Source organism: Pseudomonas sp. s4 (genome assembly GCF_046764235.1).
Lineage (GTDB): Bacteria > Pseudomonadota > Gammaproteobacteria > Pseudomonadales > Pseudomonadaceae > Aquipseudomonas > Aquipseudomonas asiatica.
Map to the genome: position 1 here is coordinate 5706847 of NZ_CP177209.1, position 57087 is coordinate 5763933.

Annotated in this window: 52 protein-coding genes and 1 riboswitch (2 of these 53 cut by a window edge); of the genes, 15 read left to right on the top strand and 37 right to left on the bottom strand. The window is 63.8% G+C overall.

All coding sequences use genetic code 11. From position 1 onward, the window contains the following. The 7 genes from hflX to ACK56M_RS26555 form a co-directional block, all read right to left on the bottom strand. On the bottom strand, positions 1–182 hold the 5' end (the start) of the coding sequence (hflX, locus tag ACK56M_RS26525; RefSeq protein ID WP_015272005.1) for a ribosome rescue GTPase HflX. It extends 1120 nt beyond the left edge of the window; the window shows 182 of its 1302 coding nt (coding positions 1–182); it begins with the start codon at positions 180–182; the stop codon falls past the left edge of the window. A gap of 12 nt (positions 183–194) precedes the next feature. Then, positions 195–455, bottom strand: coding sequence for an RNA chaperone Hfq (gene hfq / locus ACK56M_RS26530; RefSeq protein ID WP_003258160.1), 261 nt, complete (start codon positions 453–455; stop codon positions 195–197). A gap of 94 nt (positions 456–549) precedes the next feature. Then, positions 550–1521 (bottom strand): tRNA (adenosine(37)-N6)-dimethylallyltransferase MiaA, encoded by a 972-nt coding sequence (gene miaA / locus ACK56M_RS26535; RefSeq protein WP_013974436.1) that lies wholly within the window; start codon positions 1519–1521, stop codon positions 550–552. 1 nt (position 1522) lies between these two features. Then, a complete protein-coding gene (gene mutL / locus ACK56M_RS26540; protein ID WP_100413016.1) occupies positions 1523–3418 on the bottom strand; it encodes a DNA mismatch repair endonuclease MutL in 1896 nt (631 codons plus the stop codon). Beyond that, positions 3415–4845 carry an N-acetylmuramoyl-L-alanine amidase gene (locus tag ACK56M_RS26545; RefSeq protein ID WP_191472080.1) on the bottom strand — a complete coding sequence of 477 codons (1431 nt, stop codon included), beginning with the start codon at positions 4843–4845 and terminating at the stop codon, positions 3415–3417. Before ACK56M_RS26545 ends, mutL begins: the two co-directional genes overlap by 4 nt. 11 nt (positions 4846–4856) lie before the next feature. After that, positions 4857–5330: a tRNA (adenosine(37)-N6)-threonylcarbamoyltransferase complex ATPase subunit type 1 TsaE gene (gene tsaE / locus ACK56M_RS26550; RefSeq protein WP_015272009.1), complete on the bottom strand. Its 474-nt coding sequence runs from the start codon at positions 5328–5330 to the stop codon at positions 4857–4859. Further along, positions 5318–6178 (bottom strand): NAD(P)H-hydrate dehydratase, encoded by an 861-nt coding sequence (locus tag ACK56M_RS26555; RefSeq protein ID WP_411959147.1) that lies wholly within the window; start codon positions 6176–6178, stop codon positions 5318–5320. Before ACK56M_RS26555 ends, tsaE begins: the two co-directional genes overlap by 13 nt. 65 nt (positions 6179–6243) lie before the next feature. On the opposite strand from ACK56M_RS26555, the gene queG reads away from it, so the two are divergent. Next, on the top strand, positions 6244–7308 hold the full coding sequence (queG, locus tag ACK56M_RS26560) for a tRNA epoxyqueuosine(34) reductase QueG (RefSeq protein WP_015272011.1): 1065 nt from the start codon (positions 6244–6246) through the stop codon (positions 7306–7308). A 114-nt stretch (positions 7309–7422) separates the two neighbouring features. On the opposite strand, the gene ACK56M_RS26565 is transcribed toward queG, so the two are convergent. After that, a complete protein-coding gene (locus ACK56M_RS26565; protein ID WP_013974442.1) occupies positions 7423–8034 on the bottom strand; it encodes a trimeric intracellular cation channel family protein in 612 nt (203 codons plus the stop codon). A 100-nt stretch (positions 8035–8134) separates the two neighbouring features. Continuing rightward, positions 8135–8677, bottom strand: a complete 543-nt coding sequence (gene orn / locus ACK56M_RS26570; RefSeq protein ID WP_015272012.1) for an oligoribonuclease — start codon at positions 8675–8677, stop codon at positions 8135–8137. Between the two features lie 143 nt (positions 8678–8820). On the opposite strand from orn, the gene rsgA reads away from it, so the two are divergent. Then, positions 8821–9852: a small ribosomal subunit biogenesis GTPase RsgA gene (rsgA, locus tag ACK56M_RS26575; RefSeq protein WP_411959148.1), complete on the top strand. Its 1032-nt coding sequence runs from the start codon at positions 8821–8823 to the stop codon at positions 9850–9852. Between the two features lie 180 nt (positions 9853–10032). On the opposite strand, the gene motB is transcribed toward rsgA, so the two are convergent. Continuing rightward, a complete protein-coding gene (motB, locus tag ACK56M_RS26580) occupies positions 10033–11046 on the bottom strand; it encodes a flagellar motor protein MotB (RefSeq protein WP_013974445.1) in 1014 nt (337 codons plus the stop codon). A gap of 3 nt (positions 11047–11049) precedes the next feature. After that, a complete protein-coding gene (gene motA / locus ACK56M_RS26585; RefSeq protein ID WP_015272014.1) occupies positions 11050–11901 on the bottom strand; it encodes a flagellar motor stator protein MotA in 852 nt (283 codons plus the stop codon). A 130-nt stretch (positions 11902–12031) separates the two neighbouring features. On the opposite strand from motA, the gene ACK56M_RS26590 reads away from it, so the two are divergent. The 3 genes from ACK56M_RS26590 to asd are packed head-to-tail and all read left to right on the top strand — an operon-like array spanning position 12032 to position 15294. After that, a complete protein-coding gene (locus tag ACK56M_RS26590; RefSeq protein WP_411959149.1) occupies positions 12032–13567 on the top strand; it encodes an HDOD domain-containing protein in 1536 nt (511 codons plus the stop codon). Positions 13568–13611: 44 nt separating this feature from the next. Continuing rightward, positions 13612–14421 (top strand): rhodanese-like domain-containing protein, encoded by an 810-nt coding sequence (locus tag ACK56M_RS26595; protein ID WP_013974448.1) that lies wholly within the window; start codon positions 13612–13614, stop codon positions 14419–14421. Positions 14422–14430: 9 nt separating this feature from the next. Beyond that, a complete protein-coding gene (asd, locus tag ACK56M_RS26600; protein ID WP_085720914.1) occupies positions 14431–15294 on the top strand; it encodes an archaetidylserine decarboxylase in 864 nt (287 codons plus the stop codon). 132 nt (positions 15295–15426) lie between these two features. On the opposite strand, the gene serB is transcribed toward asd, so the two are convergent. Further along, entirely contained in the window at positions 15427–16641 is a 1215-nt protein-coding gene (gene serB, locus ACK56M_RS26605) for a phosphoserine phosphatase SerB (protein WP_167506577.1), read from the bottom strand. Between the two features lie 135 nt (positions 16642–16776). Between serB and ACK56M_RS26610 the strand changes: the two genes are divergently transcribed. After that, positions 16777–18234 (top strand): histidine kinase, encoded by a 1458-nt coding sequence (locus ACK56M_RS26610; protein ID WP_411959150.1) that lies wholly within the window; start codon positions 16777–16779, stop codon positions 18232–18234. Between the two features lie 159 nt (positions 18235–18393). Here ACK56M_RS26610 and ACK56M_RS26615 read toward each other — a convergent pair whose 3' ends face one another. The 9 genes from ACK56M_RS26615 to ACK56M_RS26655 form a co-directional block, all read right to left on the bottom strand. Beyond that, positions 18394–19104, bottom strand: a complete 711-nt coding sequence (locus ACK56M_RS26615) for a membrane integrity-associated transporter subunit PqiC (RefSeq protein ID WP_031324184.1) — start codon at positions 19102–19104, stop codon at positions 18394–18396. Positions 19105–19276: 172 nt separating this feature from the next. Then, positions 19277–21535: a DNA topoisomerase IV subunit A gene (parC, locus tag ACK56M_RS26620; RefSeq protein WP_023660490.1), complete on the bottom strand. Its 2259-nt coding sequence runs from the start codon at positions 21533–21535 to the stop codon at positions 19277–19279. Between the two features lie 10 nt (positions 21536–21545). Beyond that, positions 21546–22064, bottom strand: a complete 519-nt coding sequence (locus tag ACK56M_RS26625) for a TIGR02281 family clan AA aspartic protease (protein WP_054572207.1) — start codon at positions 22062–22064, stop codon at positions 21546–21548. Next, positions 22061–23047, bottom strand: coding sequence for an esterase-like activity of phytase family protein (locus ACK56M_RS26630; RefSeq protein WP_013974455.1), 987 nt, complete (start codon positions 23045–23047; stop codon positions 22061–22063). The genes ACK56M_RS26625 and ACK56M_RS26630 overlap by 4 nt, the downstream gene beginning before the upstream one ends. Continuing rightward, on the bottom strand, positions 23044–24948 hold the full coding sequence (gene parE / locus ACK56M_RS26635; protein ID WP_015272020.1) for a DNA topoisomerase IV subunit B: 1905 nt from the start codon (positions 24946–24948) through the stop codon (positions 23044–23046). The genes ACK56M_RS26630 and parE overlap by 4 nt, the downstream gene beginning before the upstream one ends. 35 nt (positions 24949–24983) lie before the next feature. Further along, complete coding sequence (locus ACK56M_RS26640; RefSeq protein WP_003258136.1) at positions 24984–25592, bottom strand: YqiA/YcfP family alpha/beta fold hydrolase; 609 nt, start codon at positions 25590–25592, stop codon at positions 24984–24986. 171 nt (positions 25593–25763) lie between these two features. After that, positions 25764–26564 carry a 3',5'-cyclic-AMP phosphodiesterase gene (cpdA, locus tag ACK56M_RS26645; protein ID WP_015272021.1) on the bottom strand — a complete coding sequence of 267 codons (801 nt, stop codon included), beginning with the start codon at positions 26562–26564 and terminating at the stop codon, positions 25764–25766. Positions 26565–26649: 85 nt separating this feature from the next. After that, positions 26650–27102: a DUF1249 domain-containing protein gene (locus ACK56M_RS26650; RefSeq protein WP_016501905.1), complete on the bottom strand. Its 453-nt coding sequence runs from the start codon at positions 27100–27102 to the stop codon at positions 26650–26652. Continuing rightward, positions 27093–27710 (bottom strand): NUDIX domain-containing protein, encoded by a 618-nt coding sequence (locus tag ACK56M_RS26655; RefSeq protein WP_015272022.1) that lies wholly within the window; start codon positions 27708–27710, stop codon positions 27093–27095. Before ACK56M_RS26655 ends, ACK56M_RS26650 begins: the two co-directional genes overlap by 10 nt. Before the next feature lie 185 nt (positions 27711–27895). Here ACK56M_RS26655 and ACK56M_RS26660 point away from each other — a divergent pair, with 185 nt between their 5' ends. Further along, a complete protein-coding gene (locus ACK56M_RS26660) occupies positions 27896–28642 on the top strand; it encodes an RsiV family protein (protein WP_015272023.1) in 747 nt (248 codons plus the stop codon). Here ACK56M_RS26660 and cytX read toward each other — a convergent pair. Further along, positions 28611–29894, bottom strand: coding sequence for a putative hydroxymethylpyrimidine transporter CytX (gene cytX, locus ACK56M_RS26665; protein WP_015272024.1), 1284 nt, complete (start codon positions 29892–29894; stop codon positions 28611–28613). The genes ACK56M_RS26660 and cytX overlap by 32 nt on opposite strands. A 173-nt stretch (positions 29895–30067) precedes the next feature. Further along, complete coding sequence (gene thiC, locus ACK56M_RS26670) at positions 30068–31948, bottom strand: phosphomethylpyrimidine synthase ThiC (RefSeq protein WP_015272025.1); 1881 nt, start codon at positions 31946–31948, stop codon at positions 30068–30070. Between the two features lie 153 nt (positions 31949–32101). After that, a riboswitch (TPP riboswitch) is annotated at positions 32102–32208 on the bottom strand. 160 nt (positions 32209–32368) lie between these two features. Between thiC and ACK56M_RS26675 the strand changes: the two genes are divergently transcribed. After that, positions 32369–33805 carry a TolC family outer membrane protein gene (locus ACK56M_RS26675; RefSeq protein WP_003258125.1) on the top strand — a complete coding sequence of 479 codons (1437 nt, stop codon included), beginning with the start codon at positions 32369–32371 and terminating at the stop codon, positions 33803–33805. Between the two features lie 153 nt (positions 33806–33958). Here the strand turns inward: ACK56M_RS26675 and waaA are convergent, their stop codons facing one another. Continuing rightward, positions 33959–35230 (bottom strand): lipid IV(A) 3-deoxy-D-manno-octulosonic acid transferase, encoded by a 1272-nt coding sequence (gene waaA / locus ACK56M_RS26680; protein WP_100413011.1) that lies wholly within the window; start codon positions 35228–35230, stop codon positions 33959–33961. A gap of 11 nt (positions 35231–35241) precedes the next feature. Then, positions 35242–36132, bottom strand: coding sequence for a LysR family transcriptional regulator (locus ACK56M_RS26685; protein WP_013974467.1), 891 nt, complete (start codon positions 36130–36132; stop codon positions 35242–35244). 87 nt (positions 36133–36219) lie between these two features. Here ACK56M_RS26685 and ACK56M_RS26690 point away from each other — a divergent pair, with 87 nt between their 5' ends. The 4 genes from ACK56M_RS26690 to ACK56M_RS26705 all read left to right on the top strand — a co-directional run bounded on the left by ACK56M_RS26690 (position 36220) and on the right by ACK56M_RS26705 (position 39755). Further along, entirely contained in the window at positions 36220–36552 is a 333-nt protein-coding gene (locus ACK56M_RS26690; RefSeq protein ID WP_008095055.1) for a DMT family transporter, read from the top strand. Between the two features lie 199 nt (positions 36553–36751). Further along, positions 36752–37927, top strand: coding sequence for an NAD(P)/FAD-dependent oxidoreductase (locus ACK56M_RS26695; protein ID WP_102083212.1), 1176 nt, complete (start codon positions 36752–36754; stop codon positions 37925–37927). Continuing rightward, positions 37924–38736 carry an aldo/keto reductase gene (locus ACK56M_RS26700; RefSeq protein ID WP_100413009.1) on the top strand — a complete coding sequence of 271 codons (813 nt, stop codon included), beginning with the start codon at positions 37924–37926 and terminating at the stop codon, positions 38734–38736. Before ACK56M_RS26695 ends, ACK56M_RS26700 begins: the two co-directional genes overlap by 4 nt. Before the next feature lie 50 nt (positions 38737–38786). Beyond that, positions 38787–39755 (top strand): hypothetical protein, encoded by a 969-nt coding sequence (locus ACK56M_RS26705; RefSeq protein WP_003257020.1) that lies wholly within the window; start codon positions 38787–38789, stop codon positions 39753–39755. A 142-nt stretch (positions 39756–39897) separates the two neighbouring features. On the opposite strand, the gene hldE is transcribed toward ACK56M_RS26705, so the two are convergent. From hldE to ACK56M_RS26720, 3 genes are all read right to left on the bottom strand, one after another. Beyond that, on the bottom strand, positions 39898–41319 hold the full coding sequence (gene hldE / locus ACK56M_RS26710) for a bifunctional D-glycero-beta-D-manno-heptose-7-phosphate kinase/D-glycero-beta-D-manno-heptose 1-phosphate adenylyltransferase HldE (protein WP_015272030.1): 1422 nt from the start codon (positions 41317–41319) through the stop codon (positions 39898–39900). A gap of 130 nt (positions 41320–41449) precedes the next feature. Then, positions 41450–43258, bottom strand: a complete 1809-nt coding sequence (gene msbA, locus ACK56M_RS26715) for a lipid A export permease/ATP-binding protein MsbA (protein ID WP_013974473.1) — start codon at positions 43256–43258, stop codon at positions 41450–41452. Positions 43259–43273: 15 nt separating this feature from the next. Then, on the bottom strand, positions 43274–44449 hold the full coding sequence (locus tag ACK56M_RS26720) for an O-antigen ligase family protein (RefSeq protein ID WP_054572166.1): 1176 nt from the start codon (positions 44447–44449) through the stop codon (positions 43274–43276). A 101-nt stretch (positions 44450–44550) separates the two neighbouring features. Here ACK56M_RS26720 and ACK56M_RS26725 point away from each other — a divergent pair, with 101 nt between their 5' ends. Continuing rightward, positions 44551–45156 carry a toluene tolerance protein Ttg8 gene (locus ACK56M_RS26725; RefSeq protein WP_015272032.1) on the top strand — a complete coding sequence of 202 codons (606 nt, stop codon included), beginning with the start codon at positions 44551–44553 and terminating at the stop codon, positions 45154–45156. 3 nt (positions 45157–45159) lie between these two features. Here ACK56M_RS26725 and ACK56M_RS26730 read toward each other — a convergent pair whose 3' ends face one another. The 9 genes from ACK56M_RS26730 to putP form a co-directional block, all read right to left on the bottom strand. After that, positions 45160–46251, bottom strand: coding sequence for a glycosyltransferase (locus ACK56M_RS26730; protein ID WP_189121406.1), 1092 nt, complete (start codon positions 46249–46251; stop codon positions 45160–45162). Between the two features lie 37 nt (positions 46252–46288). Then, a complete protein-coding gene (locus ACK56M_RS26735) occupies positions 46289–47062 on the bottom strand; it encodes a glycosyltransferase family 2 protein (protein WP_039612457.1) in 774 nt (257 codons plus the stop codon). A gap of 65 nt (positions 47063–47127) precedes the next feature. Next, positions 47128–48084 carry a glycosyltransferase gene (locus tag ACK56M_RS26740; protein ID WP_015272035.1) on the bottom strand — a complete coding sequence of 319 codons (957 nt, stop codon included), beginning with the start codon at positions 48082–48084 and terminating at the stop codon, positions 47128–47130. 48 nt (positions 48085–48132) lie between these two features. Continuing rightward, the gene (locus ACK56M_RS26745; RefSeq protein ID WP_015272036.1) at positions 48133–49536 is read right to left on the bottom strand and encodes a PIG-L deacetylase family protein; all 1404 of its coding nucleotides are present in this window, start codon (positions 49534–49536) and stop codon (positions 48133–48135) included. After that, complete coding sequence (locus ACK56M_RS26750; RefSeq protein WP_015272037.1) at positions 49533–50429, bottom strand: antimicrobial resistance protein Mig-14; 897 nt, start codon at positions 50427–50429, stop codon at positions 49533–49535. Before ACK56M_RS26750 ends, ACK56M_RS26745 begins: the two co-directional genes overlap by 4 nt. Beyond that, positions 50429–51559: a glycosyltransferase gene (locus tag ACK56M_RS26755; RefSeq protein WP_015272038.1), complete on the bottom strand. Its 1131-nt coding sequence runs from the start codon at positions 51557–51559 to the stop codon at positions 50429–50431. Before ACK56M_RS26755 ends, ACK56M_RS26750 begins: the two co-directional genes overlap by 1 nt. Beyond that, on the bottom strand, positions 51543–53300 hold the full coding sequence (locus tag ACK56M_RS26760; protein WP_015272039.1) for a carbamoyltransferase: 1758 nt from the start codon (positions 53298–53300) through the stop codon (positions 51543–51545). The genes ACK56M_RS26755 and ACK56M_RS26760 overlap by 17 nt, the downstream gene beginning before the upstream one ends. A 220-nt stretch (positions 53301–53520) precedes the next feature. Further along, positions 53521–54357 (bottom strand): 23S rRNA (adenine(2030)-N(6))-methyltransferase RlmJ, encoded by an 837-nt coding sequence (locus ACK56M_RS26765; RefSeq protein WP_013974483.1) that lies wholly within the window; start codon positions 54355–54357, stop codon positions 53521–53523. A 186-nt stretch (positions 54358–54543) separates the two neighbouring features. Next, positions 54544–56022 carry a sodium/proline symporter PutP gene (gene putP, locus ACK56M_RS26770; RefSeq protein WP_015272040.1) on the bottom strand — a complete coding sequence of 493 codons (1479 nt, stop codon included), beginning with the start codon at positions 56020–56022 and terminating at the stop codon, positions 54544–54546. 74 nt (positions 56023–56096) lie between these two features. Between putP and ACK56M_RS26775 the strand changes: the two genes are divergently transcribed. Further along, complete coding sequence (locus ACK56M_RS26775) at positions 56097–56285, top strand: hypothetical protein (RefSeq protein WP_137108938.1); 189 nt, start codon at positions 56097–56099, stop codon at positions 56283–56285. A 94-nt stretch (positions 56286–56379) separates the two neighbouring features. Then, positions 56380–57087, top strand: partial view of a trifunctional transcriptional regulator/proline dehydrogenase/L-glutamate gamma-semialdehyde dehydrogenase gene (putA, locus tag ACK56M_RS26780; protein ID WP_411959151.1) — the beginning only. Its footprint extends 3246 nt past the window's final position; 708 of the gene's 3954 nt are visible here — the first part of the coding sequence; it begins with the start codon at positions 56380–56382; its stop codon lies off the right edge, out of view.

Consider the following 57087-nt stretch of genomic DNA (forward strand, 5'->3'; position numbering starts at 1 on the left):
CTGCCAATCAGGTATTTGGCGGAAGGCTGATGCCTTGCCACCGTGACCAGCGAGACGATGTCGGCACCGGCCGACAATGCCAGTTCCTGAAACTCCTGCGGGTCTTCGCGCGCCTCAGGGTTCTGACCTTCCAAGTGAACGAGCAACGCCCGCTCACCACCACCGTGGCGCTCAAAGAACAATGCAGGCTCCTATCAGGCGTTGCCTGGCTCGCTGTCGCCGTGTTCGGAATCGGACGGGCTTGGCAGGCGAACCGGACGGGCAGGAACCACGGTCGAGATGGCGTGCTTGTAGACCATCTGGCTGACGGTGTTCTTCAGCAGTACCACGAACTGGTCGAAGGACTCGATCGAACCCTGCAGTTTGATGCCGTTGACCAGATAGATGGATACCGGGACCTTTTCTTTTCTCAAGGTGTTCAAGTAAGGGTCTTGTAGCGAATGCCCTTTTGACATATGCCGCACTCCTGTAAGGATCAATAATAGAAAATCAAGAAAATCGATAAATTAGGCCGCCCCTTCGCAAGAATAGACGGCAATCAGCAGGGACTCAGCTCAATATGGAGATGGCCCCAAGGTATTTCAAGGTGCGGGACAGATTGTCGCAGGCCAGGCTGTCAAGCCAGTGTACTTCAGGCCAGCCACGCAACCAGGTGAACTGCCGCTTGGCCAGCTGCCTGGTGGCAATGATACCGCGTTCACGCATCTCATTCTCAGTCAGCTTGCCGTCCAGGTAATCCCAGACCTGCCGATACCCCACTGCCCGTATAGACGGCAGCCCGGCGTGCAAGTCACTTCTGGCTCGCAGCGATCGGACCTCGTCGACGAAGCCCTGTTCCAGCATCTGTGAAAATCGTAACGCAATTCGCTGATGCAAAATGTGACGATCTGTAGGAGCAATCGCCAAACTCGCGACAGTATAGGGCAAATGTCCGCCAGCGCCTGCGTCTGCGCCGCGACTTTCCGCGAATTGACGCTGTCGATGTGCCGTCATGCTCTCGCCACTCACCCGGTAAACCTCCAACGCCCTGATCAATCGCTGCGGGTCGTTGGGGTGGATACGCGCCGCCGACTCAGGGTCAACCTCGGCCAACTGGCGGTGCAACTCGGCCAGCCCCAGCGCTTCGGCCTGGGCTTCCAGCTCGGCACGCACCGCGGCATCGGCCGCCGGCATATCGGCCAGGCCATCGATCAACGCCTTGTAATAGAGCATGGTGCCGCCCACCAGCAACGGGATCTTGCCGCGTGCGGTGATCTCGGCCATGGCTTCCAGGGCATCGGCACGGAACTGCGCAGCCGAATAGCTTTCGGCCGGGTCGCGAATGTCGATCAGCCGGTGCGGGTGGGCGGCGAGGATTTCTTTGGAGGGCTTGGCCGAACCGATGTCCATGCCGCGGTAGACCAGCGCCGAATCGACGCTGATCAGCTCGCACGGCAGTACTTTGGTCAGCTCGATGGCCAGGTCGGTCTTGCCGGCCGCCGTCGGGCCCATCAGGAATATTGCAGGGGGCTTGCCGCTCATTTCATCGACCGCGCAGGAAGAGTTTGTCCAGGTCGTCCAGGCCCATCTGGGTCCAGGTGGGGCGACCATGGTTGCACTGGCCGCTGCGCTCGGTGTTTTCCATGTCACGCAGCAGGGCGTTCATCTCGGGGATCGCCAGGCGCCGGTTGGCGCGCACGGCACCGTGACAGGCCATGGTACCGAGCAGCTCGTTGAGGTGCGCCTGGATACGGTCGCTGGTGCCGTATTCCATCAGGTCGGCGAGTACATCCTGCACCAGGCGGTTGGCCTCGGCCTGCTTGAGCAAAGCCGGGATCTGGCGGATAGCCAAGGTCTCGGGGCCCAGACGCTGCAGTTCGAAACCCAGCCGTTGGAACCACTGCGCGTGCTCTTCGGCGCAGTCTGCTTCACGCTGGCTCAGGGCCAGGGTCTCGGGCACCAGCAGCGGCTGGCCGCTGAGGCCTTCGCTGGCCATGGCCACCTTGAGGCGCTCGTACATGATGCGCTCGTGAGCGGCGTGCATGTCTACCAGCACCAGGCCAATGGCATTCTCGGCCAGGATGTAGATACCCTTGAGCTGCGCCAACGCGTAGCCCAGCGGTGGAACATCGCCCTGGCTTTCAGGCAGCGTCGTCGGCACCGCGCCGTCATCCAGCGGTTTGTAAAATTCGCGATACACCGCCTGTGCCTCGGCGGCCGGCAGCGGCTGCGAGGGGCGCGGCGTGTACTGGTACTGGTAACCCGCACCACTACCACCGCTGGAGAATGACTGCTGCGGGCCACGCGGCTGCTCGAGCACCGGCGAGGCCAGGCGCATTTCGCCCTGGGGGCCGAACTCACCGGCCTGCGGGCCCGTGGGGCGGACCACTTCGGGTACGGCAACTGGCGCCGCCAACTGGTCTTCCGGGCGCACATCGGCCAGGGCGCGATGCAGGGTGCCATACAAGAAGTCGTGCACCGAGCGCCCCTCGCGGAAACGCACTTCGTGCTTGGTCGGGTGCACGTTGACGTCGACGCCGTTGGGCTCCAGCTCCAGGAACAGCACAAAGGTCGGGTGCCGACCATTGAACAGCACGTCGCGGTAAGCCTGGCGCACGGCGTGGGCGACCAGCTTGTCGCGCACCGCACGGCCGTTGACGAAGAAATACTGCAGGTCTGCCTGGCTGCGCGAGAACGTCGGCAGGCCGACCCAGCCCCAAAGGCGAAGGCCGTTGCGTTCCACGTCGATCGGCAGCGCCTGCTCCATGAAGCCCGGGCCGCAGATGGCGCCCACCCGCCGCGCACGGGCGGTTTCATCGTGGGCCTCGTGCAGGCTGAGGATGCTCTTGCCGTTGTGGCGCAGGTGGAAGCCGACATCGAAGCGCGCCAGCGCCAGGCGCCGTATCACTTCCTGCAGGTGATCGAATTCGGTTTTCTCGGCCTTGAGGAACTTGCGCCGGGCCGGGGTATTGAAGAACAGGTCGCGCACTTCCACCGAAGTACCCACCGGGTGCGCCGCCGGCTGCACCCGCGGGGTCATGTCGCGGCCTTCGGTTTCCACCTGCCAGGCCTCGGTAGCGCTGGCGGTACGCGAGGTAAGGGTCAGGCGCGCCACCGAGCTGATCGAGGCCAGGGCCTCACCACGGAAGCCCAGGCTCAATACCCCTTCCAGGTCTTCCAGCTCGCGGATCTTGCTGGTGGCGTGACGGGCCAGGGCCAGCGGCAGGTCGTCGGCGGAAATGCCGCTGCCATCGTCACGCACCCGCAGCAGCTTGACGCCGCCCTGCTCAACTTCCACGTCGATACGCCGGGCGCCGGAGTCCAGGCTGTTCTCCAGCAACTCTTTGGCGACAGAGGCCGGCCGCTCGACAACCTCGCCGGCGGCAATCTGGTTGGCCAGCCGCGGGCTGAGCAGCTGGATGCGCGAACCGCCAGTCATTGCGAGGCCAACGTGGTAGCGGGGATATCGAGGCGCTGGCCGACCTTCAGTTCATCGGTCTTGAGGCTGTTGGTGCTGCGCAGGCTGGTCACGCTGACCTGGTAGCGCACGGCAAGCATCGCCAGGGTCTCGCCAGGGCGTACCGTGTGCTCACGCGGGCCAGCGGCGATCTTGCCGGTGTCGCGCAGCCAGGCGATGTAGGTGCCCGGCGGTGGGTTCTGCTGGAAATACTGGCGCACACCAGTGTGGATCGAACGGGCCAAGGCCTGCTGATGGCTGGCGGTGGCCAGCTTGGCGGCTTCGTTGTTGTTCGAGATGAACCCGGTTTCAACGAGGATCGACGGAATATCCGGCGACTTCAGCACCATGAAACCGGCCTGTTCCACCCGCTGCTTGTGCAGGGAGGTAATGCGGCCCATGTTGCCCAGCACCTTCTGCCCGACATTGAGGCTGGAGCTGAGCGTGGCGGTCATCGACAGGTCGAGCAGCACGCCGGCCAGCATGCGGTCCTTGTCGTCGAGGCTGACGTTACCGGCACCACCGATCAGGTCGGAACGGTTTTCCGTGTCGGCCAGCCAGCGCGCAGTCTCCGAGGTGGCGCCGCGGTCCGACAGGGCGAATACCGAGGCACCAAAGGCGGCGCGGGACGGCGCGGCGTCGGCGTGGATCGAGATGAACAGGTCGGCGCCCTTCTTGCGGGCGATTTCCGTGCGCTTGCGCAGCGGGATGAAGTAGTCGCCCGTACGGGTCAGCTCGGCCCGGAAGCCTTTCTCGCTGTTGATCTGGCGCTGCAACTCCTTGGCGATCTGCAGCACGATGTCTTTTTCATGCTGGCCACGCGAGCCGGACGCACCCGGGTCCTCACCGCCGTGGCCTGCATCGATGGCAACCACGATGTCACGCTTTCCGCTGGGTACCGGCGGTAGCTTGATGGCAGGCTGGGCCGGGCTCACCGGCACCGCCGGCGTGGTTGCAGGCGTTGGTACCGGGGTGGGTGCCGGAGTCGGCGCGCTGGCCGCAATTGCGTCAGCCTCCTGATCGTACAGGTCGACCACCAGCCGGTTGCCATATTGGGCATTGGGCGCCAGGGTGAAGCTTTTAGGGGTCACCGACTTTTTCAGGTCGACCACCACGCGCAGGTCGGTCGGGGTGCGCTGAGCCGAACGCACGCTGCTGATCGGCGTATTGGAGGTAGCCACGTTCAGTGGCGCGGCCAAGGTCGCGCCATTGATGTCGATAACCAGGCGATCAGGTGCACTCAGGGTGAAGACGCTGTGTTGCACGGGGCCAGACAGGTCAAAGACCAGCCGCGTGTTGTCCGGCGCGCGCCACAGGCGCATGCTCTTGACTTGAGTGACGGCCAGAGCGTCAACGGTCACCGTTGTCAGCAGCAGCCCAACGATGGCGACCAGTGCGCGTATGCGCATACCTACCCCACTTACTGTTTATAGTGTTCGGCCAGTGCCACGCACCAGGCCTCGCCGCGAGCCCCCTGCGGCGAAAGGTTCAGCGAGCGTCCGCCCGCTTGGGGGCTTATGGTAATGGTCAGGTCGGGCTTTGGCAAAACGCCCGCACCCTTTTGTGGCCACTCGAACAGGCACAGCGGGTCGCCCTCGAAATAGTCACGAATACCCATGAACTCCAGCTCTTCCGGATCGACCAGGCGATACAGGTCGAAATGGAACGCCCGCACATCACCAATTTCGTATGGCTCGACCACAGTGAAGGTCGGGCTTTTCACTGCACCAGTATGGCCCAGGCCACGAATCAGACCACGCGACAGGGTGGTTTTGCCCGCACCCAGGTCACCTTCCAGAAAAATAACGCCGTGACCGCCGGTCACCTCGGCCAGTTGTGCGCCAAATTTGACCGTGGCCGCTTCATCGGCCAGAAACAGGTTTAAGCCAGACACGCAGAATGCTCCTCCAACAACTCACGAATGACCGGCGCCAGATCGCTGGCAGCCAGGCCTCTACCTTTTACGCCCAGACGCTCGCCGGCACAGGCGTGCAGCCATACCCCCAGCCCCGCGGCGTGCCAGGCATCCAGGCCTTGGGCCAACAGCGCCGCCAGCACGCCGGTCAGCACATCGCCAAGGCCGGCACCGGCCATGGCCGGGTGACCACGTTCGCACAACAGCAGTTGCCCGGCCGGGTCGGCTACCAGAGTGCCGGCCCCCTTGAGCACGCAGACGCTGTAGTAACGGCGCGCCAGCTTGCGTGCAGCGCCCGGGCGATCCGCCTGTACAGCCTCGGTGGAAATGCCCAGCAGCCGCGCCGCCTCCCCGGGGTGCGGGGTAAGGATGCTGCCACTGGGCAGGGCCAGCGGGGTGCGCGCCAGCAAGTTCAGGGCATCGGCGTCCCACACCTGCGGGCGTTCGGCATTGGCCACCGCCGACAGCAGGCTGCGACCCCAGGCTGCCTGGCCCAGACCAGGGCCGACCACCAGCACCGAAGCGCGCTCCAGCACGCCCATCAGCTGGTTGGCCGAACTGGCGCCCAGGCACATGACCTCCGGCAGGCGCGCCAGGCTGGCAGTCACGTGTTCGGGCCGGGTCGCCACACTGACCAGCCCCGCGCCACAGCGCAGGGCGGCTTCGGCACTGAGCAGCACAGCGCCTCCGGTACCAAGGTCGCCACCGACCACCAGTACATGGCCGAAGTCGCCTTTGTGGGCATGCGCATGACGTGCCGGCAGGTGCGCGACAGTCACGCTGCTGAGCAATTGAGGGGTATGGCTGGGGTGTTTGGTCTGCGGCATGGGGTCAAAGGCTCCAATGTCTGGCAGAATTATACGCACCTGAGCCCGTATTGCCTTGCCCATCCATGTCCGTCTGTACGCCTGACCTCGCCCAACTGGCCCAATCGATCAAGATTTGGGGCCAAGAACTCGGTTTTGCCCATGTTGGCATCGCCGGGGTAGACCTTGGCGAACACGAACACCACCTGCAGCGCTGGCTCGACGCCGGCTACCAGGGCGAGATGGATTACCTGGGTGCCCACGGCAGCAAGCGTGCACACCCAGAGCAATTGATCCCTGGCACGGTACGCGTGGTATCGCTGCGCATGGACTACCTGCCCGGCGACACACAGATGGCGCAGCGCCTGGCACAGCCCGAAAAAGCCTACGTATCGCGCTACGCCCTGGGCCGGGATTACCACAAGCTGGTGCGCAAGCGCGTGCAGTTCCTGGCCGATCGCATTCAGGAAGCCATCGGCCCGTTCGGCTACCGCGCCTTCGTCGACAGCGCTCCGGTGCTGGAAAAGGCCCTGGCCGAGCAGGCCGGGCTGGGCTGGATCGGCAAGAACACCCTGCTGCTCAACCGCAAGGCGGGCAGTTATTTCTTCCTCGCCGAGCTGTTCGTCGACCTGCCACTGCCGGTGGACGAAGCCACCACCAGCGAACATTGCGGGCGCTGCCAGGCCTGCCTGGACATCTGCCCGACCCAGGCCTTCGTCGGGCCGTATGTGCTGGATGCTCGGCGCTGCATCTCCTACCTGACCATCGAACTACGGGGGCCGATCCCCGTCGAGTTACGTTCGAAGATGGGCAACCGGGTGTTCGGTTGCGATGACTGCCAGATCGTCTGCCCGTGGAACCGCTTTGCCAGGCACAGCCAGGAGCAGGATTTCCAGCCACGACACGGGCTGGAGAATGCCGAGTTGGCGGAGATGTTCCTGTGGGATGAAAGGACCTTCCTGCGCAAGACCGAAGGCGGGCCATTGCGCCGGGCCGGGTATGAGCGCTGGTTGCGCAACCTGGCGGTGGGGCTTGGCAATGCGCCATCGACAATCCCGGTGATCGAAGCGCTGAAGGCGCGGCGCGAGGATGCCTCGGAGCTCGTGAGGGAGCATGTGGAGTGGGCGCTGGCGCAGCACGGCGTTTCGTAGCCAGACACACCTTGTGGGAGCGGGTTTACCCGCGAAGAAGCCACCGCGGTGGATGGCACGGGCTGCGCCCGTGTTCGCGGGTGAACCCGCTCCCACAGGGATCGCATGTCAAGGTCACTGCTGGTCGTTGTAGTGGAACTTGGGCATTTCCCAATGGAACCGAATCGCCAGCAGCCGCACCAGGAACCCGCCAAACAAGGTCAGCAGCATCGCCTGCTCCGCCGGCACCTTGAAATACACGCACCCCAGGTAGAACCACGCCGCGGCAAATGACACGCTGGCGTACAGCTCGCGGCGGAACACCAAGGGAATGTCGTTGCAGAAGATATCCCGCAGGATCCCGCCGAATACCCCGGTGATCACCCCGCTGATCGACGCCACCAGCATGCCCTGCCCCATCTCCAGCGCAGTCATGCAGCCAATCAAGGTAAAAGCCACCAGCCCCAGGGCGTCGAGCACCAGGAACAGCGAGCGCAGGCGGCGCATCATCGGCGCGATGAAAATGGTCAGCAGCGCCGCACAGCTGGTCAGCACCAGGTATTCAGGATGCTTCACCCAGGTCAGCGGGTAATGCCCGAGAAGCACGTCACGCACCGAGCCGCCACCCAGGGCGGTAACGCAGGCAATCAGCACCACGCCGAACCAGTCCATGCCGCGGCGGCCTGCAGACAACGCGCCGGTCATGGCTTCGGCGGTGATGGCGATTAGGTAGAGCATCAACAACATGGTGCGGGGTCCGTGCGGGCGTGCGAGAAAGGCGCGCAGTCTAACCAGTTGCCCATGGCACCAAAAGAGGGCGCAGATACAATATCTGCGCCTTTTCGGCTCATACCTTGATGAAGTGCTCGCGATAGTGGCGCAGTTCGGCGATCGATTCGCGGATGTCGTCCAGCGCCAGGTGGGTATTGCCCTTCTTGAAGCTGTCGCGCACATCAGGTGCCCAGCGTGCAGCCAGTTCCTTCAGGGTCGAAACATCGAGATTGCGGTAATGGAAGTAGTTTTCCAGGTTGCGCATGTGTCGGTACAGGAAACGGCGGTCCTGGCAGATGCTGTTGCCACAGATCGGGGACTTGCCTTTCGGTACCCACTGCTCAAGGAAGGCAATGGTCTGCGCCTCGGCTTCGGCCATGCCGACCTTGCTCTCGCGAACGCGCTGGGTCAGGCCCGAAGCGCCATGGGTGCGGGTATTCCACTCGTCCATGCGCGCCAGCACTTCGTCATTGTGGTGGATGGCAATCACCGGCCCTTCGGCCAGGGTGTTCAGTTCGCTGTCGGTGACAATGGTGGCCATCTCGATGATGACGTCGCTGTCCGGATCCAGGCCGGTCATTTCCAGGTCGATCCAGATCAGGTTCTGTGGGTTTTGCATGCGGGGGCTCCTCGTATAGGCCGTCATAGTAGCGTAGTGGCCAAGGCACGCCCATTCACGGTGCGAAGGTAAGCCAAATGGTCCGGCGCCTGGCGTGCTAAACTGCCTGCCGTTTTCAACCTGCCCCCACGCACGGAACCTTCATGGCCAAACGCCAGCTCAATCGCCGCCAGAACTGGCGCATCGAAAAAATCCAGAACGAGCGCGCCGCGCGTGCGGCCAAACGCGAACAGCACGTGCTGCAGGAACTGGAGGGTGGCGACCTTGGGCCAGAGCAGTTGGGCCTGGTGATTGCGCACTTCGGTGTGCAGGTAGAAGTGGAAGCCCAGGACGGCGAAGCCGCGGGCCAGGTGTTCCGTTGCCACTTGCGCGCCAACCTGCCGGCGCTGGTTACCGGCGACCGCGTGGTATGGCGGGCGGGCAACCAGGGCATTGGCGTGATCGTCGCGCAGATGCCGCGCAGCACCGAGCTGTGCCGGCCTAACAACCACGGCCAGCTGAAGCCGGTGGCGGCCAACGTCGACCTGATCGTGATCGTCTTTGCCCCCGCGCCCGAACCGCACCCCAACCTGATCGACCGTTACCTGGTGGCGGCGGAGCACGCCGGCATTCGTCCGTTGCTGCTGCTGAACAAGGCCGACCTGATCAACGAAGAGAACGGCCCGGGCCTGCATGCGCTGCTGGAGGTTTACCGCGAGCTCGGCTACCTGCTGCTCGAGGTCTCGGCACATCACGGTGACGGCATGCAACGCCTGCAGCAGATGCTCGACGGCCACATCAGCGTGTTCGTCGGCCAATCGGGGGTGGGCAAGTCGTCGCTGGTCAACAGCCTGCTGCCGGAGGCCGGCACCCGTGTCGGCGACCTGTCGGAATGGTCTGGCCAGGGTACCCACACCACCACCACCGCGCGGCTGTACCACTTCCCCAATGGTGGCGACCTGATCGACTCACCGGGCATCCGCGAGTTCGGCCTGGGTCACGTCAGCCGCAGTGATGTGGAGGATGGTTTCATCGAGTTCCGCGACCTGTTCGGCACCTGCCGCTTCCGCGACTGCAAGCATGATCGCGAACCGGGCTGTGCGCTGCTCAAGGCGCTGGACGAGGGGCGTATCAAGCAGCAACGGATGAACAGCTACCGCTCGATCATCGCCAGTTTGCCGGAAGACGCTTACTGACCCCCTGTGGGCGCGAGGCTCAGCTGCAGCACGCGCCTGTAGGAGCGGCCTTGTGTCGCGATAGGGCCGCAGAGCGGCCCCAGCAATCTTTGCAAAAATGCAGAAGTCCGGGGGCCGCCTTGCGGCCCGATCGCGACGCAAGGCCGCTCCTACAAGGACCGTGCAGGGCACCCCAAGAACCTACTGGTCCTTGGCCTCATCCATCTTCAGCGTCCCCTCTTCGAAGATGTTCAGCTTCTGGCGCAATTCACGCGGCTGCATGGGGGCCTGCCCGGCCTCCCCTGGCGCCGCCGGTGCCGCAGCGGCCGGCGGCGCGGGCTCGGCAGCCGGTGCTTCCGGCGCGCCCTGCTCGCCTTCGATATTGCGCTGGGCCTTTTTGGTCAGCACGATGATGTCGATGCGGCGGTTGACCGGGTTGAACGGGTCCTTGCGGTCGAACAGCGACGACGAGGCATAACCCACCACCCGCGCCACCTGGCCATCCGGGTAGCCGCCGGCCACCAGTGCACGGCGCGCGGCGTTGGCGCGGTTGGCCGACAATTCCCAGTTGCCGAACTCGCCACTGCCGGCATAGGGCTTGGCGTCGGTGTGGCCACTGATGCTGATCTTGTTCGGCACCGCCTTGATGGTGTCGGCCATCGCCAGCAGGATGTCCTCGAAGTACGGCTGCAGGCGCGCGCTGCCAATGTCGAACATCGGCCGGTTCTCGGCGTCCATGATCTGGATGCGCAGGCCGTCCTGGGTGATCTCGAACAGGATCTGGTCCTTGAACTTCTGAAGTTGCGGGTTCTCTTCCACCTTGTTCTGCAGTTCCTGCAGCAGCAACTCCAGGCGCTCACGCTCGACCTGCTCGGCCATGGTCTCCACCTGGTCCTTGTCCAGCTGAATGCTGGTATCAGGCGTCGGCTCCGACTTGGCTTCGGGGTTGATGGTCTTTTCCGGCGCCAGCTGAGGCGAGCCGCCCAGGTCGATGACGTAGGGCGTTCCGCTTTCCGAGAAGCCGATCGGGTCCTTGAAGTAGCCGGCAATGGCGATCTTCTGTTCCGGGGTGGCCGTGGACAACAGCCACAGCACCAGGAAGAACGCCATCATCGCCGTGGCGAAGTCGGCGAAAGCGATTTTCCAGGCGCCGCCGTGGTGGCCGCCGCCAAAGCGCTTGACGCGCTTGACGATGATGGGCTGATTGTTCTCCATGACTCAGCGACCGCGAACCGCTTGTTCCAGTTCGGCGAAGCTTGGGCGGTGCTTGGGGTACAGCACTTTGCGCCCGAACTCGACCGCCAGCGAAGGCGGCATGCCCGAGGCCGAGGCCACCAGCGAAGCCTTGATCGACTCGTAGAGGTTCAGCTCTTCCTTGGCATCGTGCTCCAGGCACTTGGCCAACGGGCCGAAGAAGCCGTAGGCCGCCAGAATACCGAAGAAGGTACCCACCAGCGCCGCACCCACATGGAGGCCGATGGAGGCCTGATCACCATCGCCGAGCGAGGCCATGGTCACCACGATACCCAGTACCGCCGCAACGATACCGAAGCCGGGCATGCCGTCGGCGATGCCGGTCACCGCATGGGACGGGTGCTCCAGTTCTTCCTTCATGCTCAGCAGTTCCATGTCGAACAGGCCCTCGAGTTCGTGTGGGGCCATGTTGCCGGTGGACATGATGCGCAGGTAGTCGCAGACGAATGCGGTCATGCGTTCATCTGCCAGCACCGTCGGGTACTTGGCGAAGATCGGGCTGGCGGCGGCATCCTCGATATCGGCCTCGATGGCCATCATGCCTTCGCGTCGGCTCTTGTTGAGAATCTCGTACACCAGGCCCAGCACTTCCAGGTAGAAGGCATGAGTGAAGCGTGAGCCGAACATCTTCATCGACTTCTTGATGACGTGCATGGTCATGTGGCCAGGGTTGGCCTGCAGGAATGCACCAAAGGCCGCACCGCCGATGATCAGTACTTCGAACGGCTGGATCAGTGCCGCGATCTTGCCGTGGGAAAGCACGTATCCGCCGAGCACGCTCGCGAATACGACGATGATGCCGATAATTTTAGCCATAGGTTCAAAGCACTTGCTGTCGTGGTCAGGGGAAGAGACGGGAGCTTTAAAACTCTTCTTCTACTTATCGGCAGAACTGCGCCAGACTATAGCCACTCAATGCGAAAAGCCAGTTCGGACTGATGTCAAAATGCCAATTGAAACCAAGGTGCCCGCTCAGGCTCCACGTACGCTAGAGGCCTGGGTAAAGCTGCTCGAGAGTGTTCGCATCCCCGTGCCGAAGCACAGCTACGACCGGGTCATGGCCGCCATCCACGATAACCGCCGCTCGCTGCGCGATATCGCCGAACTGATGCAGGATAGCCCGGCTCTGGTGCTGTCGGTGATGCGCGAAGCCAATCACCCCACCAATGCCAGCCTGGCAGAGCCCGCCGAAAGCCTGGAAGTCGCCCTCAACCGCCTGGGCCTGGAGCGCAGCGAACAGCTGCTCAAGCGCCTGCCAGCAGTGCCCGTCGAAGAGATCCCGCCGGTACTGTGCCAGTTCCAGCTGATCAGCCAGCACGCCTCGCAGCAAGCCAGCGGCCTGTTCGCAAGCCGCCTGGCACGGCTGTGGCAGGAAATCCACTGGGGCAGCCTGTTGTTCCTGTCGCCACTCTGGCCGCTGGCGCTGGCCTACCCCAAGCTGCTCGATACCTGGGAGCTGCGGGTTATCCACAAGGGCGAAGACGCCGCCCATGTCGAGGAAGAACTGTTTGGCGTGCGCATCATGGAGCTGTGCCAGACCATGGCGGAGTACTGGCGCCTGCCACAATGGGTGACCCAGGGTTACCGCCTGCTGCTGGAAGAGCGCGAACAACTGGCCCAGGTGCTCAGTATCGCCCGCGATCCGGACCTGCTCAGCCAGCAACACCGCCTGGACGCCGAGCCTGGCCTGCGCCGCTGGTTCAACCAGCCGGCCAACACCGTGCTGCTGGCCAACAACCTGGCCCTGGCGGCACAAGTGGGCTGGGACAACCCGCACCTGTTGCGCTGGCAGCTGCTGACCGCACTGTACCTGCAGACCTCGCTGGACGACGTGCAGCAGCAGGTGCACCAGCAGGCTGCGGCCAGCGCCCGCCGCCATGCCCAGCATGCCTTGTTCCACCCGGCCGAAGCGCTGATCTGGCCCTGGCACCAGCGCCGTCCGCACCCAGACATGCTGGCTCCGCCACCGCCCACCAGCGACGAACTGACGCGCTGGCGCAAGCTGTGCCAGGACCTTCTGGCCCAGCCCAGCCCGTTCACCAACAACGTACACCTGGCCACGCAGGTTATCGAGGCCCTTCTGGCCTCTGGCATGCAGCGGATCCTGCTGCTGAGCCTGGACAAGGCCAACGACCAGCTGCGCGTGCAGCAGATGGCCGGCCTGCCAAAGGAAGCCGGGGCGCTGGTACTGCCGGTGGCGCAGAACAAACTGCTGCAAAAGCTGCTGGCCAAGGCCGGGCAATTGCGTATCACCCCGGAAAACCACAGCCAGCTCTCGGCCCTGCTGCCGGCTCCGCTGCGTGCCTTGTTCCGCAGCGAGCACGTGCTGCTACGCTCGCTGGCGGTGGCGGACCAGGTGCTGATGCTGATGGTGGCTGACCAAGGCTGCCGGCCGCTGGCCGATATCAGCGTGCAAGCCTTCGGCAAGACCGCACAGTGCACCGAACGGGCGCTGTCGGTGTTTGCCAACCGCAAGGCCTGAGCCTTGCGCTACAATCGCCCCTCTTTCCACACTGGAGACCGTGGATGACTGACTTTTCCGGCCTGCCCCTGGTGATCGAAGCCGCGGACCTGCTGCCGCGCCTGGATTCGCCACAGCTGATCCTGATCGACCTGAGCAGCGCCAACCGCTATGTCAGCGGGCATATCCCCGGCGCACGCTTTGTCGAAGGCAAGCGTACCCAGCTCGGCCAGCCCCCCGCGCCCGGCCTGCTGCCGGCCCTGGGCGAGCTGGAAAAACTGTTCAGCGAACTCGGCCACCGCGACGATGCCGTGTATGTGGTGTATGACGATGAGGGCGGCGGCTGGGCCGGGCGTTTCATCTGGTTGCTCGACGTGATCGGCCACAAGCGTTACCACTATCTCAATGGCGGCATCCAGGCCTGGCCCGCCGACAAGCTCTCCACAGAAGTGCCCGCCAGCGGCAATGCGCCGGTGCACCTGCGCATCGACACTTCGCCAACCGCCACCCGCGAGTACCTGCAAAGCCGCCTGGGCGCCGACGACCTGGTCATCTGGGACGCCCGTGGCCCGCAGGAATTCAGCGGCGAGAAAGTACTGGCAGCCAAGGGCGGCCACATCCCCGGCGCGATCAACTTCGAGTGGACCGCCGGCATGGACCTCAACGACCACCTGCGCATTCGCCAGGACATCGCCGAAGTCCTGAAGAACCTGGGCATCACCCCCGACAAGGAAGTGATCACCCACTGCCAGACCCACCGCCGCTCCGGTTTCACCTACCTGGTGGCCAAGGCCCTTGGCTACCCGCGCGTCAAGGCCTACGCCGGCTCGTGGAGCGAATGGGGCAACCACCCGGACACGCCTGTAGAAGTCTAAGGAACCTGCATGAAATCCCGTTTGTTCATCATCAGCCAGTACCTGCTGCCGCACCACTTGCTGTCGCGGCTGGCCGGCTGCATAGCCGAGTGCCGCGTGCGCTGGTTCAAGAACGCCTTCACCGCCTGGTTCGCCAAGCGTTACCAGGTCAACATGAGCGAAGCGCTGGTCGAGGACCTGAGCGCCTACGAGCACTTCAATGCATTCTTCACCCGCGCCCTTAAGCCGGGTGCCCGCCCGCTGGACGAGACCCCGGGCGCCATCCTTTGCCCGGCCGACGGTGCCATCAGCCAGCTTGGCCCGATCGAGCACGGCCGCATCTTCCAGGCCAAGGGCCACGGTTTCAGCGCGCAGGAGCTGCTTGGCGGTGACCCGGCCATGGCCGCGCCGTTCATGGGCGGCGAGTTCGCCACCATCTACCTGTCGCCCAAGGACTACCACCGCGTGCACATGCCGCTGGCCGGTACCCTGCGTGAAATGGTCTACGTGCCGGGCCGCCTGTTCTCGGTCAACCAGACCACCGCAGAGAACGTCCCCGAGCTGTTCGCCCGCAACGAGCGCGTGGTCTGCCTGTTCGATACCGAGCGCGGGCCGATGGCCGTGGTGCTGGTGGGCGCGATGATCGTCGCTTCGATCGAAACCGTGTGGGCCGGGTTGGTGACGCCACCCAAGCGTGAACTGAAGACCTTCCGCTACGACGAAGCCAGCCGCGCGCCGATCCACCTGGAGAAAGGTGCCGAACTGGGCCGCTTCAAGCTGGGGTCGACTGCTATCGTGCTGTTCGGGCCGGAGCAGGTGAAGTGGGCGGAGAACCTGGGTGCGGGTTCAGCGGTGCGCATGGGGCAGCAGTTGGCGGCGCCTGTGCAGGCTTGATTGCCTGATGGAACCTGGGGCCGCTTTGCGGCCCTTTCGCGACACAAGGCCGCTCCTACAGGAGATAAGCGATTCCCTGTAGGAGCGGCCTTGTGTCGCGAAAGGGCTGCGAAGCAGCCCCGGATTCTCAAATCAGCCGCGCGCGTCGCGGTCGCGCAGGCCCAGCAGATACAACACTCCATCCAATCCCAGGGTAGAAATCGCCTGCTTGGCCGACTGGCGTACCAGCGGCTTGGCACGAAACGCCACACCCAGGCCGGCCAGCGACAGCATCGGCAGGTCGTTGGCACCGTCACCCACGGCAATGGTCTGCTCCAGCTGCAAGCCTTCTTCGCTGGCCAGCTTCTGCAGCAGCTCGGCCTTGCGCTGGGCATCGACGATCGGCTCCACAGCCACGCCGGTCACCTTGCCATCGACCACTTCCAGCTCGTTGGCGAATACATAGTCGATACCCAGGCGCGCCTGCACCTGGCGGGCAAAGTAGGTAAAGCCGCCAGACAGGATCGCGGTCTTGTAACCCAGGCGCTTGAGCTCGGCAAACAGGTTCTCGGCACCTTCAGTCAGACGCAGCGACGCCCCGATCTCATCCAACACGCCCACATCCAGGCCCTTGAGCAGCGCCATGCGCTCCTTGAAGCTGGCGCGGAAGTCCAGCTCGCCGCGCATGGCGCGCTCGGTGATGGCAGCAACCTGCTCACCCACGCCAGCGGCCTTTGCCAGTTCGTCGATGACCTCGGCTTCGATCAGCGTCGAGTCCATGTCGAAGACCGCCAGGCGACGGTTGCGGCGGAACAGGTCGTCCTTCTGGAAGGCAATGTCGATGCTCAGCTCTTCGGCCAGGGCGAAGAAGTCGGCACGCAGAGCCTCGGCATCGCTCGGCACGCCGCGCACAGACATCTCGATGGCCGCCTTGCCCTTGTCGGTCTCCGCATCCAGCGCCACACGGGCCGACAGGCGCTCGATGCGCTCGATGGTCAGGCCGTACCGGCTGATCACCGCACTCACCCGCTGCAGTTGCTCTGGAGTGATCTTGCGGCTGAGCAAGGTGACGATGTGGCGCGCCTCGCCCTGGCCATCGGCCCAGTGCTGGTAGTCCGCCTCGGAAATCGGCGTGTAGCGGGCCTGCAGGTTCAGTTCGTGGGCCTTGGCCTGCACGCTCTGCAGCAGGGAGGTGGCCACTTCGTTGTCCGGGATATCGACCAGGATGCCGAACGACAAGGTACCGTGCATGACTGCCAGGCCAATGTCGAGGATGCTCACACCGCCCTGCAGCAGGACGCCGGTGATAGCCGCAGTGAGACCGGGACGGTCCTCACCGGTGATGTTGATCAGGACGATTTCGCGCACAACCTGGCTCCGACTTCGATGAAAAATGCGCATTCTACCGATTTTCCGTGACCGTCGGGCGCCAACGATACTTTGCCGACAAAACCCGGCTCGCTATACTGCCCCACACTTTCATGCCATTAAGAGCCGAGCTCAGTGAACCGGCCCACGCCCGTCAAAGCAGACAACTTCTTCCTGATGATCTATCGCGCCCTGAGTCAACGTCGCGTGCCGCTGGCACTACGCATCGCCTGCACCAACATTTTCCTGGTGGCGCTGGCGTTGGTGATCTACGCCTGCGTGATGGGCCTGCAGTTCAAGCAGGCCATGCACGAGCAGGCCGATGCCCTGGGCCAGAGCCTGACCACCCAGACCGCCACCTCGGCGACCGAGTTGCTGGTGGCCAACGACATCCTCAGCCTCAACGTTCTGCTCGGCAACCTGGTGAAAAACCCACTGGTGGCCCATGCGGCGATCTACAGCGTGGACAACCGCATCCTCGCGGAAGCCGGCCAGCGCCCGCGCAACAGCCTGCTGGGCGAGGCCGAAGGCCTGTACCAGACCAAGATCACCTTCCAGGACGTGACCGCCGGGCAACTGCGCATCAGCCTGGACATGAGCCAGTTCCAGCAGCCGATGCTGATCAGTCTGCAGAGCATGGGCATCCTTGCCGCCATCCTGCTGGTGCTGGCGCTGACCCTGAGCCTGCGCCAGGGCCGCTTCATCACCCTGCCGCTGCTGCAGCTGCGGGTGTGGCTGCGCGACCCGCAACCCTATACCCCGGCCACCGACCGCCAGGACGAGATCGGCGACATCGCCCGCCAGCTGCACGCGCGCCTGGCTCCGCCGCCGCCACCTGAGCCGGAGCCCGAAGAAGAAGACGACGAGCAGTTCGACGACCTGCACGACGCTGCCCCGGCAGCCAAGGTCGCACCGCGCGCCAAGCTTGCCGCCCAGGCGGACAAGGATGACGATGAAGCCTTCGCCGGCCTGCTGGACGACGAAAGCGCGCCCAAAGCCGCCGTGGTCGAATCCGACGAGCCGCAGTACAGCGCCGTGCTTGCCGTGCAACTGGGCTCGCAGGAGCAGCTGCGTCGCCTGCCGCGCACGCGCCTGACCGAACTGACCGAGCGCTACCGCGATTGCCTGGAGCATGCCGCCTCACTCTACGACGGTGAAACTCACACGCTCAACGACGGCAGCACCCTGGTGCTGTTCCACAGCCGCGACTGCGGCGAGGACTACCTCACCAACGCCATCTGCTGCGGCGAGCTGTTGCGCGCCTTGGGCCATGCCCTGCAGATCGAGGTAGCGGACAGCGGCATTACCCTGCAGCTGCAGCTGGGCCTTGCCCTGGGTAACGACCTGCAAGGGCTGGAGCTGGTAGACCTGCTGATGGCCGAAAAGGCCCAGGACGCTCTGGCACTGTCGCAGCACAGTCGCAACTTGTTGCTGGTAGAACGGCAGATCAGCGATGACACGCTGATTCGCCAGCGCGCCCGCATTCGCCCGATTGCCAGCCCCGAGGGCGCCTGCTGCGTGGAGCGCCTGATGGAGCCCTACCCGTCGATGCTGGAGCGGCAGCTGGCGCGGATGCACGAACGCCGGGCCTGATACCGGGCTGGCCTCTTCGCGGGTAAACCCGCTCCCACAGGGCCTGCGCCAACCTGTAGGAGCGGGTTTACCCGCGAAGAGGCCAGCACAGATAGTACAAAAACAGCAGATACGAAAAAGCCCGCAATGATGCGGGCTTTTTCGTATCTGGCAGTTAGATCAGAACCGGTAGACTTCCATATCGGTTCGAATCGGCGCAGCCATCGGGATCTTGGATTTCTCAGGCGTCTTCTTCACCTGCACCGGAGCAGCCGATTTTTTAGGCGACTCTTCGGCAATCGCCGGCTGGTTAGCCAGAGGCTTGACCGCTGTGCTCAGCTGTTCGGCCAGTTTCTGAAGCAACTGGCCCTGGGCCTGCACCTGCGACGCCTCGCTGCCCGCGTGTGGCTGCTCGAGGTGAACGATGCGGTTGTCACGCACATGGCCACGGCGGTCCAACAGGCGCCACTGGGCATCCAGGACAGCCGGCTGGTCCTTGCCCGAGTCCAGGCGAGTGATCGACAGCAGCACTTGTACATCCGGGTTGAACCCGGCAGCCGCCGGGGCCAGCACCACGCGCTGGCTATCCAGGCGCCAGGCGAGCTGGCGCACCAGCAGCTGGTCGATATCCGACGAAAGGCTGCCGGCCCAACGACCGTCGGTCGCCGAACTCAGGCTGCCATCGGCCTGACGCTGCAGGAACGTCTCACGTTGCAGGTAATCGGCAACCGATACCGGACCGAGCACCACGGCCATGCCCGCACTCTGCGAAGGCTGGCCAGGATCACCACTGTCGAGCTGGTACAGGGCAACCGGCTGATGCATGGTGCACCCGCCAAGGCCCAGCAGGCCAGTCATCAACAGCGCAAATGGAAGGCGCAGAAATTTCATCATCCCATCCAGGCGGTCGCCAAAAGGCCAACCGCAGTGATACATATAAATTCAAACGGGCACACGGCCACGCCGGCACCGCAAGGGCCATATCATCCGCGAAATAACCGTCCGACTCCAGCATTTCTGCCCGGAACGACGCTGAAATTGCCGCTCCAGACATTTCAACCGCTTACGCCGGCACTTCCACCTGCAACCCATCGACCCGCTGGAACCCGCGTGGCAGCTTGCTGCCGCGCCGTCCGCGCTCGCCCTTGTAATGCTCCAGGTCGTCCGCTTTCAGAGATAGGGTACGCTTGCCGGCTTGCAATACAAGCGTCGCGCCATCTGCTATCACGGCCAGATCGGTAACAAATTCTTCACGGCTCGCCACCCGGTCGCCCGGCACCCCGATAATCTTGTTGCCCTTGCCTTTGCCCAACTGAGGCAGGTCGCTGACCTTGAATACCAGCAGACGGCCTTCGGTGGTAACCGCCGCCAGCCAGTCCTGCTCGCGGTTGGCCACCGGGCGCGGGGTCATGACCTTGGCACCGTTGGGCAGGCTGAGCAAGCCCTTGCCGGCCTTGTTCTTGGCCTGCAGGTCTTCACCCTTGACCACGAAGCCATAGCCGGCGTCCGAAGCCACCACGTACAGTGCATCGTCGTCCGGCAACAGCACACACTCGAAGGTGGCCCCCGGTGGTGGCGTCAGGCGGCCGGTCAGTGGTTCGCCCTGACCACGCGCCGACGGCAGGCTGTGGGCGGCTAGCGAGTAACTGCGGCCAGTAGAATCGATGAGCACGGCAAACTGGTTTGAGCGCCCGGCAGCAGCGGCCTTGAAGCCATCGCCGGCCTTGTACGACAGGCCGGTGGCATCAATGTCGTGACCCTTGGCGCAGCGCACCCAGCCCTTCTCCGAGAGCACCACGGTGACCGGCTCGGTCGGCATCAGCTCGTTTTCCGACAGCGCCTTGGCCTCGGCACGCTCGACGATCGGCGAGCGGCGGTCGTCGCCATAGGTTTCAGCATCCTTGATCAGCTCGCTGCGTACCAGCTTGCGCAGCTTGGCATCGCTGCCCAGCAGGGCGAGCAGCTTGGCCTGCTCCTTCAGCAATTCATCCTGCTCGCCGCGGATCTTCATCTCTTCCAGGCGTGCCAGCTGCCGCAGGCGGGTCTCGAGAATGTAGTCGGCCTGGATTTCGGTCAGGTCGAAACGGGCGATCAGGGCCTGCTTGGGCTGGTCTTCGGTACGGATGATGTGGATAACTTCATCCAGGTTGAGGAACGCGGTCAGCAAACCTTCCAACAGGTGCAGGCGCTTCTCCACCTTGTCCAGGCGGTGCTGCAGGCGGCGACGGACGGTAGCGGTACGGAACTCCAGCCATTCCAGCAGCAGCGCTCGCAGGTTCTTCAGCTGTGGCCGGCCGTCCAGGCCGATGATGTTGACGTTGACCCGGTAGCTGCTCTCCAGGTCGGTCGTGGCAAACAGGTGCTGCATCAGCTCATCGGCATCCACACGGTTGGAGCGCGGGATGATGACGATGCGGCACGGGTTCTCGTGGTCCGACTCGTCACGCAGGTCGGCGACCATAGGCAGCTTCTTGGCCTGCATCTGCGCAGCGATCTGCTCCAGCACCTTGGCCCCGGAGACCTGGTGCGGCAGCGCGGTGACGACGATGTCGCCATCCTCGACGCGGTAGACGGCGCGCATACGGATGGAGCCGCGACCGCTTTCGTACATCTTGAGGATTTCTGCCCGCGGCGTAACGATCTCGGCCTCGGTCGGGTAGTCCGGCCCCTGGATGTGCTCGCACAGCTGCTCGATGGTGGCCTTGGGCTCGTCGAGCAGGCGCACACAGGCCGTGGCCACTTCACGCAGGTTGTGCGGCGGTACGTCAGTGGCCATGCCAACGGCGATACCAGTGGTGCCGTTGAGCAGGATGTTGGGCAGGCGCGCAGGCAGCACGGCCGGCTCCTGCAGGGTGCCGTCGAAGTTGGGCACCCAGTCCACGGTGCCCTGGCCAACTTCGCTGAGCAGCACTTCGGCGTAGCGCGAAAGACGCGCTTCGGTATAACGCATGGCGGCGAACGACTTCGGATCGTCCGGCGCACCCCAGTTGCCCTGGCCGTCGACCAGCGTATAGCGGTAGCTGAACGGCTGGGCCATCAGCACCATGGCCTCGTAGCAGGCCGAGTCACCGTGGGGGTGGAACTTGCCGAGCACGTCACCGACGGTACGCGCCGACTTCTTGTGCTTGGCATCGGCATCGAGCCCCAACTCGCTCATGGCGTAGACGATGCGTCGCTGCACCGGCTTCAGGCCATCGCCGATGTGCGGCAAGGCGCGGTCCATGATCACGTACATGGAGTAGTTGAGGTAGGCCTGTTCGGTGAAGTCAGCCAGCGAGCGGCGTTCTACGCCATCCAGGCTGAGTTCCAGTGAGTCGCTCATGCGGGCCTCGTCATTTCAGGTTCTGGCGCAGCAGCATGGTGCCGCCGCGCTGGGTAAATTCAAGTTGTTTCAGGGCACTCATGCCCAGCAATACGGTCTGCCCGTCCAGGCCCGGCACCACGATGGCGCGCACGTCCTGCAGGCGGATATCCCCCAGCTGCAGGCTGGTCAGGCGCGTGCGGTAGCCTTCGGTACGGCCGTTGGCGGTACTGAGCTGCACCGGGCTGCCACGCTCCAGGCCCAGCTCGCGGCTCAGCGCCTCGGGGATGGCCACGTCGGTGGCACCTGTGTCGAGCATGAAATGCACCACCTGGCCGTTGATTGCGCCATCCATCACGAAGTGGCCCTGGCCGTTGCCCAGCAGGCGCACCTCGATAAAGCCTTCGCCATGCGTCGACTGCACCTGGGCATTGGGGTTGCGCTGGCTGTCTTCCCATTGGCCGAAAAAACGCGTGGCAAGGAACAGCGCCGCCGCCCAGGCGACGATCATCAATACCTTGCCAGCCCGCTTGCCCGGTGCCTGGCTCATGGCTTGGCGCTCCATCCGCCTTCCGGCGCATCGAAGCGCCAGACGATCGGGCGTGCTTCGCCATCGGCGCGGGCGCCGTTGTTGTTGTCCACGCCTATCCAGGCGCCCTTGGCATCGATCACCAGGGCCTCGGCCAGACCGAACGGCTGCTGGTAGCGACGCGACTCGACCAGGGCATCGGCAGCGAACGACCAGCAGCGCTCGACCATGCCGCTGTCGGTATCCCGACGACAGACGCGGTAGGCATTGCGTTCGAGAGTGAACAGCTTGCCTTCGAACCAGGCCAAGTCGGCGAAGTCGCGCGACAGTGCCTGGGCATTGGGCATCTGTGCCGGCTGCATTTCGACCCCGGCCTCGCTCAGCAACACGCAGCTGCGGCCGCAGGTCCACACCGACTGCTGGCGCTCGATAGCCACCAGGCCACGGCGCTCGCGCTCGGCGGCCAGCCACAGGCGGTCACCCGCCGGGTTGATCGCCAGACCTTCGAACAAGGCGTTGAAGTTCAGCAGCATGCCGCTGGCCCGGGCCTGACGAACCATGGCCGGGTCGATCTTCAACCAGTCCGCCTCGCCTTCCAGCGGCAGTTGCAGCACAGCGGCATGAGCTTCGCTGACCAGGTACAGGTTGCCCGCCTGGTCACAGCTGATGCCTTCGAAATCAAGTTCGCCACCACGAATATACGACGCCGCCCAGTTACGCGACTTCAGGCCCCACGGCAGGCCACTTTCCGGCACCGCTGGCGGGGTGAAGGTGAGCGGCTGCGCGCGCCAGGTCGGGTTTTGCTGGTCGAAGCGGTAGATGCGGTCGTCGTCGCGGTCGGATACGCCCCACAGCCCGCCCCGGCATTCCACCAGGCCAGACAGGTTGCCACCGCGCATGCCTTCGATCGGGTGCTCGGCGCTCAGCTTCAACTCTGGCCAGTTGCCCGCCAGGCTCGGCAGGGCAACCAGCGCCAGGCAGGCAGCCAGAAGCCGCCGAATCAAACCATGACCTCGGCCAGGTTGCCCTTGGTTTCCAGCCAGCTCTTGCGGTCGCCCGCGCGCTTCTTGGCCAACAGCTTGTCCATCAGCTCGCAGGTGGCCTGCACGTCGTCCAAGGTCAGTTGCACCAGGCGCCGGGTATTCGGGTCCATGGTGGTCTCGCGCAGCTGTGGCGGGTTCATCTCGCCCAGGCCCTTGAAGCGTGTGACCTGTGGCTTGCCGCGCTTCTTCTCGGCCACCAGGCGATCGAGGATACCGTCACGCTCGGCCTCGTCGAGGGCGTAGTAGATTTCCTTGCCCAGGTCGATGCGGTACAGCGGCGGCATGGCCACGTACACATGCCCGGCCTCGACCAGGGCGCGGAAGTGCTGGACAAACAGTGCGCACAGCAGCGTGGCGATGTGCAGGCCGTCGGAGTCAGCGTCGGCGAGGATGCAGATCTTGCCGTAGCGCAGCTGCGCAAGGTCGGTGGCACCCGGGTCGACGCCAATGGCCACGGCGATGTTGTGCACTTCCTGGCTGGCCAGGACTTCGCCACCGTCCACTTCCCAAGTGTTGAGGATCTTGCCACGCAGCGGCAGGATCGCCTGGAATTCCTTGTCGCGAGCCTGCTTGGCCGAGCCACCTGCCGAGTCACCCTCGACCAGGAACAGTTCGGCGCGCATCGGGTCCTGGCCGGCGCAATCGGCCAGTTTGCCGGGAAGTGCCGGGCCTTGGGTTATGCGCTTGCGCTCGACCTTCTTGCTGGCCTTCAGGCGGCGCCCGGCGTTGCTGATGGCCAGCTCCGCCAGCTGCATGCCCAGCTCGGGGTGGGCGTTGAGCCACAGGCTGAACGCGTCCTTGACCACGCCGGAAACGAAGGCAGCCGCCTCGCGCGACGACAGGCGCTCCTTGGTCTGCCCGGAGAACTGCGGGTCCTGCATCTTCATCGACAGCACGAAGGTGATGCGCTCCCAGACGTCTTCCGGCGCCAGCTTCACGCCGCGCGGCAGCAGGTTGCGGAACTCGCAGAATTCACGCATGGCATCCAGCAGGCCCTGGCGCAGGCCGTTGACATGGGTGCCGCCTTGGGCGGTAGGGATCAGGTTGACGTAGCTTTCCTGGATGCTGTCGCCGCCTTCGGGCAGCCACAGCAAGGCCCAGTCCACCGCCTCCTTGTTACCGGCCAGGCTGCCGCAGAACGGCTCGTCGGGCAGGCGCTGGAACTCATTGACGGAATCGACCAGGTAGGAACGCAGGCCATCCTCATAGTGCCATTCGACCTTCTCGCCGCTGGCCTTGTCCTCGAAGCTGACCAGCAGGCCCGGGCACAGCACGGCCTTGGCCTTGAGCACATGCTTGAGGCGGCTGATGGAGAATTTCGGCGAATCGAAGTACTTGGGGTCGGGGCTGAAGTACACGCTGGTGCCGGTGTTGCGCTTGCCGACCGAGCCGACCACTTCCAACTCGCTGGCCTTGAAGCCATCGGCGAAAGTCATCTGGTATTCGTTGCCGTCACGTTTCACGCGCACGCGCACCTGGGTCGACAGGGCGTTGACCACAGAGATGCCCACGCCGTGAAGGCCACCGGAGAACTGATAGTTCTTGTTGGAGAACTTGCCGCCGGCGTGCAGCTTGGTGAGGATCAGCTCGACCCCGGACACGCCCTCTTCCGGGTGGATGTCCACCGGCATGCCGCGGCCATCGTCGCTGACTTCAAGTGAGTGGTCGGCATGGAGGATGACCTGTACCGAACGGGCATGACCGGCCAGGGCTTCGTCGACACTGTTGTCGATGACTTCCTGGGCCAGGTGGTTGGGGCGGCTGGTATCGGTGTACATGCCCGGCCGCTTGCGGACCGGGTCAAGGCCCGAGAGGACTTCGATGGCGTCTGCGTTATAGGCGCTAGCGCTGGGAGTGGCCATAGGGTCTCGTCGTCAGTCTGGTGAATGCAAAAAAGTCAAAATACAGAAAAATCGAGCGCTGCGTACTGCCCACGGGCAATGCCGGCGAAAGCCAGCAGTGCCGGCAGGCGCTCGGCGAAGCCCTGGAAGCTGTGGTCGCCACCGGCCTGGATGCGCAGGGCACAAGCACGGTAATAGCGCTCGGCATGGCGATAGTCCAGGGTTTCATCGGCGGTCTGCAGCCACACTTGATAGCGGCTGGCGTCCACCGGGGCTGGTACTTCCAGCTCGGCCAGGGCCTGCACGTGATCGTGGGTCAGCTCCCAGGCTTCACCGGTGTAGTGATTGTGCTGGGTGCCCAGGTAGCCGTCGAAATGCTTGTGCGGTGTTACCGCCGGGTTCACCAGCAAGGCCTTGAGGCCGTGGCGCTCGGCCAGATAGGTGGCATAGTAGCCGCCGAGCGAACTACCTACCAACAATGGTGCGCCCAGTTCGGCGATGGCCGCTTCGAGCTGGGCGATGGCCTGCCGTGGGTGGTGGTGCAAGGCGGGCACCCGCAGTTGGGCCGACAGGCCCAGTTGCTGCATCACGGCCTCGAGTTGGCGCGCCTTGGTCGAAAGTGGCGAGCTGTTGAAGCCATGGATATAGAGGATGGAACCCGACATGCTGCCCCCGGAATCTGTGGCTTCGCGCCCGGTGATATGGGCGCAGGGACGCGCAGTGTAGCGCGTTCGCCGGGTTTTGACGCAGTGTCACGGGTTTCGCAACAATTTCTTCACCGAAGGCGCAACCACAGTTCCCTGTAGGAGCGGCCTTGTGTCGCGATGGGCCGCAGCTCAATAGCCAGGGCTATCGAAGTCGAGCTTCACCTGGAAATCCACTGCCCGCTCCACCCCGGTCTCCAACCGCCCGTCGGCGTGGAGGCGCAGCCAGCGGTATCCAGGCTGCTCCTCGCTCACCTTGAAATCCTCGCTGCGCGCCGCGAACTGGATACAGGTCGACGGAGTGGCCAGCAGGCGACGGCCGTCGCGCACTTCATCCCATTCCTGGTGCACATGCCCCCACAGCAGCGCCCGCACCTGTGGGTACCCCTCAACGATATCGAACAGCGCCTGGGCATTGCGCAAGCCGATCGGCGCAATCCAGGCACAGCCGATATCCACCGGCTGATGGTGGAAGCACACCAGGCAATGCCGTTCACCCGCCTCTCGCAAGGCCGCTTCCAGCACTGCCAGCTGATCGCCCTCCAGCAGCCCATGCGTCGCCCCGGGTACGGCTGTGTTGAGCATGACGATGCGCCACGCACCGATATCGGTCACCGCCTGTACCAGCTCCGGCGCCACTTGCGCCATGACTCGGGCCTCGTCATGGTTGCCAGGCAACCAGCGGGTGGGCACGGCAAACGGTGCGGTCAGCTCACGGAACGCTTCATAGGACGCCACGCTGGCGTCCTGGGACAGGTCGCCAGTGCACAGCAGCAGGTCGACAAGCGGTTGCTCCCGCCGCACCTGGGCCACTACATGGCGCAGGCTGTCACGGGTATTGAGGCCCAGCATGCTGCCGGCCGAGTCGGCGAACAGGTGGGCATCGGTCAGTTGCACCACATGCACGGGGCGCGATTGGTCTGGCTGCGGCAACGGCCGTCTCCTCGAACGGATTCAGCGCGAATTATGGCTGTACAACGGGTGCGAGCAAACACCCGTACCCAAACCACGTCACAATTCAGCGAACGCTTGCCAGCTCGTGGCCACAGGCCAGGCAATGGCTCAGCCATTCACCGAGGAACAGGTTGAGCTGGGCCTTTTCGTCCGGCTGGTGCATGGCTTCGTTGGGATAGGGGTATATGCTGCGCAGGCGACGGGTGTGTTCGGCACTGACCACTTCGGCCATGCGCGCATCGTGGTACACCTGCACTTCCAGGTGCGGCACCGGCAACCATGGCAGGCTGTGCTCCTGGCGCACGTGCAGGGTGGTGGTGTACGGGCAGGCCAGCACCACGTCGAGCACCAGCACGCCAAGCATCTGGTCGCCTTGGGTCATACCGATGCGGCGCGAGCTCTGGGTGGTGCGCATGTCGGGCAACAGGCGCATCAGCCGGGCGTAGTTGGCCTCGCAAGCTGCCTGCAGCCCGACCAGGTCGACCCGATAACGCTCGCGCAGCAGGTTCACTTCCACATACCTCGTACTTCATCACGGTTCAGCGCCAGCCATTGCAGGCCGATGATGGTCGCCGCATTGCAGATGCGCCCGTCGCGCACCGCCTGCATGGCATCCTCGAACGACCACACGCGCACGCGAATGTCCTCGCCCTCTTCTTCCAGGCCATGCAGGCCGCCCGCCCCTTCACTGCTGCAACGGCCGAGGAACAGGTGAACATATTCGTCACTGCCGCCGGGCGACGGGAAGTAACGGGTCATCGGCCACAGGGCGCTGAAGGCCAGGCCGGCTTCTTCTTCGGCTTCGCGGTGGGCGACTTCCTCGGGTTGCTCGTCCTTGTCGATCAGCCCGGCCACCATCTCGATCAGCCAGGGGTTGTCGACCTTGTCCAGTGCACCGACGCGGAACTGCTCGATCAGCACCACTTCATCGCGCAACGGGTCGTACGGCAGCACGCACACCGCATCATGGCGCACGAACAATTCGCGGCTGATCTCGCGGCCCATGCCCCCGGCAAACAACTCGTGGCGCAGACGTAGCTTGTCGAGCTTGTAAAAGCCCTGGAAGCAGTTGGCCCGCTCAATGATTTCGAAGCCCTTGGGCACTGAGTTCAACGCGTCTGACATGGAAATCCTCATTACCTCGAATACCGCATCGCGCCATCCTACTCTGCACGCCTGCCGGTTTCACCCCTTTCCGGCAACCGTTCGCGCACTCGGGACAGCGCGCCTTCTCTCTGTTAGCTTAGTGGCGAACTGAAGGCCGCGCAGACGGTCAAAGGCCGACTTTTCCCTGTTCTGCAAGGATCCTCATGACACTTGTCAAACTGACTTCCGTGGCTGTGCTGGCCCTGGCCCTGGGTGCCTGCCAAAGCCTGTTCACGCCCAACTACCGGGCGCCGCTCGAGGTCAAGCGCGATGCCTGGGAGCATGTCAAACCCGGCTGCAGCGAAAGCGACTGCCCGCTGGTGAACATCGACATGATCCACTTCCCGGCCTTGCCCAAGCTCGATGGCATCGTCGAGAAACGCCTGCTGCAACTGACCGAAGACAACCAGCGCGGCAACGCACCGACCACCCTGCAAGCCTACGAGCAGCAGTACCTGGCCAGTGCCGACAGGCGCAACAGCAGCTACCTGCAGGCCAAGGTACGCGAGCAGCATGACGGACTGGTGATCATCGAATTGTCCAGCTACCTGGACAGCGGCGGCGCCCACGGCATGCCCGGGCGTGGCTTCATCAACTATTCGCGCAAGCTGGACAAGGTGCTGACCCTGCAGGACATGCTGGTGCCCGGCCAGGAAGACACCTTCTGGAAAACCGTCGAGGAATCGCACCGCGCCTGGCTGATCAGCGTAGGCATGGACAAGGATGCCGAGTTCATCAAGACCTGGCCGTTCAAGCAGTCGCCGCACGTCGCCCTGACGTACGGCGCGGTGGTGGTCAAGTACGAGGTCTATACCATCGCGCCCTACTCCATGGGCCACGTGGAGTTGAAGATCCCCTACCCGCGCCTGAATGGCGTGCTCAAGCCCGAGCTGTTTCCCGGCCGCGGCTGAAGCTCAGCAGCCCGTGCAGTAGCCCTGCCAGCAGCAATGCCGGCAGGGTCGCACCCAGGTCCGGCGCTTGCGCGGCGATCAGATGGTACGCGGCAACGCCCACCGCCCAGGCCAGCAGTGCCTGCCAGTGCAAGCCATGCACCTGTGCTGGCAAGCGGCGGCGACGGATCACGTAATGGTCCATCAATACCACACCGAACAGCGGTGCAAACACCGAGCCGATCAGCAGCAGGAAGTTCTCGTACTGTGCCAGTGGTGCCAGCAAGGCGATCAGCGTGCACAGCACGCCAATGGCCAGCGCCAGGTGCTCGACCTTCAGGCGCACCAGCACGCCGGTGGAAACGGCCGCCGAGTGAATGTCGGCAAAAGCCTTTTCCGACTCGTCCAGCAGAATCAGCAGCAGTGGAATGCCCATGCCGGCGCCCGCCAGGGCCAGCAGCAGGGCGTTGGCTTCGCCACTGTCGGCGAAGGCCAGGGTGTAACCCACGCCCAGGCTCATCAGCCAAGTGTTGCCGATGAAGTAACCCAGCACCGTACCACCGAATACATGTTTGCCGTTACGGGCAAAACGCGAGTAGTCGGCGATCAGCGGCAACCAGGACAGCGGCATGGCGATGGCGATGTCGAAACCCACAGCCAGCGACATCGATCCGTCGCCGGCGCGGTTCCACAGTGCCGCAAGGTCGGCCTTGGCGAACAGGTTCCAGGTCAGCCAAAGGCAAGCGCCCAGCAGCAGCCAGATACCCCAAGTGCGTAGCACCTTGCGCACGAACGCCAGCGGCCCACCGACTGCGAGCAAGGTGGCCAGGGCGCCGAAGCATAGGGTCCAGAGCACAGGGCTGTTCCAGGCGCTGGCTTCGCCGAACGCCCGCGCGCCCAGCAGGCTGGCGGCATCGCGCATCACGATGATCTCGAACGCACCCCAGCCCACCAGTTGCAGCAGGTTGAGCAGCGCCGGCAAGCGAGCGCCATGGCCACCCAGGCTCAGTTTCAGCGTGCCCATGGCCGACAGGCCGGTATCGCTGCCGATGACACCGGCAGCCCCCAGCAGCAGCACACCCACACCGGTGCCCAGGGCGATAGCCAGCACCGCGCCGGCAAGGCCCAGGCCAGGGGCCAGCATGGCGCCGACCTGCAGCACCATCAGGCCGATGCCGAGGGAGAACCATAGCGAGAACAGGTCGCGGGCGCCGAAGATGCGCTGGGCGGTGGGGACCGGGTGGTCGGGGGAGAATTGGCTGGGGGTGGTCATGCTTTGACACTCGGCAAGGTATTGGATTGGACGCGGTCGCTGTAGGAGCGGCCTTGTGTCGCGAAAGGGCCGCAAAGCGGCCCCAGGTTTTCAGCTTCGCGACTGAAATTGCCGGGGCCGCTTCGCGGCCCATCGCGACACAAGGCCGCTCCTACAGGGGTCAGCGCTGCGACTTAGACTTTGTGATACAGCTGGCTGCCTTCCTGCCGGAACCGCTCGGCCTGCTCGCGCATGCCTTGCTCTACCGTCACATCCACGGTTTCGATCTTGGCGGCGTATTCACGCACTTCCTGGGTGATCTTCATCGAGCAGAACTTCGGCCCGCACATCGAGCAGAAGTGCGCGACCTTGGCCGATTCCTTAGGCAGGGTCTCGTCGTGGTAGGCACGGGCAGTGTCCGGGTCCAGGCCGAGGTTGAACTGGTCTTCCCAACGGAACTCGAAGCGTGCCTTGGACAAGGCGTTGTCACGAATCTGCGCACCCGGGTGGCCCTTGGCAAGGTCGGCGGCATGAGCGGCGATCTTGTAGGTGATGATGCCAGTCTTCACGTCATCCTTGTTTGGCAGGCCCAGGTGTTCCTTGGGCGTGACGTAGCAGAGCATCGCGCAACCGAACCAGCCGATCATAGCCGCACCGATGCCCGAGGTGATGTGATCGTAACCAGGAGCGATATCGGTGGTCAGCGGGCCGAGGGTGTAGAACGGCGCCTCGTCGCAGCATTCCAGCTGCTTGTCCATGTTCTCCTTGATCAGTTGCATCGGCACGTGGCCGGGGCCTTCGATCATGCACTGCACGTCGTGCTTCCAGGCGATCTTGGTCAGCTCGCCGAGGGTCTCCAGTTCGCCGAACTGCGCGGCATCGTTGGCGTCGGCAATCGAGCCGGGACGCAGGCCGTCGCCCAGCGAGAAGCTGACGTCGTAGGCCTTCATGATTTCGCAGATTTCTTCGAAGTGGGTGTACAGGAAGTTTTCCTTGTGGTGTGCCAGGCACCACTTGGCCATGATCGAGCCACCACGGCTGACGATACCGGTGACACGCTTGGCAGTCAGCGGCACATAACGCAGCAGTACGCCGGCATGGATGGTGAAGTAGTCCACGCCCTGCTCGGCCTGCTCGATCAGGGTGTCGCGGAACAGCTCCCAGGTCAGGTCCTCGGCCACGCCGTTGACCTTTTCCAGGGCCTGGTAGATCGGTACGGTACCAATCGGCACCGGCGAGTTGCGGATGATCCACTCACGGGTTTCGTGAATGTGCTTGCCGGTGGACAGGTCCATGACCGTGTCCGAACCCCAGCGGATGCCCCAGGTCAGCTTGGCCACTTCTTCCTCGATCGAGGAACCCAGCGCGCTATTGCCGATGTTGCCGTTGATCTTCACCAGGAAGTTGCGGCCGATGATCATCGGTTCCACTTCCGGGTGGTTGATGTTGGCAGGGATGATCGCGCGGCCACGGGCAATTTCCTGGCGGACGAACTCAGGGGTGATTTCTTTCGGGATGTTGGCCCCGAAGCTGTGGCCGGCGTGCTGCTCGTCGAGCAGACCAGCGGCACGTGCCTCTTGCAGCTTCATGTTTTCGCGGATGGCCACGTACTCCATCTCGGCAGTGATGATGCCTTGGCGGGCATAGTGCATCTGCGAGACGTTGGCACCAGCCTTGGCTCGGCGCGGGTTGCGCACGTGGGCGAAACGCAGCTTGGCCAGTTCGGCATCGTTCAGGCGCTGCTGGCCGAAGTCGGAGCTCAGGCCGGCCAGGCGCTCGGTGTCACCGCGTGCCTCGATCCACGCCGAACGCACATCGGCCAGGCCCTTGCGCACGTCGATGACAACGTTGGGGTCGGTGTACGGGCCGGAAGTATCGTAGACCAGCACCGGGGCATTGGACTCGCCACCGAAATCGGTCGGGGTGTCGTCCAGGCTGATTTCACGCATGGGCACGCGGATGTCCGGGCGCGAGCCTTCGACATACACCTTGCGCGAACGCGGAAACGGTTGCACGGACTGCTGATCGACTTGTGCCGATTCGCTGAGGTTGATCGCTTTTTCTTGTTTGGTCATCACAGGCTCTCCAGACGGCTTCCAAGCAGTGGAATGTCGGGGTGAACCTGAAAGGCGCGGACGCACCCTTCATGGGTGCAGTGCCGGATTTGGGGTGCCTGAAGCTGCATGCAGCTGTGACATTCCCGGACCTGGCACAAGAGGCTCCCCGGGAAGGCGAGCAATCTTGTTCCCTACGCAGGCGCTAACCTGATCAGGTTCAACGGGATCCGCAACTTTGCGATCTCAGCCTTTGCTTCAAGGCACCCCGACAAGAACATGCGCAGTCTAGACTGGAGTGGTCGGCAAAGCCAAGCGAGTAAATGCGCGGATGATGAAAGGCACCCCGAGCGATTGTTGCCGGGTGCGCATGGCACTACACTGGCCCGTCGCTCGATACTCAACAGTTCAGTAATTAAATTTCGTACAAGGATTGCCTCTATGCTGCGCAAACTCTCACTGGCAATAGCCGTGTCTTGTGCGTCCAACGGAGTGGTCTGGGCAGCGGACGTGCCCACTACAGTGAAAACCGACCTGGTCAGCGTCTATCAGGAAGCGGTCGACAACAACGCTGACCTGGCTGCGGCCCGCGCCGATTACGGCGCCCGCCGCGAAGTGGTACCGCAGGCTCGCGCCGGGTTGCTGCCTAACCTGTCGGCCGGCGCCGAAATGCTGAACACCCGCACCAAGCTGGACGAACCATCGGCCACCAGCAACCGCAGCGGCAACACCTGGAGCGCAACCCTGGCGCAACCTATATTCCGCGCTGATCGCTGGTTCCAGTTGCAGGCAGCCGAAGCGGTCAACGAACAGGCGGCGCTGGAGCTGTCGGCGACCGAGCAGAACCTGATCCTGCAAACCGCGCAGAATTACTTCGCCGTGCTCCGTGCCCAGGACAACCTGGCCGCGACCAAGGCCGAGGAAGCGGCCTTCAAGCGCCAGCTGGACCAGTCCAACGAACGATTCGACGTCGGCCTCTCCGACAAGACCGACGTGCTGCAATCCCAGGCCAGCTACGATACAGCGCGGGCCAACCGAATCATTGCCGAGCGCCAGGTACAGGATGCCTTCGAGGCCCTGGTGACCCTGACCAACCGGGAATACACATCGATTCAAGGCGTGGTCCATACCTTGCCAGTGCAGGTGCCTACGCCCAACGACGCCAAGGCCTGGGTCGAAACCGCCGGGCGCCAGAACCTCAACCTGCTGGCCACCAACCACGCGGTCGTCGCTGCCGAGGAAACCCTGCGCCAGCGCAAGGCCGGCCACGCGCCGACCCTGGACGCAGTTGCCAAGTACCAGAAGGGTGACAACGACAACTTCGGTTTCACCAACCCCGCGCCGGCCCCCGTTACGCGCTATAGCGGCGACGTCGAGCAGACCAGCATCGGCCTGCAGTTGAACATCCCGATCTACAGCGGCGGCCTGACCAGTTCGCAGGTGCGCGAGGCCTACCAGCGCCTGAGCCAGACCGAGCAGCAGCGTGAAAGCCTGCGCCGCCAGGTGGTGGAAAACACCCGCAACCTGCACCGCGCAGTGAATACCGACGTGGAACAGGTGCAGGCGCGCAAGCAGTCGATCATCTCCAACCAGAGCGCGCTGGAAGCCACCGAGATCGGCTACCAGGTGGGTACCCGCAATATCGTCGACGTGCTTGACGCCCAGCGTCAGCTGTACACCTCGGTGCGCGACTACAACAACAGCCGCTATGACTACATCCTCGACAACCTGAGCCTGAAGCAGGCAGCCGGCACCTTGAGCCCGCAGGACCTGCAGGACCTCAAGCGGTACCTGAAGCCAGACTACAACCCGGACAAGGACTTCCTGCCGCCGGACCTGGCGGCTGCAGCGGCGAAGAACTTCGAGCGTCGCCCCTGAGATAGGGGATGTATTTTCCGCAGGGTGGGTTGCTTTTGATGGCCTCATCGCCGTCAAGCCAGCTCCCACAGGTTCTCCAACGGCCTTAAGCCTTGTGCAGTACCTGTGGGAGCTGGCTTGCCGGCGATGAGGCCAGAAAACCCAACACCAAACTCAGCGGATAAGTGCGCCCAGGCCATCGAGCAAGCGCTGCAATGCACCCTGATTGGCCCGCATTACCGCCCTGCCCGCCTCGCCCATGCGCTGCGCGTCCTGCGGCAACTCGACCAGCCGCCGCACCGCTTCGGCCAGCCCGTCGGCATCGTCCACCTGCTGCAACGCCCCCGCCTCGCGCAGCATCGCGCTGATTTCAAGGAAGTTGAACACATGCGGCCCCATCAGTACCGGCAAGGCCAGCGCCGCGGGCTCCAGCGGGTTGTGCCCGCCGGTCGCCACCAGGCTGCCACCGACGAAGGCAATGTCGGACAGGGCATAGAGGAACAGCAACTCGCCCATGGTATCGCCGAGCAATACCCGCGTCTGCGCATCGACCGGCGTGCCGGCAGAGCGCCGCACGGTGGTGAACTGTTCGCTGCACAGCGTATGCACCGCAGCGAATCGCTCGGGGTGGCGCGGCACCAGGATCAGCAGGGCATCACCATGCACCTGCAACAATTGCCGATGTGCCTGCAGGATCAACGCATCTTCACCTTCGTGGGTGCTGGCGGCGATCCACACCGGGCGCTGTGCCGCCCCCCACTGTTCACGCAATGCCTTGGCACGCGGCAACAGTTGCTCATCGATCTTCAGATCGAACTTGATCGAACCGGTGACCTGCACGCACTCCGGACGCGCACCCAGGTCACGGAAGCGCTGGGCCTCGGTTTCGGTCTGCACGGCAATCAGGCTCATCTCGGCCAGCATCGGCCGGGTCAGCCCGGCAAAGCGCCCATAGCCACGGGCCGAGCGCTCAGACAAGCGTGCGTTGGCCAGCGCTACCGGAATGCCGCGCTTCGCACACTGGTGGATGTGGTTGGGCCACAGCTCGGTTTCCATGATGATGCCCAGCTTCGGCTGCACATGGTCGAGAAAGCGCCCTGCCGCCCAAGGCAGGTCGTAGGGCAGGTAGCAATGCTGCACGCGTGGTTCGTCGGCGAACATGGCGCGAATACGCTCTGAACCGGTGGGGGTCATGCAGGTAAGCGTGATCGGCAATTCCGGGTAGGCCTTGAGCAAGGCGCGCACCATCGGTGCCGCCGCAATGCTCTCGCCCACCGATACCGCGTGCACCCAGATGCCGCCCCGGCGCATGGGCGGCAGCCTGAAAGCAAAGCGCTCGCCAATGCGTTGACCATAGGCCGGCGCCTTGCGCGCGCGCAGATAAAGGCGCAGCGCAACCAGCGGCAGGCCCAGGTGAAACAACAAAGTAAAGAGAGTTCTGTTCATGGCCGCGGAGTTTACCCGATCGCGCGCAGGTGCACCGCAAAGCGCTCGGCCAGCCACTGCGCAGCAGGCCCCAGCGGCTCGTCGCGACGCCAGGCCAGCTCCACCACCAAGGCCGGTGGCCGCCACTCGCTGTCCAGTTCGACCATGTGCGCCTGGTAGGTCGGGTACTGCACCACGTGCCGCGGCAGCCAGGCCCACCCCAGGCCACGCATCAGCAGTTCGGCCATGGCGTAGAAGCTGTCGGCGCGCCACACCTGCGGGCTGATCGCTTCGCCGCCGGGGTAGCCGCTTTGCTGCGGGGCAATCAACAATTGTCGGTGGCGCGCCAGTTGCTGCCGGGTAACCCGGCCTTCGCCGGCGAGCGGGTGACCGACCGCGCATACCGTGACCATTTCGACGCTACCCAAGGCGCGCCGCTCCAGCGAGGCCGGGATGCTCTCGTGGTGGAAGAACAGTCCAAGATCGGCGCGCCGCTCCACCAGCTTGCGCGCCACATCGCCCTGGGCACCGCTGGCCAGCTGCACCTCCAGGAACGGGTAGCGGCTGGCCAGTTCGTCGAGGCTGTCAATGACCGGCTGATAGGGCATGGCTTCGTCCTGGGCGACCCGCAACAAGGCCTCCTGCCCGCGCATCAGCGCCAACGCACGGCCATCCAGACGCTCGCACTGGCGCAACAGTTCGCGGGCATCTTCCAACAGGGCGCTGCCGTTCTCGGTCAGCTTGGGTTGCCGGCCACTGCTGCGCTCGAACAAGGTTACCCCCAGGTCGGTTTCGAGCAGGGCGATCGCGCTGCTGATTGCCGACTGGGCCTTGCGCTGCTCGCGGGCCACGGCAGAGAACGAGCGCAGTTCTGCAACGCGCAGGAAAGTACGCAACTGTTCAAGGTTCCAGTGCTCGGCCATCAACCTATCTCGCATAGTGATAGGTAATGACTTTACCCCATTCGGGGTGGGACTAGAATCTGCGGTCAGCTAACGGAGGATCTCGCCATGAATGCCTACACCTACCTCGCCATCGCCATCTGCGCCGAAGTCATCGCCACCGCTTCCATGAAAGCGGTGAAAGGCTTGAGTACGCCCTTGCCGTTGCTGCTGATGGTGGTTGGTTACGGCATTGCTTTCTGGATGCTGACCCTGGTGGTGCGCAGCATTCCGGTGGGGATCGCCTATGCCATCTGGTCGGGGCTGGGGATTGTGCTGATCAGTGTGGCAGCGCTGGTGATCTATGGGCAGAAGCTGGATGTGCCAGCGATGCTGGGCATGGCGATGATTGTGGGCGGGGTGGTGGTGATTCAGCTGTTTTCGAAGACTGCTGGGCATTGATGTTTGCCTGATGGATTTTGGGGCCGCTTCGCGGCCCTATCGCGACACAAGGCCGCTCCTACAGAGACCGAGGCATGCGCGGGGCCTGTAGGAGCGGCCTTGTATCGCGATAGGGCTGCGCAGCAGCCCCAGGAACGCAAAGCCCACATCGGCCCGACCCTGTATACTTGCCAGCTGTCCCAGTCTTCGAGGTACCGCCATGCCATCTGCCATTTCCACTGACGTGCTGATCGTCGGCGCCGGGGTCGCAGGCCTCTGGCTCAATGCCCGCCTGCGCCGACTGGGCTACTCGACAGTACTGGTGGAACGCGCCAGCCTTGGCGGCGCGCAGACCATCAAGTCTCAGGGCATCATCCATGGCGGCACCAAGTACGCCCTGCATGGCGCCCTCACCGGCGCTTCGGAAGCCATCGCCGACATGCCGCGACGCTGGCGCGAAGCGCTGAGCGGCAGCGGCGAGCTGGACCTGACCCGCACTCGCCTGCTGTCCGACGCCCATTACCTGTGGTCGCCTGGCACCCTGGCCGGCAATCTCACCAGTTTCTTCGCCAGCAAGGCCGTGCGCGGCCGGGTCGACCAGGTGAAGGGCGAGCAACTACCGCCCGCGCTGCAGGACCGCGCCTTCAAGGGCAAGGTCTATCGCCTGGCCGAGCTGGTCATCGACGTGCCCAGCCTGCTGGCCAACCTGGCCGAGCTGGCAGGCGACAGCCTGCTGGCCGGTGAGCACATCGAGCCGCTGCGCGAGGGCGAAGACCTGGTTGGCCTGCGCGTCGACGAGCGCGACATCCGCGCCCAGCGTATCGTGCTCAGCGCCGGCGCCGGCACCGAGCAGCTGCTGCATGCCCTGGGCCTGAACCAGCCAGCCATGCAGACACGCCCGCTGCATATGGTGATGGCCAAGGGTGCCAACCTTAAACCGCTTTACGCCCATTGCCTGGGCGGCGGGCCGAAGCCACGGGTGACGGTGACCACCCACCCGGCCGCCGATGGCCAGTGGGTCTGGTACCTGGGTGGCGACCTGGCCGAAGCCGACGGCGTTGCCCGCGAGCCGGCTGCGCAAATCGCCGCGGCACAGAAAGAAATCGCCAGCCTGCTGCCATGGGTCGACCAGAGCCAAGTGCGCTGGGCCACCCTGCGGGTCGACCGAGCGGAACCGGCGCAATCGGGCCTGGTACGCCCGGACAACGCCTTCCTCGCCGACCAGCAACGCCTGCTGGTGGGCTGGCCGACCAAGCTGGCCCTGGCACCAGACTTCAGCGACCGGGTCATCAGCCACCTGGAGCGCGACGGTATCCGCCCACAGGCGCAGGCCGACCTGGCTGACCTGCCACGCCCACCGCTGGGCGTACCGGCCTGGGAGGAACTGCTGCCATGAGCCTGCCGACCCTGCACGACTTCCATCGCCCCTTGGGCAGCACCGGTTTAAAGGTTTCGCCGCTGGGCCTGGGCACGGTCAAGCTGGGCCGCGACCAGGGCGTCAAGTACCCTACCGGTTTCACCATCCCCGGCGACGACGAAGCCCGCCTGCTGCTGGCCCAGGCCCGCGAGCTGGGTATCAACCTGATCGACACCGCCCCAGCCTACGGCCGCAGCGAAGAACGCCTGGGCCCGCTGCTGCGCGGCCAGCGCGATGAATGGGTGATCGTCAGCAAGGTTGGCGAAGAATTCGACAACGGCCAATCGCACTTCGATTTCAGCGCCGCCCATACCCGCCGCTCGGTGGAGCGAAGCCTGCGGCGCCTGGAAACCGACCGCATCGAATTGGTGCTGGTGCATTCGGACGGCAACGACCTGGCGATCCTCGAACAGCAGGAGGTTTACCAGACCCTTGCCGAGCTCAAGCAGGAGGGCAAGATCCTCGGCTTCGGCCTGTCTGGCAAGACCGTCGCCGGCGGCCTGAAGGCACTGGAGCAAGGCGACTGCGCCATGGTCACCTACAACCTCAACGAACAGGCAGAACGCCCGGTGCTGGACTACGCTGCCGAACACGGCAAGGCCATCCTGGTGAAGAAGGCACTGGCCAGTGGGCATATCTGCCTTGCCCTGGGCGTTGACCCGGTACAAGCCAGTTTCGAGCTGCTGTTCGCCCACCCGGGCGTGAGCAGTGCTATCGTCGGCACCATCAATCCGTTGCACCTGGCCCACAACGTGGCCACCGTCGCCCGTATTCTGGGCCAGCATTGAGTTGCCCCGGGCCCATGGGCCTGGACTGACCCGACGCAAGGAGGAGCCTCGTGGCGCGAACGCTGATCCGCAAGAACCCGAGCAACTTCAAGACACTACCGCTACATGTCGAGGCCACGCCCGAAGGTCTGATCTACCAGAGCATCGGGATGCCGCTGAATTTTGCCCAGATCCAACAGCGGCGCAAGGCTATCCAGTTGCCCGACGTGCAGCGCTTCGTGGTCGAACTGGCCAACCTGGGCGTGTCGGTACGGCTGACCCTGCATTGGCAGAACCGCGATTACTGGGTGCTGGTACGTCAGCGCCGGCAAGACCGTGGCGATGTGGTCCTGAAACTGATTTCCGGCTATGTGCCGGCGCAAGAACTGAACCTGCCATTGCACACGGCTGTGCAGGAAGTGGCCGAGGAATGCTTGCTGGAAACCCCGGAAGGCTGGCTGGGCGGGCGCTTCAACGACACCTGGTTGCCGGTGCCCTACGCTGCCGCCCTGCACTACCGCGAAACGCCGCACTTCGTGCTGGCCCCGGAGTCGGGTGCCGCGCGCCCGGTGCACTGCGGCAAGCTGATGCTGCTGGAACGGCCGCGGGCGTATGTGCACTTGCCCACCGCCTCGCTGCAACTGATCTACGATATGCGCCTGCAGGTACCACGGGACGCCAAGAAGCTCAGCCTGTTCCACGTTGATGAGCGGCTGGAGGGCGACCAACTGGTGGCGCGGCTAAATCGCAAACGACCAGACCTGTACCTGATGCCATTGAAGGACGGCCAGCCACTGGCCGAGCTGTATACCGTGAAGAAGGACGAACTGGTGCCGGCAAGCACGCGCGGGCTGTACCTGGCCGAAAGTTTTGCCCGGCAGGATGGCTGGGTGGTCACGGACGAGCGGGTGCGCTGGAAGGATTGGGTGAAGCAGCAGGGATTGGTGGAGAACAAGCCGGTGCGGGCTTCACACCTGCAGCGGTTTGGCGACAAGGCTCGAGAACTGCTGGAGCGGGCGCGTACTTCGCTGCACAAGTAAGATTCCGAGGCCTGTGCCGCCCCTGTAGGAGCAGCCTTGTGCTGCGAAGAGGCCGGTAGAGCTAAAGAAATGCTTTGCCCTACCGGCCTCTTCGCAGCACAAGGCTGCTCCAACAGGTAATGAGGCAGCCTCAGCGGCTCGATCAGTTCTTGCGAATCTTCTCGACGATTGCTGTAGTCGAGCTGTTTTCGACCAGCCCCAGCACCTTCACGGTACCGCCATAGGCCTTGACGATATCGGCCCCTACCACCTGGTCGATACCATAGTCGCCACCCTTGACCAGCACGTCCGGCTTGACCTGGCTCAGCAGGTTCTCCGGTGTACCCTCGGGGAAGCTGATGACCCAGTCCACCGCCCCCAGCCCGGCCAGCACGGCCATGCGCCGGTCGACGCTGTTGATCGGCCGGCCCGGCCCTTTCAGGCGGCTGACCGAGGCATCGTCGTTGACCGCGACGATCAGGCGATCACCCTGGGCCCGCGCCTGCTCCAGGTAGGTGACATGCCCGGCATGCAGGATGTCGAAGCAGCCGTTGGTGAAGACGATCTTCTCTTTGTGCGCCCGCGCGTCATCAATGGCCAGCAGCAGTTGCTCCAGGCCGAGCACGCCGCGCTCGGAGCCTTCCTCACGCTGGATCGCCCGGCGCAGCTCGGGGGCGCTGATCGCAGCCGTACCCAGCTTGCCGACCACGATGCCCGCTGCCAGATTGGCCAGGGCCACCGCGTGGGGCAGGTCCTCGCCGGCAGCGATGGCCGCGGCGAGGGTGGAGATGACGGTATCACCGGCACCGGTCACATCGAACACTTCACGCGCCCGCGCCGGCAGGTGCAGCGCCGGCTGCCCGGTGCGCAGCAGGGTCATGCCGTGCTCGCCACGGGTCACCAACAAGGCGCCCAGGTCCAGGTCCTGCAGCAGCTGCAAGCCCTTGGCTACCAGCTCGGCCTCATCGGCGCAACGGCCGACGATGGTCTCGAACTCGCTGAGGTTGGGTGTGATCAGGCTGGCGCCACGGTAGATGGAAAAATCCTTGCCCTTGGGGTCGGCCAGCACCGGAATACCTTTGGCCCGCGCCACCTGGATCAGGCTCTGGTGGTTTTTCAGTGCGCCCTTGCCGTAGTCGGACAGGACCAGCACCTTGACGCCCTCGAGCAGGCTCTCGACCTCCGCACCCAGCGACAGCGGGTCGGTGGCGAATGGCTCTTCGAAATCGATGCGCAGCAACTGCTGGTGACGGCTCATTACCCGCAGCTTGACGATGGTCGGCTGGTGCGCGATGCGCTGGAACACCGAGCGCACGCCTGCAGCTTGCAGGCTGTTGGCCAGGCTGTCGGCGGCCTCATCCTGGCCGGTGACGCCAATCAGCGAAGCCGGTGCACCCAGGGCGGCGATGTTCAAGGCAACGTTGGCCGCGCCGCCGGGGCGATCCTCGATCTGATCGACCTTGACCACCGGGACTGGCGCTTCAGGCGAGATACGTGAAGTACCGCCATGCCAGTAGCGGTCGAGCATGACATCGCCGACCACCAGTACCGGGGCTTGATCGAAACGCGGCATGGACAACTTCATGGGCAACCCATATGGAAATAATGAACAGGGGCAGGATATTAGCACAGGGTAGACGACGGCTTTATGGCCAGATCACCCCAGGAAAATTCCCGTGACAATCGGGGCCGCGATGGCCCCGATCAACGAGGGTTCAGGTGATATCGGCCTTGGCCGGCTCATCCAGGCCCATGGCATGCAGGCGGGCATAATGGCCATTGGCCGCAAGCAGCTCGGCATGGGTGCCGCGCTCGACCAGGCGCCCCTGGTCCATGACCAGGATCTGGTCAGCTTTCTCGATGGTCGACAGACGGTGGGCGATCACCAGCGTGGTACGGCCCTGCATCACATGGTCCAGGGCAGCCTGGATATGCCGCTCGGACTCGGTATCCAGCGCCGAGGTGGCTTCGTCGAGGATCAGCAGCGGCGCATTCTTCAACAGTGCCCGGGCAATCGCGAGGCGCTGGCGCTGGCCGCCGGAGAGCAGTACGCCGTTCTCACCCACTTCGGTATCGAAGCCTTTCGGCAGCCGGTCGACGAACTCCTTGGCATAGGCATCGGCCGCAGCGGCTTCGATGTCGGCGCGCGGGGCGCCGGCCAGGTCGCCATAGGCAATGTTGTTGGCCACGGTATCGTTGAACAGGGTGACATGCTGGGTCACCTGCGAAACGTGGCGACGCAGGTTGCGCAGGCGATAGTTCTCGATCTCCACGCCATCGAGCAGGATCTGCCCCTGGTCGTGGTGATAGAAGCGCGGTATCAGCGCTGCCAGGGTAGACTTGCCACTGCCGGAGCGGCCGACCAGTGCAATCATCTGCCCTGGCTCGGCTACGAAGCTGATATCGCTCAGCACCTCACGCTCGGTACCCGGGTAGGTGAAGCTGAGGTTGCGCACCTCCAGGCGCCCTTCCACCCGCTCCTTCTCGACGGTACCGGTATCCACTTCAGGCTCTTCGTCCAGTTGCTCGAAGATGCTTTCGGCGCCGGCCAGGCCCTTCTGGATGGTCGAGCTGACTTCCGAAAGCTGACGTATCGGCTTGGGCAACAGGCCGGCGGCGGTGATGTAAGCCACCAGATCACCAGCAGTGGAATCACCGCGCAGGAACAGCACCAGGAACATCAACGCGGCCATGGCGGTGTAGATCACCAGCTGCAGCATCGGCGTGTACAGCGAGCCGGTCTTGGTCATGTGCAACTGCTTGTCGGTGTTGCTCTGGCTGGCCTTGCCGAAACGCTGCTCCTCGTAGGCCTCGCCGCCGAAGCTGCGCACCACGCGGTAGCCCTGGATGGTTTCCGAGGCAACGTGGGTGACGTCGCCCATGGCCACCTGGATTTTCTTGCTCTGCTTGCGGAATTTCTTGCTGGCGACGCTCACCATCACCGCGATTACCGGCAGGATGGCAACCATCACCAGGGTCAGGTGCCAGTTCATCCACAGCAGGTAGCCGAACAGGAACACCACGGTCAGGCCTTCGCGGATCACCACCTTGATCGCATCGGTCGCAGCACCAGTGACCATGGTCACGTTGAAGGTGATGCGCGAGATCAGGTGCCCGGAGTTGTGGTTGTCGAAGTAGCGGTTAGGCAGCACCAGCAGCTTGTTGAACAGTTCCACACGCAGGTCGTGCACCAGGCACAGGGAAACCTTGGCCAGGAAGTAGTTGCCGAGGAACGAGCCCAGACCCTGCCACGCGGCGATCAGGATAATCAGCAGCGGCACCGCCTGCAGCAGTTGCAGGTCGCGCAGGTAGGGGACGTTTGGGAACAACACCGCTTCGGGGTTGCTCAGCCCATCTACGAAATACTTCAGGATCCCGGCCAGCATCGGCTGGGTCGAGGCAAAGATCACGAAACCGATGATGCTCAGCAGGAAAATGCCGACATAGGGTTTCACATAGCTCAGCAGCCGGAAGTAGATCTTCAGGCTGGAGGTGTGTTCCGCCGGTCGCGGTGTTTCGGCCATTATCAAGCTCGCTGTTCAGGTTGAACCGGAAATTTTACCACAGGCATCATTTTCGGCACTCCCCCATGGCAACAACATGGCCAGGCCAACGGGCAGCCAGCTGATGAACCATTCGGCACGTGGCGTACCAGTGAGGCTGGCGGCATCGAACTGCATGGCCAGGGTGGAGTAGACCCAGAAACCGAGCAGGATCTTGCCGAACAACGTGCCACGTGCGCGGACGATTTCGCCCAAGGTGTACAGCCACACCATGACCCACAGCAGCATGCCAGGCAGGCCCAACTCCACTGCGATGTGGGTGAACATGTTGTGGGTGTGGTCGAAGTGCTTGCCCACTGCACTCACGTCGTAGGCAGCGCCCAGGCCAAGGCCGGTCCAGGGATGTGCGGCGATCATGTCGACCACGGCGTGGAAGATTTCCGGCCGGTAGGACGAACCGCGCTGGGCGATCAGGTCGTACACGAGATAGAAGGCCAGGCCGGTGGCGATGGCCGCCAGCACGGCAAACATCCGGCTGTGGCGGTCACGGAACCACAACGGGGCCAGGATCACGGTGAGCACCAGGGCCAGGATTGCCCCACGGCTCTGGCTGAGCATGGCAAACAACCCCAGGCACACCAGCGCCACCAGCCACAACAACTGCAGGCCACGTTGCCGCGGCGGCTCGTAAAGCAGGAAGAGCACGGCCGAACCGATGACATAGGCACCCAGAATGGGGTGCGATATCTCGCCGATGCCCTCCAGCCGGGCCAGCAGAGGCATGCCCAGCACGCCGTAGAAATGGATTACCGAGATCAATGCGGCAACGGCCAGCAAGGCGCTGCCGGCCAGCAACAGCTGACGAATGCGGGCCTGGCCAAGCTGGCCCAGCAGCGGGAACGCCAGCAGGAATACCAGGATGTAGAGCAGGCGCTTGGCCTCGCGCCCCGGGTTTTCCGCGGCCGACCAGACCAGGCTGAGCCCACTCCACACCAGCAGCAGCAACACACTCCCCCACAAGGCCGGCTGACGCCGCCAGGCCTGCACTATTACGTGCCTTGCGGACCACGCCATTACCAGCGTCGGCAACCACAGGAACAACACCAGCCCTTGCTGATAAACCTTGTTGCTCGGTGCCAGGGCAATCGCTGCCAGGAACCAGACCAGACCAAACCCCAACCAGGCTTGCGCCCAGTTTTTTTGATACAACATCCTTTCCCCCGATGAATCAAAGACACCATCCAATGGTGCTACAACATTATTTTCGGCATTATTGCCGGTCATTCTGTTCGCCCGACGACAAGGCTCTATTCATGCAATGCTCCCGGCTCCCCCAGGTCGACTTCGATCAGCTGACACAAGGCGCACAGGTGCTTGAGGCAGATAGCCATGGCGCCAAAGTCTACCTGCTCGCGGATGGTAATTTCCTCAAGGTTTTTCGTAGGAAGCGGCTGATTTCATCTGCACTGCTGCGCCCGTACTCGCAGCGCTTCGTCGACAACGCCGCACGCCTTGCACAACTGGGCATCCCCACCCTGGAGGTGATCAGCCAGCACAAGCTCGACCTGCCAGGGCGTACCGCCGTGCTGTACCGCCCGCTGCCAGGGCGCACCTTGCTGCAGATGTCGCGCGATGAGGGTTTCAGCTGGGACACCTACCTGCCGCGCCTGATCGAACTGATCCGCCAGCTGCATCGCAGCGGCGTGTACTTCCGCTCGTTGCACCTGGGTAATGTGGTGGTCACCCCCGACCAGCAACTGGGCCTGATCGACGTTGCCGACATGCGCTTCCTGCGTCCGCCGCTGTCGGCGCGCATGATTCGGCGCAATGTGCAGCATATGGTGCGTTATATCGAGCGGGAGAACCTGGGTGACCGGTTCCCCCTTGCCGCCTTCGAGGCAGCCCTGCTGGCACGCTGAGCGTCAACTGCGCAGCAGGCTTTGCGAGCCATTGCAGAATGCTTGCCAGGCCTGCTCCGGGGCCAGCGCCTGGCGCTGCCGGGCAGCTACCGCCGGGGCACCGAGCACCGAGCAACGCTCGATCGCCTCGGCCCAGGCATTTTCATTGGCAACGGGCAGGTAGCCACCGGTGTCCTGCAACTGCTCGCGGAACACCTGCAGGTCGCTGCATACCACCGGCACGTCGGCCATGACCGCCTCCTGTACCACCAGCCCCAGGCCTTCGGAGCGCGAAGGCACCAATAGCCAGTCGAAGGCCCGGTACAGCTGCTGCAGGTCGTCGCGGTGACCGCTCAGGTGAACGCGCCCGGCCAGGCCCAGCGCGTCGATACGGGCTTGCAGCACCTCACGCAGAGGGCCTTCGCCGATGATTGCCAACTGCAGGTCCGACTGCCGCATACAGGCCTTGGCGAACGCCTCGATCAGCATCTCGAAACCTTTGCTTTCCACCAGTCGCCCGACCGCGCCCAGCATCACCCCGGTTACCTGGGGCAGCTGCAGGGCTTGCCTGGCCGCCTCCCGGCTCAACAACGGTTCGGCGAAAGCCAGCGGGTCAAGGGCCATGCGCAAGGTCTGCACCGGCCTGCCCAGGTCGTGTTCGAGTGACGTGGCAAGTGTCTGTGAAACGGCGGCGATGCTCAGACGCTCGGCCGGAAACATGCGCAGCAGGCGCACATCACTGGGATTCAGGCGCGTCTTGCCGTGGAACAGCACCTTGGCACGTACCTGCGGAACCTGCTGCAACAATGGCAACACCAACCGCGCCACACCGACACCGTCGAGCAGCACGACTTCAGCCTGGGCCTCGTTCAGCGCCTTGCGCAAGCGCATGCGCAACCATGGGCGCAACAGGCGCCAGAAGTGCCGCCCTTTCAGCGCCCGTGACGGCATATGCCACTCCCGGGTCGAGCCAAGCCCACAGCAAAGCCCGCTACCCAGCAGCAGCCAGTTACTGATCCGGGCATCGGCACCCGCGTGCGACAGCACCTGCCGATGCACCTTGTGGATGGACATGTACGGCGTTCCACCCGCCCACATCACATTGACGATGTTCATGGGCCCTCTCCCGCTCATGTCAGGTGGGACAGCGACTTCACTGAACAAAAATGGTGATTCCCATGCCAATCACGGCACCCGCCACCAGCGTCAATGCCAACTTTATCCGATCACGTTTACGACGTTTGGCCTTGCGTTCCACTTCGATGGGCAAGGTCACGTGATTACCAAATCCAGTGTGCAATACTGCATCACCCTCCAAGGTGACCGCTGTCAGGTTTAACTCAGAATAACGCCGGGAAAGTGCCTTCTCTCCAGCATAGGCGGCAAATGGCGCGCAACGCTGGTAATCGCTCAAACGGCGCAACCCGGGGTTGAGCGAAAACGCCTGCCACTCGGCCTTATCGGACAGCAGTGGGTAGCAAGGCACCCCGGCGATCACCCGGCGATCACCCAGGTGAATGTAAGGGCTGTGGATGGCCAGGTCATGGGCATGGCTGCGCAGCCACACCTGCAGCAGATCAGGGCTGACCTCCAGAATGGCCCGGGAGTCTTCGACGAAGCCCTGGCGATAGAAGTGCCAGTCGTCCTCGCAGTGAAAGATGTAGGGCGTCTTGACGTGGCTGTAGGCCAGGTCGATAGACGGCAACTGGCCCAACTTGGGCCGGTTTACGAACACCTTGCAGTGCGGTTTCCAGTGCTCAGGCACAGCGGCATGCACGGCATCGTCACCGGAATCTTCGGTGATGAACACTTCGCGAATGGGCGCGGTATTGTAGCGATCGAAACTCTCAAGGGTATCTTTGAGCAGATCGAACCGCCCACAACTGGTCACGACGAGCGTGACATCACTCTCATTTGAAAAGCGCACCGGACTCCCTCCGCATTGCGACTTCGACTTCCAACGCCCGTTCCACAGGCGCGAAAGTTCTTATGTTAGATGCCCAGCTTCAGGCGCAGCCGCTGCCATGCAGACAACGGCGGATGGGGCCTGAGCGCCGGGCGCATGTGGTCGACGATGCTACGTCCAACAGCCCCGAAACTGAAACGGGAAACCGCCAGGTGGCGACCATTTTCTGCAATCTGCCGGGCCAGTTCAGGGTCCGCGCGCAAACGGCGGAGCTTTTCCTGAAGGGTCGGGATGCTGTCATAGAACACCACGTTGTGCATGTCCTGCAGGCCCAGTGCGCGGTTCTCTTCCTCGCCCTGGTCATACGCCAGCAACACACAGCCACAGGCCATGGCTTCGAAGTTCTTGATCATGTATTCGCCCATGCCGACGTCGGCACTGACGAAGAAGCGGATCCGGTTGAGTGTGTTGCAGTAGTCTTCACCCGATTTGGTACGGGTCACCACCAGGTTCTCGACCCGGCCCAGCTCGTCCAGCAGTGCCTTGCGGCCGCTGTAGGCCACGCTGTTGGTGCTGCCGACGAAGGCCAGTTCGATGTCGCGCTCACGCCCCTGGTCGGCCAGCAGTTGCTCGTCGTAGCCCTTGGGCACGAACACGGCGTCGAAACCTTCCTGACGCAGGCGCTCGCTGACCATGTAGCCTGAGCTGATCACCCGCGCCCAGGGCAATTTGCGGTAATGGGCGCTGAACTTGCCCGTGTACTTGCACGGGATGTAGTTCTGGTAGGCATCGTGCTCGAGGATGACCAGGTTCGGCACCGTACGGATGAATGCCGCCTGACGGATTTCCTGTTTGAAACGCAGGAAGAAAACAATGCGGTCATAACGCTCGACCTGCACTTCACGCTTGAAATAGCGGCGCAGGTTGCGCTGGTCTTCGCTGGTCAACCAGCGCAGGTCGCACTCGCAGTTGGCCGCGACGCCATCGTACAGGCGGTCGAGAATCGCCCGCTGTTCCTTCTGCACCAGAAATAGGACTTTCATTGGGTTCCTTGGGCGCTCTGCGCCATCGCGGTCAACCATGGGGCGCGCCTACAGCTCACGCCGCCAGAACAGTTCATGTCGGCGCACGGCCTTGCGGAAGAATTCGTTCTCGCCGTAAGGCGACGACCGCCGCCCGGCCAACCAGCGCTGCAACAAGCGGCGCAGGCGGCGTTTGAACGGTGCTGGCGGCTGTAGGTCGTGCATCATGCCCAGGGCCATGGCCTTGTCGCGCTGGGTCGCAAGGTCCAGTACCAGGCTGCAAGGAGCCCAGGCCTGGACAGCTTCCAGCTGTGGCGGCAGGGCCACGCCATCACCACTGTCGCCCATCGGCCAGCGGTCGTTGTCATGCAGGTGGTTGGCGTAGCACAGCAGGGTTTGCGGCTGCCAGGCCAGGCCTTGCAAGGCTTCCAGCACCGCTGCCTGGGCACAGATGTGGTCGGGGTGCGGGTCGAGCTGCGGGTGCGGCATCACCAGCACCTCTGGCCTGGCCATTTCCAGCAAGGCCCGCAGGTCGGCGAGCAGGTTGCGCCAGGTCGGCGCGCCATCGACATCGGCCGGCAGCGGGAACGGGTTGAATCGGCGGAATACGCGAATGTCGGCGAGGTCGGCCTCGCGAGAAGCGGCCGGCTGGTCTGGCGCAGCCTGCATGGCAGGCAGTTGCAGACAGAAGTAGCCCAGCTGCACGCAACGCGATTCCGCCACACCGGCCCAGCGTGGCACGGCGACACTATCCCAGGCCCTCAGGCGGCCCTTCAGGCGCGCGGCCTCGGCCTTTGCCAAGCCCATCTGCTGATAGTGCTCGGCCTCGATTTCACCAGCGGTCAGGGTCACTACCCAGGTTTCGTCGGCCTGGCTGTAAAGGCCGTAAGCGGCCAGCTCGGCATCATCGGCATGCGGCGCGATCACCATCACCCGGCGCCGTTGCAGCTCGACCGCCGGGGTTATCCACAAGCGCGGCTGGCCCGCCAGCCGGCAATGCCGGCCACGCAGGCGCAACGCGCCAGCCTGCAGAGGTGCGGCGAGGCCGGTGAGGTTGAGGAAGCGCACGCCATCGACGCCACGCTCGAAGGTTTGCCGGTCGGCCTGCTCGCCAGCCACCAGCTCGACCTGCGGGTCCAGGAAGCGCCCCATCCAGCTGCTTTTTACCCGCAGCTCGAGGACCAGGGTTTCGTTGCCCTGCAGCACGCACTCAGCCTTGAGCAAGCCGCCGCTCAGGCTGGCAGGAGCCTCCCGGGTCAACTCGCCGAAGTCGTAGGCGTAGTCCTCACCTGGCGCGTAGAACAGGTGGTCGGCAAACCAGGCCTCGTGGGCCGCCCACAACAGCGGCAACAGCAGCAGTGGCAACCACCACCAGCTGAACGCACCTATGGCCACCAGCGCGACCAGGCCCGCCAACAGGCCCAGGCGCTTGTTGCGCCGGTGGCGCTTGAGCAACTGCTGCTTGCGACTCACGCCTGATACACCTGCACGGGGTTGCACCAGCGGTCCTTGTACTCGCGGTCGGCACGGCCGAACGAGAACCGCAGCGGCTTGTTGCGCGCACGGGCGTCTTCCCAGGCGGCCTGGGTATTGAGGAAGCTCAGCACGCTGCCGGGGCTGAAGGCCTTGGTTTCAGGGTCGACACCACCATTGATGTACTCGACGCTGATCCATTCCGGCGCTTCGACACGGTAAACCAGCTGGATGGCAATCGGCTTGCCGTCCAACAGCAGCACCGAGCCGATCAGCAGCTCGCGCAGGCGTTCCAGCACCTCGGCCATGCGCTCGGCACCGGTGGCAGGGAAGCCCCAGCGGCGCTGGAACAGGTCGCAGTACATGCTGGCGATTTCCTGCGCGCTGAAGTCGCCGATCGGGCGCACCACACCGCCCGCCTCTTCCAGCAGGCGCAGTTCGCGGCGCTGGTTGTAGCGGAACTTCTTCGACAGGTCTTCGTGGGCGCGGGCCATGGCCAGCTGTTCCTTCTGCGCCTTGAGGCCGCTGAAGCGGCCCTGGTTCAGTTCGGACAGGTAGCGCGCGGCATGGCGCAACGGTGCAGCGGCATCGGCCGCCGCCGGCAGGATGATCTCGGCGTTGCCCAGGTCGAACAGGGCCTTTTTGCCGGCACGCTTGAGCACGTCCTTGGACAGCGCAAGGTGGCGCCCCCAGGTAGGAATGGCGGCTTTCAGCTCGCCGGCCTGGTGCCAGCCCAGATAACGCACAGGGATCTGCGCCAGGTCCGCCAGCTGCTCGACCACCTGGGGATGGGTGGCGACACTGCCACCAAACCGGGCCCATGCCTCGGCATAGGCCTTGGCGTCGATAACTTGCCAACCGCGTTCGCGGAAGGCCTGGATACGGTTGAGCATCAGGCCTGCCCCACCAACGCGCGGACTTGCGGCAGTTGCCAGAATGCTTCGCGCACCGCCTGGTCGGAAAAGCGTTCACGCAGGCGCTGCAGCATGTGCTCGGCACAGGCCTGGCGTTGCTGCCCATCGAGCACAGCCATGTGTTTCAGGCCCTGGGCCAATTGCCCCGCATCGCCCAGAGGGAACAGCACGCCAACACCCTCCACCACTTCGCGGGCACCACCACAGGCCGTGGCCAGTACCGGCACACCGGCGACCATGGCTTCGAGCAGGACCATGCCGAACGGCTCATGGTCGGAGCTCAGGGCGAATACGTCGAATGCCTGGAAGTAACGGCGCGCATCCGGCACCTGGCCAAGGAAGTCCACTTGCCCGGCAATGCCCAGCTCGGCGGCCAGGGCCTTGAGCCTGGCTTCCAGGCGCCCCTTGCCAAGGATTGCCAGGCGGGCGCCAGCCGGCAGCCCCGGTAGCGCTTCGGCAAAGCCACGCAGCAGGGTGGCCTGGTCCTTGTCCGGGTGCAGGCGCCCGACGTTACCGACAATCCACGCCTGTGCGTCCAGCCCCAAGGCCTGACGGGCCTCGGCGCGTGGCACCAGGGCCGCTTGCAGGGCGTCGATGTCGATGCGGTTGTACAAGGTCTGGATACGCTCTGCCGGCCACTGCGGCAGACAGCGGCGCATGTCGTCACGCACTGCGTCCGACACGCCCAGCAAGCTCAGGCGTTTGCTGAACAGGTTGGCGAAGATGCGTCGCCCCTTGCGCTCGTAGTCACCGAAAGCATGGTGCACGCCGATCACCGGCAAGCCGGTGCCCAGCAACGCCACGTAGATCGGCTTGAAGCGATGGGCGATGCAGAAGGCGAAATTGCGCTCGGCGGCGATCCGCCGCAATGCACGGATGGCGCCGAGTTTCAGGCCGCGCACAGCCTTGGAGCTGAACTCCAGGAACAGCACCTCGTCCGACGCACAGCCAGCCGCTACCTGCGGGTCGGCGGCGCCGGTGAGGAACACCGTGGTGACCTGGTAGCCACGCCCCTGGAACAGGCTGGCGTACTGACGGGCGCAGTCCAGGAACGGCCCGTCATAGCCATGGCAGAACTGCAGGATGCGCGGTTCAGAGCGGCTGGTCATACGGGGCCGCGCCGTCCTTCACAACCAGGATGTCTTCCATGATCAGGTACTGCAGGTCCGAGCCGAAGAACATGTTCAGGGCGTCGGTCGGCGAGCAGATCATCGGTTCACCACGGCGGTTCAGCGAGGTGTTTAGCGACACTCCGTTGCCCGTCAGGTCTTCCAGTGCCTTCATCATGTCGTAGTAGCGCGGGTTGTACTCGCGCTTGAGCACCTGGGCACGCGAAGTGCCGTCCTCGTGGACCACTTCCGGCACGCGGGTCTTCCACTCTTCAGCCACTTCGAAGGTGAAGGTCATGAACGGCGCCGGGTGGTCGACCTTGATCATCTGCGGGGCGACGGTGTCGAGCATCGACGGGCAGAAAGGTCTCCAGCGTTCGCGGAACTTGATCTGCTCGTTGATGCGGTCGGCTACGCCCGGCACGCTCGGGCAACCAATGATCGAACGGCCGCCCAGGGCACGGGGGCCGAATTCCATGCGGCCCTGGAACCAGGCCACCGGGTTGCCATCGACCATGATTTTGGCGATGCGCTGCGGCATGTCGTCGAGCTTGCGCCACTTCGGTGCGTTCGGGTGACGGGCACAGGCAGCGATCACGTCTTCGTTGGAGTACGAAGGGCCGAGGTAGACGTGTTCCATCTTCTCGACCGGTACGCCACGAGCGTGGGAAACGTAGGCGGCAGCACCCACGGCGGTACCGGCGTCACCGGAAGCCGGCTGAACGAACAGCTCTTTCAGGTCTGGGCGGGCAATGATCTTCTGGTTGAGCTTGACGTTCAGCGCGCAACCGCCGGCAAAGGCCAGCTTGCCGGTTTCACGCAGGATGTCGCCCAGGTAGTGGTCGATCATCTGCAGGGCGATCTTTTCGAACAGTGCCTGCATGCTGGCCGCGTAATGGATGTACGGCTCGTCGGCGATGTCCCCTTCGCGCTTGGGGCCCAGCCACTCGATCAGTTTCGGCGAAAAGTAGAAGCCCTTGCCCTTCTCTTTATAGCGGCGCAGGCCAATGACGTTGGCGTATTCGGTGTTGATCACCAGTTCGCCGTTTTCGAAGCTGGCCAGACGCGAGAAGTCGTACTTGCTGGCGTCACCATACGGCGCCATGCCCATGACCTTGAACTCGCCATCGAGCATCTCGAAGCCGAGGAACTCGGTGATTGCGCCGTACAGGCCGCCAAGCGAGTCCGGGTCGAAGAATTCCTTGATCTTGTGGATCTTGCCGTTTTCGCCGTAGCCAAAGAAGGTGGTGGCGTATTCGCCCTTACCGTCGATGCCGAGGATTGCGGTTTTTTCCTTGAACCCCGAGCAGTGGTAGGCACTGGAGGCATGGGCCAGGTGGTGCTCGACGGGCTCGATCTTCACCTTTTTCGGGTCGAAGCCCAGTTGCTCCAGGCACCAGACGATCTTCTTGCGGTAGCGCTTGTAGCGACGGTTGCCCATCAGAATAGCGTCGAGGGCGCGATCCGGGGCGTACCAGTAGCGCTTGGCATAATGCCAGCGCGCCTTGCCGAACAGGCTGATCGGGGCGAACGGGATGGCTACCACGTCGACGTCGGATGGCTTGATGCCAGCCTGTTCCAGGCAGAACTTCGCCGACTCGTAGGGCATGCGGTTCTTCGCATGCTTGTCACGCACGAAGCGCTCTTCTTCGGCGGCGGCAATCAGTTTGCCGTCAATGTACAAGGCCGCGGAAGGGTCATGGCTAAGGGCGCCGGACAGGCCAAGAATCGTCAATGCCAAGGGATTAGCCTCTTCATTCGGTAGAAATGCGCCAGCGGCCTCTTGGGCGGGTGGCGGCTAAAGAGCGGGATTATAACGCAAACATGTGCGCAACGCGGCAACCTGTACTGGCCTCATCGCCGGCAAGCCAGCTCCCACAGGTACACCACCGACCTTGAGGCCCGCGCTGTACCTGTGGGAGCTGGCTTGCCGGCGATGGGGCCGGTACAGGCAAGCAATATTATTCAGCGATCAGCCAGTCCATGCGGAAGCTGCCGGCGGTTTGCGCCAGCTCTTTGGCCAGCCATGGCAGCAGCTCCTTGAGCTCTTCTTCCAACCCCCACGGTGGGTTGGCGATGGCCAGACCTGAGCCATTGAGCCCCTGCGGGCTGTCCTGGTGGTGCACATACAACTCGACCCGCAGCAGTTTCGGTGCGCCGGTGCTGGTCAGGTCCTGGTAGAAGCGGGTCAGCGAGCGCTGGTCCTTGATCGGGTACCAGATGGCCGCGACAGTCTGGCGCATGCGGCCGATCGCCTCTTTCATGGCGGTAGTGCAGCGCTTTAGCTCGTCAGCCTGTTCGAACGGCGGGTCGATCAACATGATCGCGCGCTTTTCCTGCACCGGCAGCAAGGCCCGCGGCACATGCCAACCTTCGCCCAGGTGCACGAACACGCGCGGGTCTTTCTTCATGTTCTCTTTGAGCAGCGGCCCGTCTTCGGGATGCTTCTCGTTGAGCAGGGCGCGGTCCTGCTGGCGCATCAGGCGGCGAGCCAGCTCGGGCGAACCGGGGTAGTAGCGCAGCTCGCCATCGGCATTCAGGCGCTTGATGATACGCAGATAGTCGTCGGCCATGGCCGGCAGGTCATCGCGATTCCATAGGCGGGCGACACCTTCCAGGTACTCGCCGGTGCGGGTTGCCTGGTCGCCCTGCAGATCGTACAGACCGAGCCCTGCGTGGGTATCGATGTAGGCGAATGGCTGCTCCTTGCGCGACATCAGGGCGATGAGGCGAGTCAGCACGATGTGTTTGAGGACGTCGGCGTGGTTGCCGGCGTGGAAGGCGTGACGATAGTTCATGGCAACTCCTGCGGGGGTGGCAAGTTTACCTTGCCTTGCAGGCGGAGTCAGGGCCTGGCTGCTGATCGGCGGCGCCTGTTTCGCGGGTAAACCCGCTTCCACAGGCACCTCACAGAATTTGAGTTCTGTGCAATCCCTGTGGGAGCGGGTTCACCCGCGAAACAGGCGCCGCCGACTCAACGGGTATTACTTGTCAGCGTGATACGCCGCATCAGCAGTCTCGAAACGCTTGACCATTGCCTGCGACGGGCTGCCCAGCTTGCTCACCACGAAGATGGCGATGCTGGCGAACAGGAAGCCCGGGATGATTTCGTACAGCCCGAGGGTGTCGAAGTTCTTCCACAGGATCACGGTCAGTGCACCCACCACGATACCGGCCAGTGCGCCGTTACGGGTCATGCCTTTCCACAGCACCGAAATCAACACCACCGGACCAAAGGCAGCACCGAAGCCGGCCCAGGCGTAAGCCACCAGGCCCAGCACGCGGTTTTCCGGGTTGGAGGCCATGGCGATGGCGATCAGGGCGACGGCCAGCACCATCAGGCGGCCGACCCACACCAGTTCGACCTGCGAAGCGTTCTTGCGCAGGAAGGACTTGTAGAAGTCTTCGGTCAGGGCGCTGGAGCACACCAGCAGCTGGCAGCTCAGGGTACTCATCACCGCCGCCAGGATGGCCGACAGCAGTACACCGGCGATCCATGGGTTGAACAGGATCTTGGCCAGCTCGATGAACACACGCTCGTGGTTCTCGGTGACCGGGCCCGCCAGATCAGGGTGCGCCGAGAAGTAGGCGATGCCGAAGAAGCCCACGGCGCAGGTACCGGCCAGGCACAGGATCATCCAGGTCATGGAGATACGGCGGGCGTTGGCGATCGACTTCACCGAGTCGGCGGCCATGAAACGCGCCAGGATATGCGGCTGGCCGAAGTAGCCCAGCCCCCAGCCCATCAGCGAGATGATGCCGATGAAGGTGGCGCCCTTGAGCATGTCGAAGTTGGCCGGGTTGACCGCATCTATGGCAGCGAAGGTGGTATCGAAGCCGCCAGTGGAGATCAGCACGATCACCGGGGTGAGGATCAGCGCAAAGATCATCAGCGAAGCCTGCACGGTATCGGTCCAGCTCACCGCCAGGAAACCACCGACGAAGGTGTAGGCGATGGTTGCAGCGGCACCGGCCCACAGGGCGGTTTCGTACGGCATGCCGAAGGTGCTCTCGAACAGACGGGCACCGGCAACGATGCCGGAGGCGCAGTAGATGGTGAAGAACACCAGGATCACGATGGCCGAGATGATCCGCAGCACGCCGCTGTTGTCTTCGAAGCGGCTGGAGAAGTAGTCCGGCAGCGTCAGTGCATCGCCGTTGTGCTCGGTCTGCACGCGCAGACGACCAGCGACGAACAACCAGTTCAGGTAGGCGCCGACGGTCAGGCCGATGGCAATCCAGGCTTCGGACAAGCCTGAGAAGTAGATGGCGCCCGGCAGGCCCATCAGCAGCCAGCCGCTCATGTCGGAAGCGCCGGCGGAAAGCGCGGTGACCACGCTACCCAGGCTGCGGCCGCCGAGGATGTAGTCGGAAAGGTTATTGGTGGAGCGATAGGCGGCGAAGCCGATCAGCACCATTGCCGCGATATAGACCACGAAAGTGATCGTTAGTGGATTGCCCATGCGTGTGCCCTGGCGTTTGTTTTTATGTCATGCACAACCGCAGCCATGGCGGTTGCACCCAGGCGGCGAATCCTATGCAACAACGCAAAGCGGGTGCAACCATTTTTCATTTGCAAGTTGCACCTTCTCGTGCATTTTCAGACAAATCTGATTTTTTGCTCCTTTTGGGAGCAACAACCTCGCTTTTCAGAATAAAACGCACCGAAAACGACCCTTTTCCGGGCATGGAAATGACGGTCGGACGAGTTGCACCTTTTCCATGAAAAATTCGGGTTGCACCTGGTTGCACCCGAATTGTCCTACAGCTACTCTTGGCGCCAGCTTAGGCCACAACCGTGGCAATAACGAGGATAAGAAATGGCGACGACCACCCTTGGGGTCAAACTCGATGACCCGACCCGTGAGCGACTCAAGGCAGCTGCGCAGTCGATTGACCGCACCCCGCACTGGTTGATCAAGCAAGCGATCTTCAACTACCTGGAGAAGCTCGAGGGTGGTGCCACCCTGACCGAACTCAACGGCCATGCCAGCAACCTGGCCGACGATGCCGGAGAGGTCCAGCCCGACCACAGCCACCAGTGCTTCCTCGAGTTCGCCGAGAGCATCCTGCCGCAGTCGGTGCTGCGCTCGGCGATCACCGCCGCCTACCGCCGCCCCGAACAGGAAGTGGTACCGATGCTGCTGGAGCAGGCGCGCCTGAGCGCCCCGCTGGCCGAAGCGACCAACAAGATGGCCGCCGGCATCGCCGAAAAACTGCGTAACCAGAAGAGCGCTGGCGGTCGTGCCGGCATCGTTCAGGGCCTGCTGCAGGAATTCTCGCTGTCGTCCCAGGAAGGCGTGGCACTGATGTGCCTGGCCGAAGCCCTGCTGCGCATCCCCGACAAGGGCACCCGTGACGCGCTGATCCGCGACAAGATCAGCACCGGCAACTGGCAGCCGCACCTGGGCAACAGCCCGTCGCTGTTCGTCAACGCCGCCACCTGGGGCCTGCTGCTGACCGGCAAGCTGGTGTCTACCCACAACGAATCCGGCCTCACCTCCTCGCTCACCCGCATCATCGGCAAG

What these genes read in the sequence shown, in the direction of transcription:
- hfq (WP_003258160.1), bottom strand. Translation starts at nt 455, where the DNA reads ATGTCAAAAGGGCATTCGCTACAAGACCCTTACTTGAACACCTTGAGA.
- miaA (WP_013974436.1), bottom strand. Translation starts at nt 1,521, where the DNA reads ATGAGCGGCAAGCCCCCTGCAATATTCCTGATGGGCCCGACGGCGGCC.
- mutL (WP_100413016.1), bottom strand. Translation starts at nt 3,418, where the DNA reads ATGACTGGCGGTTCGCGCATCCAGCTGCTCAGCCCGCGGCTGGCCAAC.
- ACK56M_RS26545 (WP_191472080.1), bottom strand. Translation starts at nt 4,845, where the DNA reads ATGCGCATACGCGCACTGGTCGCCATCGTTGGGCTGCTGCTGACAACG.
- ACK56M_RS26555 (WP_411959147.1), bottom strand. Translation starts at nt 6,178, where the DNA reads ATGCCGCAGACCAAACACCCCAGCCATACCCCTCAATTGCTCAGCAGC.
- queG (WP_015272011.1), top strand. Translation starts at nt 6,244, where the DNA reads ATGTCCGTCTGTACGCCTGACCTCGCCCAACTGGCCCAATCGATCAAG.
- ACK56M_RS26565 (WP_013974442.1), bottom strand. Translation starts at nt 8,034, where the DNA reads ATGTTGTTGATGCTCTACCTAATCGCCATCACCGCCGAAGCCATGACC.
- orn (WP_015272012.1), bottom strand. Translation starts at nt 8,677, where the DNA reads ATGCAAAACCCACAGAACCTGATCTGGATCGACCTGGAAATGACCGGC.
- rsgA (WP_411959148.1), top strand. Translation starts at nt 8,821, where the DNA reads ATGGCCAAACGCCAGCTCAATCGCCGCCAGAACTGGCGCATCGAAAAA.
- motB (WP_013974445.1), bottom strand. Translation starts at nt 11,046, where the DNA reads ATGGAGAACAATCAGCCCATCATCGTCAAGCGCGTCAAGCGCTTTGGC.
- motA (WP_015272014.1), bottom strand. Translation starts at nt 11,901, where the DNA reads ATGGCTAAAATTATCGGCATCATCGTCGTATTCGCGAGCGTGCTCGGC.
- ACK56M_RS26590 (WP_411959149.1), top strand. Translation starts at nt 12,032, where the DNA reads ATGCCAATTGAAACCAAGGTGCCCGCTCAGGCTCCACGTACGCTAGAG.
- ACK56M_RS26595 (WP_013974448.1), top strand. Translation starts at nt 13,612, where the DNA reads ATGACTGACTTTTCCGGCCTGCCCCTGGTGATCGAAGCCGCGGACCTG.
- asd (WP_085720914.1), top strand. Translation starts at nt 14,431, where the DNA reads ATGAAATCCCGTTTGTTCATCATCAGCCAGTACCTGCTGCCGCACCAC.
- ACK56M_RS26615 (WP_031324184.1), bottom strand. Translation starts at nt 19,104, where the DNA reads ATGAAATTTCTGCGCCTTCCATTTGCGCTGTTGATGACTGGCCTGCTG.
- parC (WP_023660490.1), bottom strand. Translation starts at nt 21,535, where the DNA reads ATGAGCGACTCACTGGAACTCAGCCTGGATGGCGTAGAACGCCGCTCG.
- ACK56M_RS26625 (WP_054572207.1), bottom strand. Translation starts at nt 22,064, where the DNA reads ATGAGCCAGGCACCGGGCAAGCGGGCTGGCAAGGTATTGATGATCGTC.
- parE (WP_015272020.1), bottom strand. Translation starts at nt 24,948, where the DNA reads ATGGCCACTCCCAGCGCTAGCGCCTATAACGCAGACGCCATCGAAGTC.
- ACK56M_RS26640 (WP_003258136.1), bottom strand. Translation starts at nt 25,592, where the DNA reads ATGTCGGGTTCCATCCTCTATATCCATGGCTTCAACAGCTCGCCACTT.
- ACK56M_RS26655 (WP_015272022.1), bottom strand. Translation starts at nt 27,710, where the DNA reads ATGTCAGACGCGTTGAACTCAGTGCCCAAGGGCTTCGAAATCATTGAG.
- ACK56M_RS26660 (WP_015272023.1), top strand. Translation starts at nt 27,896, where the DNA reads ATGACACTTGTCAAACTGACTTCCGTGGCTGTGCTGGCCCTGGCCCTG.
- cytX (WP_015272024.1), bottom strand. Translation starts at nt 29,894, where the DNA reads ATGACCACCCCCAGCCAATTCTCCCCCGACCACCCGGTCCCCACCGCC.
- thiC (WP_015272025.1), bottom strand. Translation starts at nt 31,948, where the DNA reads ATGACCAAACAAGAAAAAGCGATCAACCTCAGCGAATCGGCACAAGTC.
- ACK56M_RS26675 (WP_003258125.1), top strand. Translation starts at nt 32,369, where the DNA reads ATGCTGCGCAAACTCTCACTGGCAATAGCCGTGTCTTGTGCGTCCAAC.
- waaA (WP_100413011.1), bottom strand. Translation starts at nt 35,230, where the DNA reads ATGAACAGAACTCTCTTTACTTTGTTGTTTCACCTGGGCCTGCCGCTG.
- ACK56M_RS26685 (WP_013974467.1), bottom strand. Translation starts at nt 36,132, where the DNA reads ATGGCCGAGCACTGGAACCTTGAACAGTTGCGTACTTTCCTGCGCGTT.
- ACK56M_RS26690 (WP_008095055.1), top strand. Translation starts at nt 36,220, where the DNA reads ATGAATGCCTACACCTACCTCGCCATCGCCATCTGCGCCGAAGTCATC.
- ACK56M_RS26695 (WP_102083212.1), top strand. Translation starts at nt 36,752, where the DNA reads ATGCCATCTGCCATTTCCACTGACGTGCTGATCGTCGGCGCCGGGGTC.
- ACK56M_RS26700 (WP_100413009.1), top strand. Translation starts at nt 37,924, where the DNA reads ATGAGCCTGCCGACCCTGCACGACTTCCATCGCCCCTTGGGCAGCACC.
- hldE (WP_015272030.1), bottom strand. Translation starts at nt 41,319, where the DNA reads ATGAAGTTGTCCATGCCGCGTTTCGATCAAGCCCCGGTACTGGTGGTC.
- msbA (WP_013974473.1), bottom strand. Translation starts at nt 43,258, where the DNA reads ATGGCCGAAACACCGCGACCGGCGGAACACACCTCCAGCCTGAAGATC.
- ACK56M_RS26720 (WP_054572166.1), bottom strand. Translation starts at nt 44,449, where the DNA reads ATGTTGTATCAAAAAAACTGGGCGCAAGCCTGGTTGGGGTTTGGTCTG.
- ACK56M_RS26725 (WP_015272032.1), top strand. Translation starts at nt 44,551, where the DNA reads ATGCAATGCTCCCGGCTCCCCCAGGTCGACTTCGATCAGCTGACACAA.
- ACK56M_RS26730 (WP_189121406.1), bottom strand. Translation starts at nt 46,251, where the DNA reads ATGAACATCGTCAATGTGATGTGGGCGGGTGGAACGCCGTACATGTCC.
- ACK56M_RS26740 (WP_015272035.1), bottom strand. Translation starts at nt 48,084, where the DNA reads ATGAAAGTCCTATTTCTGGTGCAGAAGGAACAGCGGGCGATTCTCGAC.
- ACK56M_RS26750 (WP_015272037.1), bottom strand. Translation starts at nt 50,429, where the DNA reads ATGCTCAACCGTATCCAGGCCTTCCGCGAACGCGGTTGGCAAGTTATC.
- ACK56M_RS26755 (WP_015272038.1), bottom strand. Translation starts at nt 51,559, where the DNA reads ATGACCAGCCGCTCTGAACCGCGCATCCTGCAGTTCTGCCATGGCTAT.
- ACK56M_RS26765 (WP_013974483.1), bottom strand. Translation starts at nt 54,357, where the DNA reads ATGAACTATCGTCACGCCTTCCACGCCGGCAACCACGCCGACGTCCTC.
- putP (WP_015272040.1), bottom strand. Translation starts at nt 56,022, where the DNA reads ATGGGCAATCCACTAACGATCACTTTCGTGGTCTATATCGCGGCAATG.
- ACK56M_RS26775 (WP_137108938.1), top strand. Translation starts at nt 56,097, where the DNA reads ATGCAACAACGCAAAGCGGGTGCAACCATTTTTCATTTGCAAGTTGCA.